51 protein-coding genes (1 of these 51 running past the window's edge) are annotated in these 57671 nt (G+C 58.4%); 30 read left to right on the top strand and 21 right to left on the bottom strand.

The features are described 5' to 3' along the window. The 3 genes from ACUNV4_RS22010 to ACUNV4_RS22000 all read right to left on the bottom strand — a co-directional run. Nucleotides 1-1264: the 5' portion of an ABC transporter permease gene (locus ACUNV4_RS22010; RefSeq protein WP_430880780.1), read on the bottom strand. 425 nt of this gene lie to the left of the window's left edge; only the first 1264 of its 1689 coding nucleotides appear in the window; its start codon is at nucleotides 1262-1264; its stop codon lies off the left edge, out of view. 40 nt (nucleotides 1265-1304) lie between these two features. Continuing rightward, nucleotides 1305-2309 carry an ABC transporter substrate-binding protein gene (locus tag ACUNV4_RS22005; RefSeq protein ID WP_430880779.1) on the bottom strand — a complete coding sequence of 335 codons (1005 nt, stop codon included), beginning with the start codon at nucleotides 2307-2309 and terminating at the stop codon, nucleotides 1305-1307. Between the two features lie 179 nt (nucleotides 2310-2488). Next, nucleotides 2489-2950 (bottom strand): Lrp/AsnC family transcriptional regulator, encoded by a 462-nt coding sequence (locus tag ACUNV4_RS22000; protein ID WP_430880778.1) that lies wholly within the window; start codon nucleotides 2948-2950, stop codon nucleotides 2489-2491. Between the two features lie 184 nt (nucleotides 2951-3134). Here ACUNV4_RS22000 and phhA point away from each other — a divergent pair, with 184 nt between their 5' ends. The 7 genes from phhA (at nucleotide 3135) to ACUNV4_RS21965 (ending at nucleotide 8877) form a co-directional block, all read left to right on the top strand. Then, complete coding sequence (gene phhA / locus ACUNV4_RS21995; protein WP_430880777.1) at nucleotides 3135-3932, top strand: phenylalanine 4-monooxygenase; 798 nt, start codon at nucleotides 3135-3137, stop codon at nucleotides 3930-3932. A gap of 8 nt (nucleotides 3933-3940) precedes the next feature. Beyond that, nucleotides 3941-4282, top strand: coding sequence for a 4a-hydroxytetrahydrobiopterin dehydratase (locus ACUNV4_RS21990; RefSeq protein ID WP_430880776.1), 342 nt, complete (start codon nucleotides 3941-3943; stop codon nucleotides 4280-4282). A 170-nt stretch (nucleotides 4283-4452) separates the two neighbouring features. Then, a complete protein-coding gene (locus tag ACUNV4_RS21985; RefSeq protein WP_430880775.1) occupies nucleotides 4453-5151 on the top strand; it encodes a DUF2270 domain-containing protein in 699 nt (232 codons plus the stop codon). A 156-nt stretch (nucleotides 5152-5307) separates the two neighbouring features. Continuing rightward, entirely contained in the window at nucleotides 5308-5688 is a 381-nt protein-coding gene (locus ACUNV4_RS21980) for a VOC family protein (RefSeq protein ID WP_430880774.1), read from the top strand. Nucleotides 5689-5799: 111 nt separating this feature from the next. Beyond that, on the top strand, nucleotides 5800-6852 hold the full coding sequence (locus ACUNV4_RS21975; protein WP_430880773.1) for an efflux RND transporter periplasmic adaptor subunit: 1053 nt from the start codon (nucleotides 5800-5802) through the stop codon (nucleotides 6850-6852). A gap of 46 nt (nucleotides 6853-6898) precedes the next feature. Then, entirely contained in the window at nucleotides 6899-7642 is a 744-nt protein-coding gene (locus tag ACUNV4_RS21970; RefSeq protein WP_430880772.1) for an ABC transporter ATP-binding protein, read from the top strand. After that, a complete protein-coding gene (locus ACUNV4_RS21965; protein WP_430880771.1) occupies nucleotides 7639-8877 on the top strand; it encodes an ABC transporter permease in 1239 nt (412 codons plus the stop codon). The genes ACUNV4_RS21970 and ACUNV4_RS21965 overlap by 4 nt, the downstream gene beginning before the upstream one ends. 97 nt (nucleotides 8878-8974) lie before the next feature. Here ACUNV4_RS21965 and ACUNV4_RS21960 read toward each other — a convergent pair whose 3' ends face one another. From ACUNV4_RS21960 to ACUNV4_RS21940, 5 genes are all read right to left on the bottom strand, one after another. Next, nucleotides 8975-9754, bottom strand: a complete 780-nt coding sequence (locus ACUNV4_RS21960; protein ID WP_430880770.1) for a carnitinyl-CoA dehydratase — start codon at nucleotides 9752-9754, stop codon at nucleotides 8975-8977. Further along, nucleotides 9755-11797, bottom strand: a complete 2043-nt coding sequence (locus ACUNV4_RS21955; protein ID WP_430880769.1) for an acetate--CoA ligase family protein — start codon at nucleotides 11795-11797, stop codon at nucleotides 9755-9757. It abuts the gene before it with no gap. A gap of 10 nt (nucleotides 11798-11807) precedes the next feature. After that, nucleotides 11808-12968: an acyl-CoA dehydrogenase family protein gene (locus tag ACUNV4_RS21950; RefSeq protein ID WP_430880768.1), complete on the bottom strand. Its 1161-nt coding sequence runs from the start codon at nucleotides 12966-12968 to the stop codon at nucleotides 11808-11810. After that, complete coding sequence (locus ACUNV4_RS21945) at nucleotides 12965-14689, bottom strand: carnitine 3-dehydrogenase (protein ID WP_430880767.1); 1725 nt, start codon at nucleotides 14687-14689, stop codon at nucleotides 12965-12967. The genes ACUNV4_RS21950 and ACUNV4_RS21945 overlap by 4 nt, the downstream gene beginning before the upstream one ends. Before the next feature lie 91 nt (nucleotides 14690-14780). Then, on the bottom strand, nucleotides 14781-15692 hold the full coding sequence (locus ACUNV4_RS21940) for a BKACE family enzyme (RefSeq protein WP_430880766.1): 912 nt from the start codon (nucleotides 15690-15692) through the stop codon (nucleotides 14781-14783). 97 nt (nucleotides 15693-15789) lie between these two features. Here ACUNV4_RS21940 and ACUNV4_RS21935 point away from each other — a divergent pair, with 97 nt between their 5' ends. After that, nucleotides 15790-16761: a GlxA family transcriptional regulator gene (locus ACUNV4_RS21935; protein ID WP_430880765.1), complete on the top strand. Its 972-nt coding sequence runs from the start codon at nucleotides 15790-15792 to the stop codon at nucleotides 16759-16761. On the opposite strand, the gene ACUNV4_RS21930 is transcribed toward ACUNV4_RS21935, so the two are convergent. The 4 genes from ACUNV4_RS21930 to ACUNV4_RS21915 all read right to left on the bottom strand — a co-directional run bounded on the left by ACUNV4_RS21930 (nucleotide 16754) and on the right by ACUNV4_RS21915 (nucleotide 21825). Next, a complete protein-coding gene (locus ACUNV4_RS21930; RefSeq protein ID WP_430880764.1) occupies nucleotides 16754-17590 on the bottom strand; it encodes an oxygenase MpaB family protein in 837 nt (278 codons plus the stop codon). The genes ACUNV4_RS21935 and ACUNV4_RS21930 overlap by 8 nt on opposite strands. A 78-nt stretch (nucleotides 17591-17668) precedes the next feature. After that, the gene (locus tag ACUNV4_RS21925) at nucleotides 17669-19276 is read right to left on the bottom strand and encodes a sulfatase-like hydrolase/transferase (protein WP_430880763.1); all 1608 of its coding nucleotides are present in this window, start codon (nucleotides 19274-19276) and stop codon (nucleotides 17669-17671) included. A gap of 224 nt (nucleotides 19277-19500) precedes the next feature. Next, nucleotides 19501-20745, bottom strand: coding sequence for a YbiU family protein (locus ACUNV4_RS21920; protein WP_430880762.1), 1245 nt, complete (start codon nucleotides 20743-20745; stop codon nucleotides 19501-19503). 12 nt (nucleotides 20746-20757) lie between these two features. Then, on the bottom strand, nucleotides 20758-21825 hold the full coding sequence (locus ACUNV4_RS21915; RefSeq protein WP_430880761.1) for a LacI family transcriptional regulator: 1068 nt from the start codon (nucleotides 21823-21825) through the stop codon (nucleotides 20758-20760). Between the two features lie 129 nt (nucleotides 21826-21954). Between ACUNV4_RS21915 and ACUNV4_RS21910 the strand changes: the two genes are divergently transcribed. The 10 genes from ACUNV4_RS21910 to ACUNV4_RS21865 all read left to right on the top strand — a co-directional run bounded on the left by ACUNV4_RS21910 (nucleotide 21955) and on the right by ACUNV4_RS21865 (nucleotide 35906). Next, on the top strand, nucleotides 21955-23202 hold the full coding sequence (locus ACUNV4_RS21910) for an ABC transporter substrate-binding protein (protein WP_430880760.1): 1248 nt from the start codon (nucleotides 21955-21957) through the stop codon (nucleotides 23200-23202). 158 nt (nucleotides 23203-23360) lie between these two features. Continuing rightward, on the top strand, nucleotides 23361-24236 hold the full coding sequence (locus tag ACUNV4_RS21905) for a carbohydrate ABC transporter permease (protein WP_430880759.1): 876 nt from the start codon (nucleotides 23361-23363) through the stop codon (nucleotides 24234-24236). Next, entirely contained in the window at nucleotides 24233-25141 is a 909-nt protein-coding gene (locus tag ACUNV4_RS21900; protein WP_430880758.1) for a carbohydrate ABC transporter permease, read from the top strand. The genes ACUNV4_RS21905 and ACUNV4_RS21900 overlap by 4 nt, the downstream gene beginning before the upstream one ends. Nucleotides 25142-25164: 23 nt before the next feature. Then, nucleotides 25165-26286 carry an ABC transporter ATP-binding protein gene (locus ACUNV4_RS21895; protein ID WP_430880757.1) on the top strand — a complete coding sequence of 374 codons (1122 nt, stop codon included), beginning with the start codon at nucleotides 25165-25167 and terminating at the stop codon, nucleotides 26284-26286. Nucleotides 26287-26379: 93 nt separating this feature from the next. Beyond that, nucleotides 26380-27441: an oxidoreductase gene (locus tag ACUNV4_RS21890; RefSeq protein ID WP_430880756.1), complete on the top strand. Its 1062-nt coding sequence runs from the start codon at nucleotides 26380-26382 to the stop codon at nucleotides 27439-27441. 145 nt (nucleotides 27442-27586) lie between these two features. After that, nucleotides 27587-28477 (top strand): LysR family transcriptional regulator, encoded by an 891-nt coding sequence (locus ACUNV4_RS21885; RefSeq protein WP_430880755.1) that lies wholly within the window; start codon nucleotides 27587-27589, stop codon nucleotides 28475-28477. A gap of 316 nt (nucleotides 28478-28793) precedes the next feature. Further along, entirely contained in the window at nucleotides 28794-29981 is a 1188-nt protein-coding gene (locus ACUNV4_RS21880; protein WP_430880754.1) for an efflux RND transporter periplasmic adaptor subunit, read from the top strand. Between the two features lie 80 nt (nucleotides 29982-30061). Next, nucleotides 30062-33160, top strand: coding sequence for an efflux RND transporter permease subunit (locus ACUNV4_RS21875; RefSeq protein WP_430880753.1), 3099 nt, complete (start codon nucleotides 30062-30064; stop codon nucleotides 33158-33160). Nucleotides 33161-33245: 85 nt separating this feature from the next. Further along, nucleotides 33246-34601 (top strand): TolC family outer membrane protein, encoded by a 1356-nt coding sequence (locus tag ACUNV4_RS21870; protein WP_430880752.1) that lies wholly within the window; start codon nucleotides 33246-33248, stop codon nucleotides 34599-34601. A 294-nt stretch (nucleotides 34602-34895) separates the two neighbouring features. Then, complete coding sequence (locus ACUNV4_RS21865) at nucleotides 34896-35906, top strand: lipid A deacylase LpxR family protein (RefSeq protein WP_430880751.1); 1011 nt, start codon at nucleotides 34896-34898, stop codon at nucleotides 35904-35906. 49 nt (nucleotides 35907-35955) lie between these two features. Here ACUNV4_RS21865 and ACUNV4_RS21860 read toward each other — a convergent pair whose 3' ends face one another. The 6 genes from ACUNV4_RS21860 to hpaR form a co-directional block, all read right to left on the bottom strand. Next, complete coding sequence (locus ACUNV4_RS21860; protein WP_430880750.1) at nucleotides 35956-36711, bottom strand: M90 family metallopeptidase; 756 nt, start codon at nucleotides 36709-36711, stop codon at nucleotides 35956-35958. Between the two features lie 143 nt (nucleotides 36712-36854). Further along, nucleotides 36855-37424, bottom strand: coding sequence for a trimeric intracellular cation channel family protein (locus tag ACUNV4_RS21855; protein WP_430880749.1), 570 nt, complete (start codon nucleotides 37422-37424; stop codon nucleotides 36855-36857). Between the two features lie 277 nt (nucleotides 37425-37701). Then, entirely contained in the window at nucleotides 37702-40020 is a 2319-nt protein-coding gene (locus ACUNV4_RS21850) for a xanthine dehydrogenase family protein molybdopterin-binding subunit (RefSeq protein WP_430880748.1), read from the bottom strand. Next, entirely contained in the window at nucleotides 40017-40487 is a 471-nt protein-coding gene (locus ACUNV4_RS21845; protein WP_430880747.1) for a (2Fe-2S)-binding protein, read from the bottom strand. The genes ACUNV4_RS21850 and ACUNV4_RS21845 overlap by 4 nt, the downstream gene beginning before the upstream one ends. Nucleotides 40488-40505: 18 nt before the next feature. After that, nucleotides 40506-41792, bottom strand: a complete 1287-nt coding sequence (locus ACUNV4_RS21840; protein WP_430880746.1) for a c-type cytochrome — start codon at nucleotides 41790-41792, stop codon at nucleotides 40506-40508. Nucleotides 41793-42168: 376 nt separating this feature from the next. Next, nucleotides 42169-42627 carry a homoprotocatechuate degradation operon regulator HpaR gene (hpaR, locus tag ACUNV4_RS21835; protein ID WP_430880745.1) on the bottom strand — a complete coding sequence of 153 codons (459 nt, stop codon included), beginning with the start codon at nucleotides 42625-42627 and terminating at the stop codon, nucleotides 42169-42171. 520 nt (nucleotides 42628-43147) lie between these two features. Here hpaR and ACUNV4_RS21830 point away from each other — a divergent pair. Together ACUNV4_RS21830 and ACUNV4_RS21825 are read left to right on the top strand one after the other, a co-directional pair. After that, the gene (locus ACUNV4_RS21830) at nucleotides 43148-44377 is read left to right on the top strand and encodes an aromatic ring-hydroxylating oxygenase subunit alpha (RefSeq protein ID WP_430880744.1); all 1230 of its coding nucleotides are present in this window, start codon (nucleotides 43148-43150) and stop codon (nucleotides 44375-44377) included. Between the two features lie 4 nt (nucleotides 44378-44381). Further along, nucleotides 44382-45458: a 2Fe-2S iron-sulfur cluster-binding protein gene (locus tag ACUNV4_RS21825; RefSeq protein ID WP_430880743.1), complete on the top strand. Its 1077-nt coding sequence runs from the start codon at nucleotides 44382-44384 to the stop codon at nucleotides 45456-45458. Between the two features lie 122 nt (nucleotides 45459-45580). Here ACUNV4_RS21825 and ACUNV4_RS21820 read toward each other — a convergent pair whose 3' ends face one another. Then, nucleotides 45581-46087, bottom strand: coding sequence for a DUF3833 family protein (locus ACUNV4_RS21820; protein ID WP_430880742.1), 507 nt, complete (start codon nucleotides 46085-46087; stop codon nucleotides 45581-45583). Nucleotides 46088-46143: 56 nt separating this feature from the next. Continuing rightward, nucleotides 46144-46653, bottom strand: coding sequence for a chalcone isomerase family protein (locus ACUNV4_RS21815; protein WP_430880741.1), 510 nt, complete (start codon nucleotides 46651-46653; stop codon nucleotides 46144-46146). 251 nt (nucleotides 46654-46904) lie between these two features. On the opposite strand from ACUNV4_RS21815, the gene ACUNV4_RS21810 reads away from it, so the two are divergent. Further along, complete coding sequence (locus ACUNV4_RS21810; RefSeq protein WP_430880740.1) at nucleotides 46905-47531, top strand: hypothetical protein; 627 nt, start codon at nucleotides 46905-46907, stop codon at nucleotides 47529-47531. On the opposite strand, the gene ACUNV4_RS21805 is transcribed toward ACUNV4_RS21810, so the two are convergent. Then, nucleotides 47532-49226 carry an adenylate/guanylate cyclase domain-containing protein gene (locus ACUNV4_RS21805; protein ID WP_430880739.1) on the bottom strand — a complete coding sequence of 565 codons (1695 nt, stop codon included), beginning with the start codon at nucleotides 49224-49226 and terminating at the stop codon, nucleotides 47532-47534. It abuts the gene before it with no gap. A 614-nt stretch (nucleotides 49227-49840) separates the two neighbouring features. Here ACUNV4_RS21805 and ACUNV4_RS21800 point away from each other — a divergent pair. The 9 genes from ACUNV4_RS21800 (at nucleotide 49841) to ACUNV4_RS21760 (ending at nucleotide 57625) form a co-directional block, all read left to right on the top strand. Next, a complete protein-coding gene (locus ACUNV4_RS21800) occupies nucleotides 49841-51217 on the top strand; it encodes a Na(+)-translocating NADH-quinone reductase subunit A (RefSeq protein ID WP_430880738.1) in 1377 nt (458 codons plus the stop codon). 4 nt (nucleotides 51218-51221) lie between these two features. Next, nucleotides 51222-52442 (top strand): NADH:ubiquinone reductase (Na(+)-transporting) subunit B, encoded by a 1221-nt coding sequence (locus tag ACUNV4_RS21795; protein WP_430880737.1) that lies wholly within the window; start codon nucleotides 51222-51224, stop codon nucleotides 52440-52442. Then, complete coding sequence (locus tag ACUNV4_RS21790; protein WP_430880736.1) at nucleotides 52439-53353, top strand: Na(+)-translocating NADH-quinone reductase subunit C; 915 nt, start codon at nucleotides 52439-52441, stop codon at nucleotides 53351-53353. The genes ACUNV4_RS21795 and ACUNV4_RS21790 overlap by 4 nt, the downstream gene beginning before the upstream one ends. A 3-nt stretch (nucleotides 53354-53356) precedes the next feature. After that, nucleotides 53357-54019, top strand: a complete 663-nt coding sequence (locus ACUNV4_RS21785; RefSeq protein WP_430880735.1) for an NADH:ubiquinone reductase (Na(+)-transporting) subunit D — start codon at nucleotides 53357-53359, stop codon at nucleotides 54017-54019. Continuing rightward, entirely contained in the window at nucleotides 54019-54627 is a 609-nt protein-coding gene (gene nqrE, locus ACUNV4_RS21780) for an NADH:ubiquinone reductase (Na(+)-transporting) subunit E (RefSeq protein ID WP_430880734.1), read from the top strand. Before ACUNV4_RS21785 ends, nqrE begins: the two co-directional genes overlap by 1 nt. A gap of 66 nt (nucleotides 54628-54693) precedes the next feature. Then, nucleotides 54694-55917: an NADH:ubiquinone reductase (Na(+)-transporting) subunit F gene (nqrF, locus tag ACUNV4_RS21775; RefSeq protein ID WP_430880733.1), complete on the top strand. Its 1224-nt coding sequence runs from the start codon at nucleotides 54694-54696 to the stop codon at nucleotides 55915-55917. 25 nt (nucleotides 55918-55942) lie between these two features. Next, the gene (locus ACUNV4_RS21770) at nucleotides 55943-57004 is read left to right on the top strand and encodes an FAD:protein FMN transferase (protein WP_430880732.1); all 1062 of its coding nucleotides are present in this window, start codon (nucleotides 55943-55945) and stop codon (nucleotides 57002-57004) included. 28 nt (nucleotides 57005-57032) lie between these two features. Continuing rightward, on the top strand, nucleotides 57033-57230 hold the full coding sequence (gene nqrM / locus ACUNV4_RS21765) for a (Na+)-NQR maturation NqrM (protein WP_430880731.1): 198 nt from the start codon (nucleotides 57033-57035) through the stop codon (nucleotides 57228-57230). Further along, nucleotides 57230-57625 (top strand): CBS domain-containing protein, encoded by a 396-nt coding sequence (locus ACUNV4_RS21760; protein ID WP_430880730.1) that lies wholly within the window; start codon nucleotides 57230-57232, stop codon nucleotides 57623-57625. The genes nqrM and ACUNV4_RS21760 overlap by 1 nt, the downstream gene beginning before the upstream one ends. Nucleotides 57626-57671 lie beyond the last annotated feature (46 nt).

Below are 57671 nucleotides of genomic sequence, written 5' to 3'. Positions count from 1 at the left end.
AAACGTTCAGCAGCGGCAGAGGGCGCAGGAAGGTCAGGATGAAGGCCACTGACATGACGATACCCGGGACGGAATAGGCCAGATCGGCCTGTACCGCGGATGCGGTGGCCACACGCCGTTGCCAGCCTGATGGCCGAGTCAATGTGAAGGCAAGGGGAATGGCGATCAGGGCAATGCACAAGGCAGCAATGGACGCTACCAGTGTGGAATTGGCAAAGGCGCGCAGAGTGACGGCTTGTTCACCGACCACCGCCACGAAGTGTGAAAACGTCAGGGTGTCCAGACTCAGTGCAACTCCGTAGGTGGGTACCAGCGCCGAGCTCAGCAGTGAGAGCAGCGGGAATGCCAGGGTCAGGGCGACAAAGCACCACAGCAGGCATTCGGCCAGCGTGGGCCAGCCCTGATGGCTCGTGTTCAGCTGATCGATGGTCGCGCCAACGCCGGGTACCGTGCGTCTGGCGCGCGCCAGCCACCACCAGGAAACCAGCACCAGCAGGAGTGCCAGCAAGGCAAGGATGGTGGCAATGGCCGCGACTTCATCCAGTACGTCCGGGCCGAAGCTGGCGAGTTTCTGCCAGATCAGCACAGGCAGGGTGGTGTATCTCGCAGGCACCCCGATCAGTGCATTGATTCCGAAATTTCCCAGTGCCGCGATGAAGGACAGTGTGGCCGCACCTATCATGGAGGGGGCCAGCAGTGGCAGCACGATGCGCCGCACCGTCAGAGACCGTGACGCTCCCGATACGCGAGCGGCTTCCAGAAGATCTGCGGGTAGAGAGCGCAAACTGGACTGTACGATGATCACGACCAGCGGGAAGTGCTGCAATGCCAGCAGCGTGATCAACCCGCCAACCGTGTGCACCGGGTTGTGGGAGCCGGCCGCAGGCGCCAGACCAACCCAGGACAGGACGCTGCTGCTGGGTCCCAGTGCCTGAGTCCAGGCAATGGCCGTGACATGCGGCGGTATCATCATGGGGAGCAACAGGAGAAATACCAGCAGGCCTCGCCAGCGCAATGAAGCCAGGCGCAGGGTGAGAGCAATGGCTGTACCAAGCAGCGTTGCCAGAACGGCGGAAATGGCAGCACTGCTCAGTGAATGCCGCAGTGCTCGCAGCACCCTGGTTTCACCCATGGCTGCGATCACCCCATCGACGCCATGGCTCAGCAGCGCCGCCAGAGGCAGGCCGCACAGCAAAGTGAGCGCCAGTGCCAGCAGCAGCGGTGCGAATCGCTCCGCTGAACCGGCTTCAGTAAGTCTGCTCAATCGTCAAACAATTCCGAGAAGTGTTCCCTGGCGAGTCTGCTCAACCGCCAAACAGATCCATGAAGTGTTCCTTGTTGGCCCGATCATCCCTGAGCGCAGCGGCTGGATCAAACGGCATCAGGCTGATGTTGTCGCGTGATGGGAAGCCCTCTGGCACGGCGGTATCCGGGTGTGCCGGCAGGTATCCCATGTCGGAAGCCAGTTGCTGGCCTTCTTCCGAGAGCAGAAATTCCACGAAGGCCCGAGCCGCTTCCGGGTTTCGTGCCGTGCTGAGTATGGCGACCGGTTCGGTTACCGCCGAGACGCCTTCTTCGGGAAAGACAAAGCTCACCGGAGCCCCATCGGCCTGATTGCGGATAGGCAGAAAATCGACCACGAATCCATACAGTTTGTCGCCACCGGCAACCGCCTTGTAGACACCTCCATTGCCACCGTCCGCCAGAGCCTTCTGATCGGCCAGGCCGGCATAGTAGTCCCAACCCAGATCCGGGTTACCGGTCAGGGTGGCCATGTGGATGGTCGCCGCACCGGATGTCAGTGGCGATGGCATGGCGATCTGGCCCTGTGCTTCGGTCTTGAGCAGATCTTTCCAGCTGGTGGGTTTCATGGGGGCGGCATCATTGACGATGATGCCGGTCGTGATGAGTTTGGTGGAGAACCAGTGATCCTGCTCATCCATCAGGGAGGCATCGTAGGCAGATGTATCGAGTTCCGGAAAAGCCATCAGGTGACCGTCGGCTTCCAGTGATTCCATGTTGACGCTGTCGGCGATCAGCAGCACGTCGGGCCGTGGGTCCCCGGCAGCAATTTCCGAGCGCAATTTGGCCATGACCTTCGTTGTTCCGTCACGAAACCATTCAACCTCGACATCGGGATAGCTGGCCGTGAAGGCATCCACGGTTGCCTGAGCATCCGCATTGGGTTGGGATGTGTAGAGGACCAGCTTGCCATTGGGTGCTGCCAGCGCACTGGTTGCAGACAGGGACGTAGCGAGCGCTGTGGCAAGAGATACCGCGGCAAGTGACAGGCGATGGTGACTGGACATGGAGTGGTCTGGTTGCAGGTGGTGAAAATTGACGCTGCATGATCGATGATCAAGGTGACAGGTATGTGTCAGCGTCGGGAAGGCGGTAGACGATAACATTGACAGAACCTTCATGGACGGTGCCGCCTGGTAAAAATGGGCCTGAGCTCGTCCTGAGACATTACCCCGCCAGTGGGTGTTCAGATGACCTCGCTTGGCAAGGCGCCTCGGGATTTGCATTCGCGCAACACGAAATTGCTGCGCGTTTCTCGGACCAGTCCGGTGGCCAGCAGTCGCTTCATCAGAAACCGTTCCAGGCCGGCAGGCGAATGGGCAACCACCTTCAGCATGAAATCATGGTCGCCGGTGATGGAGCAGCATTCGATGATCTGTTCACTGGTCTCGACGATGTGCAGAAAATCGCGCACGCTCTGTTCGCCGTGATCCTTCAGTGCGATATGAATATAGGCCATGGCCTGCAATCCCATGGCACGTGAATCGAGCACTGCCTGGTAGCCCAGGATGACCCCCTGGTCCTGCAGGTGCCTGACTCGACGCCAGCACTGGGTCGACGAGCTGTTCACACGATCGGCAAGATCCTGCATCGATTGCTTGCCGTCCTTCTGCAGCTCGGCCAGGATCGATTTGTCCAGAGTGTCCATTGTCAATCGTTGCCAATTGGTTGAGATGAAGGTCAAACGTACCGCGAATCGAGCACCTTCGGTACGTTTATTTCTCGAATGCCCGATCATTGAAATGAAAGCGACAATATCAGTTGAAAACAGGGTTGGCACGAAATGAGTTTTCATTACTTGGGGACCATACTGTGATGAAGGAGGATTCATCATGAAAAAGACAAGTCAGTACGTTGCCAAGGTTCCCGATGCATCGGGGCATATCGACTATTCACCGGAGGAGAACGCGGTCTGGGCCGACCTGTATGCCGCTCAAGCCAGCCAAGTCAGGCAGTATTGTGCCAATGAATATCTGCAGGGGCTGAGCAAGGTCGGCCTGAGCAAGGACCGTGTGCCTTCCTGTGCCGACGTCAGCGACACCCTTCACGAGTTGACAGGCTGGACCGTCGAACCGGTACCAGCCTTGATCGGCTTTCAGCGTTTCTTCAGCATGCTGGCCAATCGCACCTTTCCCGCGGCATCCTTCATTCGTGATCGAAAAGATTTCGATTACATCGAAGAGCCCGATATCTTCCACGAATTGTTCGGACATACACCCCTTCTGGCCGATCAGCGGTTTGCGGACTTTTCGGAATGCATCGGCAAGGCCGGCATGCGCGCCAGGCCGGAAGATTATGCCTGGCTGATTCGACTCTACTGGTTCACCATCGAATTCGGTCTGACCCGTGAGAGTGGTCAATACAAGGCACTCGGCTCTGGGCTGGCTTCATCGCCGACCGAGCTGGTTTACAGTGTCGAGAGTGGGACACCCGAGCGACGGCCGTTCGACATCATCGATATCCTGCGAACCCCGTATCGCATCGATATTCATCAGCCGATCTATTTCGTGCTGGAGCATGCCGACGAATTGTTTGCCGCAGGCGAACGCGATCTGTTGGCAGATATCCAGACAGCTCGCCAGCTCGGCCTGCACGCACCTGCCTATCCGCCCATTGTAAAATCTGCCTAGAGAATCTCATGTCAAACAAGAAGCTGTCCAATCAACATTGCAAGCCCTGCCATGGTGAGGTGCCTGCACTTTCGGCCAGTCAGATCACCGAGCTGGTCGCTGGTATCGATCCTCAATGGGCAGTCAGCGAGGCTGGTGATGCCCTGGTCCGGCGCTTCATCTTCAAGGGCTTTGCCAAGGCGGCCTATCTGGCCAATCTGTGTGCCTGGCTGGCTGACAAGGAAGGTCATCACCCGGATATCGCTTTCGGTTGGGGCTATTGCGAAGTGACCCTGACAACCCATGATCTGGGCGGTCTGTCGGAGAACGACTTCATCTGGGCTGCTCGTCTGGATGCCTTGCTGGAGTGACCCTCGGATGTGGTAGACGCTCTGTGCTCTCCGTTAGGTGAATAGCCGTTTCTGCGATAGGCTAAGAGGTCTGATCGATACGGGCATCCGGCTGCGAGCCGCTTCAGTTCGAAAGGCAAGAAGTCCGTCGTTGCCCGTTCGGTCCTGTCCACGCAGCGAGAGACTTCGATATGCCAGGAAAAACGACGGAAAAGGCGCCCCTCTCGACGGCGGAAATTGGTGCTCTGGCGCATCTGTATCGAGGTGAGATGTATCGCAGCAAGATCTGGCGTACACGTCTGGACATGACCACCAACTGGGCAGTGGTCACGACCGGCATCGCTCTGTCGGTGACATTCAGCAGTCGCGAGGCATCGCCACTGCCCATTGTTCTCGTGTCCCTGTTGCTTGGAGTTTTCCTGGTCTTCGAGGGGCGTCGGTACCGATTCTTCGATATCTGGCGTACTCGAGTGCGCGTGTTCGAAAATCATTTCTATGGGCCCATCCTGCGGGGCAAGGGGGTCAATACCGACAACGGCTGGAATGAGGTCATGGCTAATGACTATGAAACCCTGCATTTCCATATCAGCTTGCCGGAGGCCATGGGACGCCGTCTGCGGCGCAATTACAGCTGGATCTTCGGAATTCAGGCAATCAGCTATGGTGGCAAGCTTGCAATACACCCGGTGCCTCTGGCGTCGCTGGATGAATTGTGGGTTCGTGCAGCAGTGGGCCCCATCGATGGCCGTCTTGTGCTGCTGGCTGGCGCTGTCTGGTACCTGGCGCTCATTACACTGGCCTTGGCTACCTTGCGAGGACAGAAGGCCGTGGGGCGCGCCCTGGCGCAGGAGCATCGCAATGGCGATCGCATGCGCACGCTGGCCAAGTGACCATGCTGGTCAAGTGACAAGGTGTCTTACCCGTTCCAGCGAGAAGTCCGTCAGCTCTCCTGGAGGTCGGCATCCCGGAAGTGGCTGAGTGCCTGACAGTGCAGAGTCGGAAGCTTTATGATGGGGTGGGTATTCCGACTTTGACGGACAGGCAAGATGCAGATAAAGAAGCTCGACCATGTCAACGTACGTACCGCGCAGCTGGAGCGGATGATTGACTGGTATACGGACGTTCTCGGTATGCGGTCGGGAAAACGACCGGATTTTCCGTTTCCCGGTGCGTGGATGTATGCAGCTGATTCACCGGTGGTACATCTTGTCGGGGTCGATGGAGAAGCGGGTGTCGGTTCGGAAACGACGTTGAAGCTGGAGCATTTCGCGTTTTCGGCCTCGGATGCCGGACGCTTCGAAGCCCATCTGCAGTCCAGGGGCATACGTTATGAACGTGCTGAAGTGCCATCTGCCAATCTTGTTCAGTACAATGTATGGGATCCGGATGGCAATCATGTTCATGTGGATTTCCCGGCCGACGAATGATCCGGCTGCAAGGGGCTTGCGGGGTCGTGCGCAAGCGGCTGCCGCTCGACAGGCCGACCAGCGACTGCGCCTGCCTGATTTCTCTCGAGGTGAGTAATAGTGTGGAAATACATGGCCGGCGGGCTGATCATGCTTGTCGGGTCCGGAGCCTACTGGTGGCAGGCTGGCGAGTCCGTACGCGTGGTGGACACCCTGACGGTGGAACGCGGCCGCATCGACTCGCAATTGCAATTGACCGGCAAGGTGATCAATGACCGTACGGTAACGCTGACCGCATTGCTGGATGGCGAAATCATGGCCATTCGTGCGCGCGAAGGTGACGTTGTCAAGGCTGGCACTGTATTGGCCGAGCTCGATAGCAGGCAGGCTCGCGCGCTGCTGGACAAGGCCAGAGCCGAAGTCGTGCTGCAACAGCAGGCTGTCGATGCTGCCACGCGCAACTTCGAGCGCACCAGTCGCCTGTTCGGTGTTGGTGATGCATCCGAGCAGGCACAGGATGACAGTCTTGACAAGAAACTGGCCGCGGAGGCGTCGCTGCAGGCAGCACAGGCAACACTGACACTCAATCAGTTACGATTTGACAATGCCCTGATCAGATCCCCGTTTGACGGCACGGTGATTCAACAGAGTGCGGAAACCGGGCAATGGCTGGAGGCAGGTCAACCCCTGTTCACCGTGGTGGCAACCGAGGGCATCGTGATCGAGGCACCGGTCAGTGCCAGCGATTGGCCGAAATTGAGTATAGGGCAGTCTGTCGAGTTGTCGCTGGAAGCCAGTGCAGAGGCAAGCTGGCACAGTGAGGTCAGCTGGATTGCACCAACGGTCGTCGAGAACGAGTCGGAGGGGCAGGTTGTGGCGGTGCGTTTTCCCCCCGGTGATGATGCACCGGATCTGTTGCTGGGACAGGAGGTGGACGTGGATCTGTCACTGAAGCATCTGGAAGATGCCCTGGTCGTACCCTTTCAGGTGTTGAGCGAACTGCCATCCGGAGCGTTCACGGCGTTCGTGCTGGAAGAGGGTAAGGCCGCGTTGCGGCATATCGAACCGGGGCTGTCCAACCTGAACGAGGTTGCCGTGGTCAGTGGTCTGGCAGAGGGCGAACAGATCATCATTCCTGATGGCGGGATCATTGAAGATGGGCAGACGGTGAGGTTGGCCCAATGACCACTGCTCGTCGCGAGCATGGCCTGGTCACGGGGCGCAGCGACCGGTGGATATCGTGATCAATCTGTCACGTGTCTGCAAATCATTCAGAACCGGCAATGTCACCGTCGATGTTCTGCACGGTATCGATTTGCAGATAGAAGCCGGTGAGTTCGTTGCCATCATGGGACCATCCGGCTCGGGCAAGAGTACTTTGCTGAATCTGATCGCCTGTCTGGATGTGATCGATGAGGGTGAATATCGATTTTCAGGGCAACTGGTCAGCACGCTGGATAGCGACGGGCTTGCACAACTGAGGCGACAGCGCATCGGATTTGTTTTCCAGAATTTCAACCTGATCCCGCAGTTCAGCGCGTTGCGAAATGTCGAATTACCACTGATCTATGCCGGGGTGAGCCGCAGGGAACGGCGTGACAGGGCGTTGGCCAGGCTGCAGGGCGTCGGTCTGGGTGAACGTGTATCTCACCGGCCGGTGGAGTTATCGGGTGGTCAGCAGCAACGCGTTGCCATTGCGCGAGCTCTGGTCAATCAACCGGATGTGATCATCGCCGATGAGCCGACCGGTAGCCTGGACAGCGAAACGGGGCTGGAGATCATGGATCTGTTCTGCCAGTTGCATGCTCAGGGCAAGACCATTGTCATGGTGACTCATGAGCAGGAGATTGCAGAATATGCAGCTCGCACCATTCGTCTGAAGGACGGACGAATACTGGACGATCGTCAAAGCCGTCGTACGCGAGAGTCTCTGGTCGCGTCTTCCGACAAGCGTGACGGGGAAAACAGATCATGAATCGTTTTCTGGACAGCCTGCGACAGGCCATGGATGCCTTGTTCGATCACAAGCTGCGTACAGCCTTGAGCGTACTGGGCATCACCATCGGCATAGCTGCGGTGATGGCCGTCAGTACCATCAGCAAGGGAGGAAACCATGTCATCTATTCCGAACTGGAGACCTTCGGCCTCAACTCCGTCTGGGTATATCGTGACTGGCACAATGAGAATCATGGTCGCACACAGCGCAGTGGCAGCGGAATCGTTGCGCGGGATTTTCTCAGTCTGCAACCACAGAAGCAGGAGCTGGGCATACGCCACATGACACCCATCGTTTACCCTCCGAATCGCTGGCAGGCCAGTCAGGCTCGACGGAACAGTGATGCGCAGGTGCTGGGTGTCGGCCGTGACTATCCGGCCATCGTCAATGACGAGTTGCTCAGTGGCAGGCTGTTTACAGCACTGGATATCAGGGAACGTCGTCCGGTCGCGCTGTTGGCCCCTACCATCGTGGAACGGGTACTGGACGGCAGCCGGGATGCCGTTGGCCAGAGTGTGCGCATCAATGGGCGCAGGTTTCTCGTCATCGGCGTGCTGGCCACGAAGAGCCGGGATTTTCTGTCCAGCATCGGTTCGGCTGGTGGGCAGAATGCGAACGACCGTGTCATCGTTCCCTATACGACATTGCAGGCCATGACCGGCAGCAAGGATATCGGCACGTTGCAGTTGGAAGTCGAGCGTTTCGATGACGCTGCGGCGGTAGCCGAGCGCGTCAAGCAACGCCTGCTTCAGCGTCATCCGGATGGTTTTCGCTACAGCTCGGAAACCATGGCAAGCTACATCGTTACCACCAACCGGATTCTGGGTGGGGTTGCTGTCATCGGCATTGTCGCTGCCTCCATATCATTGCTGGTGGGCGGCATGGGCATCATGAACATGATGGGTACTTCGGTTCTGGAGCGAACCCGTGAGATCGGTGTCAGGAAAGCCATCGGCGCTACCGAGAGAGATATCCTGTTGCAGTTTCTGCTTGAAGCCGGGTTGATCAGCATCACCGGTGGAGTACTTGGTCTGCTGATCGGCGGTCTGGCCAGTGTCGCTCTGGCGCTGATGACCGGGTTTCCGGTGATGCCATCGCTGGTGAGTATCGTTGGTGCATTGGTGACGTCGATTCTCGTGGGTGTGCTGTCCGGTTATCTGCCGGCTCGCAGGGCGGCCAGGATGAAGCCGGTGCAGGCATTGCAGACCAGCTAGCGCCGCTGCATCTGAAAGATCGGACGGGCTTGTATCCCGTCTGACACATCCGGCTGTACACACGATCAAGGCACGCCTGCCGATCAGGCGTGCATGCTCAACGCCCCTTCCAGACGGGTTCGCGCTTCTCGGCGAAGGCGCGAGCACCTTCCAGCTGGTCTTCCGAAGCATACAGACGGTCGACGGTGGCGAATTGCCGACGGGTGACACGGTTCATGGCGTCCTGGAATTTCATCGATTCGGCTTCGCGAACGATTTCCTTGATGGCAGCCTGCACCAGGGGTGGTCCATTTGCCAGCGTGCGGGCCAGATCCCAGATACAGGGTTGGAGCTCTGCCAGCGTCGTGACCTGACGCAGCAGGCCCCAGCGCAAGGCCTCTTCTGCATCGAACCAGCGTCCGGTCAGCAGCAGGTCCATGGCGACATGGTAGGGAATGCGTTTTGGCAGCTTGATGGAGGCGGCATCGGCGACCGTTCCCGAGCGGATCTCCGGCAGGGCGAAGGTCGCCGTGTCAGCGGCAACGATCAGATCGCAGGACAGGGCCAGCTCCAGCCCACCGCCACAGCAGATACCGTTGACGGCACAGATTACCGGCTTGTTGATGTGCGGCAGTTCCTGCAGCCCCCCGAACCCACCGACCCCGTAGTCACCGTCGACGGCGTCACCGTCTGCGGCGGCCTTGAGGTCCCAGCCCGGACAGAAAAATCGATCACCTTCTGCACGAAGTATGGCCACCCGACAACTGTCGTCATCACGAAAGTCGCGGAAGGTTTCACCCATGATGCGGCTGGTGGCCAGATCGATGGCATTGGCCTTGGGTCGATCGAGCGTGATTTCGAGTATGGCGCCTTCGCGACGCGTACGAATGGGATTCATCTAGATTCTCCTTCGGATAACGGCATCGACCGCGATGGCCCCTCTGGTGCGCAGGATCAGTGGGTTGACTTCGATATCGACCCATTCCGGCTCATTCATGGCAAGTGTCTGCAAGCGCAGCACCGTATCGATCGCGGCATTCACATCGGCGCGGGCTCTGCCTCGATACCCGTCGAGCAGGGGCCACAGGCGCAAGGCCTGCAGGGCCGATGCCACCTCGGTTGCCGTGACCGGTGCGATCAGCGTGACGGTGTCTTCCAGCAGTTCGGCTGCGGTGCCTCCCGATCCCACCGTTACCGTCAGGCCGTACGGTCTCGCCCGACGAAATCCGACAAACAGTTCGGCAACGGCGTCAGTCACCATCTCTTCGAGCAGATAGCCCGTGGCCCCCGGCATCTCCACCTGATCGTCGATGCAAGCCAGCCCGAGGCGGACTGCATCTGCCTCACTCTTGTGCAGGAAACCCAGGCCCTTGAGCACCAGGGGAGCTGACAGGCTCTCAGCCTGTTCCTGCAGCGCGGCGAGGGTCGTGGCAGTGACGAATCGCGGCACGTTCACACCATGAACCTTCAGCAGTGTCTTCGCCTGAGCTTCGTCGAGCAACTGCAACTGCGCCTGCGCCCGCTGATGCTCTCGGTTGCCGGATGCTGTGTCTGCCTGGTGATGAGCTGTCTGACAGGCTATCGGTCGCCAGCCCGTGGAGCCTGCTGGTGTGGACGCAGCAGCTACTGCGCGAATGGCGCACTCGAGACCGAACAGCGGCACCATGCCGCGATCGATCATGGATCTGGCACGCGCTTCGCCAAAGTTCTCAGGCAGAGAAGCCACTGGAAAGGCGGGTATGTCCAGCTGCCTCGATGCAACCTCCATGGCCGTCAGGGCCGGTTCGAAGGACGTCGGATCGCAGCGGTCGGTTCGTGGTATGTCGATGACGAAGAGACCGGCATCGTACTCTGTCAGCATGGCCTGGAAAACACGAGCGCTGGCATCCGCATCTCCCCATAGAAACGTCTGGTAATCCAGCGGATTGGCAATCGTCACCTGCGAGCCGAGTTCGTTCGACAGGTTTTCACACTGCAAGGACGTCGGTGGAGGAAGTTCAAGGACACCGTCCGCCAGATCGGCCAGTAGCGCCGCTTCACCACCAGAGCAGGTCACGGCGCAGAAACGTCGGGCAGAGAGTGGGCCGTGCACATGCAGTATCTTCAGGGTTTCTACCAGCGCATCCAGGGTTGTCACCTCGGCGATACCTGCCTGAGCCAGAAAGGCTCGGGAAGCCACGTTGTCACCGGCCAGTGCGGCGGTATGGGTGGCAGCCGCCGCTGCGCCTGTCTGCGTCCGTCCGCTGCGCAGGGCCACGAGTCCCGTGTTCCTGGCTCGGGCACGCTCGGCAACGGCCGTTAAGGCCACAGGGTCGTCGATTCCTTCGATGTAGAAGCCCAATGCGCTGATGCGAGCATCGTCGAGCAGTTCATCGAGCAGGTCCGCCAGTTTCATCTGTGCCGCATTGCCGAGACAGATGATCATGGCCACTGGCAGCCCGCGAGCCTGCATACTCAGATTGATGGCGACATTGGATGACTGACAGACAATGGCCACGCCTTGATCCAGGCGGTAACCGCCGTGCTGATCGGGCCAGAGCAGGGCACCATCGAGGTAATTGATGAAGCCATAGCAGTTGGGTCCGAGCAGGGCCATGTCACCAGCCGCTGCGAGCAGCTTGTCCTGCAGAGTGAATTCCGCTCGCTCGGACCAGCCGGATGCAAAGCAGACGGCGCCGCCGGCATTCATGTTCGACAGCGCCTGAACGCAGTCGATGGTGGCGTGCCGATTCACGCCGATGAAGGTGGCATCCGGGGATTCGGGTAACTGATCCAACGAGGGCAGGCAGGCAAGTCCTGCAATCTTCTTGCGAGTCGGGTGGATCGGGTATATCGAACCGGTGAAACCGATACCGAGAAGTTGTTCGATCACGTTCTGCGCCCAGTGGCCTCCGAGTACGGCAACCGAGCGTGGACGAAGCAACCGGTTCAGATGAGTCATCAACGGGCTCTCAGGCACCCAGGGGGCGTAGAAGTTCTCGTGAAATGATGTGCCTCTGGATCTCTGAGGTACCATCCCAGATACGTTCCACACGAGCATCGCGCCAGAAGCGCTCGATGGGCAGATCGTCCATCAGACCGGCACCGCCGAAGATCTGCAGCGTCGCATCGGTGACTCGACCCAGCATCTCCGAGGCATACAACTTGGCAGAGGCAATTTCCCGATTGGCAGGCAGGCTCTGATCCAGTCGCCAGGCGGCAGAGAGAGTCAAGCAGTCGGCAGCATCGATCTCGGTGATCATGTCGGCGAGTTGAAATCCGATACCCTGAAAACGTCCGATTGGCTGTCCGAACTGTCGACGTTCCGCAGCATATTCCAGACCCAGGTCGAAGCAGCGGCGGGCTCGACCGACAGCCATGGCCGCCACGGTGATTCGCGTGGCGGATAGCCATTCGTTCATCACGGCAAACCCGCCATCGACATCACCAAGCACCTGTTCCTCAGGCAGTCGGCAATTGTCGAACTCGAGCACAGAGTTGGCATAACCGTGATGGCTGACAGACTGGTATCCATCGCGAATCTCGAATCCCGGCGTACCCCGGTCGACGAGGAATGTGGTGATACGCTTCTTCGGTCCGTGCGGTGTATCATCTTCGCCTGTGGCCACGAAGACGATGACGAAATCAGCGTGTTCGGCACCGGATATGAAATGCTTGCTGCCATTCAGCACCCAGTCTCCGCCCTGGCGATGTGCGCGGCAGCTCATCGAACGAATATCCGATCCGGCGCCAGGTTCGGTCATGGCCAGTGCATCTGACTTTTCACCGCGAACCGCTGGCAGCAGATAGCGCTCGATCTGGGTACCACTGCAGGCCATCAGAATATTCTGCGGGCGTCCGAAAAAATGAGTCAGTGCCATCGAGCCACGGCCCAGTTCACGTTCCACCAGGGCAACATCGACATGAGACAGCCCGGCACCGCCTACAGACTCCGGAAAATTGCAGGCATAAAAGCCCATGTCGAGGGTCTTGTCGCGAATGGCCCTGGCAAGCTCCGGTCTGACGCAGCCGGTCTTCTCGACCTCCGCCTCGAAAGGATAGATCTCCTGCTCCACGAAGCTGCGTACCGTGGAGACGATCATCGCCTGTTCTTCACTCAGACCGAAGTTCATGAAGGCGCTCTCTGGTGAGCCTGGGCAAGAGATGTCAGGCGTTGTTCGATCACTGAATCGGGGTCGCAGGAGCGGCGCGTTTCGAGACTGACATGCAACAGGAACTGTTCGCAGGTGGACAGTGTCTGTCCGTCCGAGACGCGATGCATAGCGTGCTGTAGTTTGAGCTTCCTGCCGCGGGACAGGACAACCCGGGTGTGTACCGCAATCTGCTCGGATGCCCGTGTTTCTTCCAGATAACGAATGTTGTTTTCCACGGTGAACCAGCTCAGGCCACCGGCAACATAGGCAGCATCGCAACCGACCTGCAACAGCACTGCATCGGCGGCATCGGAGAACACCTGTCCATAGCGGCTCTCGTTCATGTGTTGGTTGTAATCGGTCCAGTCCACAGGGATGGAGCGGTGAACGGTGAGCAGGTAGCTGCCGATGTCTTTGTCGCGTTTGTGATCATTGGCCACTGATACGCCCTGTCTGGACGGCGGCGAAGTCGTCAGAGGCGGCAGGCTTGATTCGTGGTTGCTGATCAACACACCTGCTGCAGCTCCCTGACCCTTCAGGGCTCGCAGTATGGCCACCAGATTGTCGTCGCGCAGCTGTTCGAGTTCGCGAATACTGCGTTGACCCGACTGTTCATCGGATTGTGCGGCAATCCTCGCGATGAGATCATCTGACAACTCTGGCACATCGGTCAGCCTGGTCCAGGGCCATTGCAGACAGGGGCCGAACTGCTTGACAAAGTGGGCCATACCGCCTTCACCGCCGGCAATCCGGTAGGTTTCGAACAGGCCCATTTGCGCCCAGCGAAGGCCGAAGCCATAGCGGATCGCATCATCGATCTCTCGGGTACTGGCATATCCGTCGCGTACCAGCCAGAGTGATTCTCGCCAGACCGCTTCCAGCAAGCGATCGGCGATATGCGCATCGTTTTCGCGGCGCAGCGTCAACGGATACATGCCGATGCTCTGCAGTATTGTCGACGCCTTGACATTGCTTGCGCTATCGCCCCCTGCCAATTCGACCAATGGCAGCAGATAAACGGGGTTGAATGGGTGGGCAACCAGAATGCGCTCAGGGTGTGCGGCACCGTCGCCGAGCTCGCTGGGGCGAAAGCCGGAGGTCGAGGAGGCAATCGGCAGATCTGCTGCGCTCACCGCCTCGATGGCGTCCCTTACTGCGTGTTTCAGTTCCAGCCGTTCGGGTACACTCTCCTGCACCCACTGGACGCCGTCCAGGGCGGCTTCCAGAGTTTCGCAGTGGTGTATGTCGGCTTCCTCGGGAAGAACGCGTTCATACAACATTGGCAGGGTACGACGAGCATTGGCCATGACCGCGCTCAACTGTCTTGCCGCATCAGGTGCCGGGTCATACACATTGACCTGCCAGCCGTTCAGCGCGAATCGGGCGGCCCAGCCGCCACCGATGACGCCGCCACCGACAATCGCAACCCGGCGTTTTCCGGGAATGTGTGAATTGTCCGTCGCGAATGCGTTCTGCGTGGATGTTCCCGGTACAGATGTACCTGGTGTGGATGTTCCCGGTGCGAATGTACCTGCTGCGGATGTTCCCGGTGCGGATGTACCTGGTGCGGATGTACCTGGTGTGGATGTACCTGGTGTGGATGTACCCGGTGTGGATGTACCCGGTGTGGATGTTCCCGGTGCGGATGAGCCCGGCGTGAACTTGCGCAGACGGTCTTCCTTTGAGTTGGTCTCGTTCATGCCTGTCGAGCTCGATGCCTTCGATGGTGAATCCCCGGGCAGAGTCTGATGTCCCGGTAGGGTACGACCGCCAGCGACGCGGATTGCATGCTCATAGTGGCGCTCTTTTTGTCAGCTGTAGTTTCTCTCTCACTTCGGCAGGCCCCATGAGGCTGGCGCCCAATCCTTCGATTATCCTGGCTGCACGCTCGACCAGTTGCGCATTGCTTGCCAGCACACCTTTTTCCAGGTAGAGGTTATCCTCGAGTCCGACCCGGACATTCCCCCCGGCGAGTACCGAGCCAGCGACGTACGGCATCTGATCGCGACCAAGGCTGAATGCCGACCAGGTCCAGTCTTGTGGTATCTGGTTGACCATGGCTAGAAAGGTTCCCAGATCGTTGGGCGCGCCCCAGGGGACACCCATGCAGAGTTGCAGTAGTGCGGGAGTCGGCAGACAGCCTTCCCTGGCCAGTTCTCTGGCAAACCACAGATGCCCGCTGTCGAATGCTTCGATTTCGGGCGTGATGCCCAGCTCGATCATTCGCGAGCACATGGCTCTGAGCATGCCTGGCGTATTGGTCATGACATAGTCCGCTTCGGAAAAGTTCATGGTGCCGCAATCCAGTGTGCATATCTCGGGACGACAACTGACCAGATGTTCGACACGTTCGCTGGCTCCTGCCATGTCCGTAGCGGAAGGGTCCAGAGGCAATGGGTTTTCGACCGGGCCGAACACCATGTCACCACCCATGCCGGCGCTCAGATTCAGTACGACGTCGGTATCGGACTCTCTGATGCGCTCGGTTAGCTCACGGTACAAGGCGGGATCTCGCGATGGCGCGCCGGTATCCGGGTCTCTGACGTGACAATGCACCACGGCCGCTCCGGCTTTTGCAGCTTCGATGGCACTCTGTGCTATCTGAGCCGGACTGCGCGGCACATGTGGTGAGCGGTCCTGGGTAGCGCCGGAGCCTGTCACTGCGCAGGTGATGAACACGGAGCGGTTGATCTGCAAGGGCATGCCGATTTCTCTCAGAGGACAAGGACAGATGCTGTACAAACAGTAGCAGACGTCGTAATGTTTCAATTTGCCTTGTCTGCCAAATCCATTGCCGTTCATGCCAAACAAACCGCTGCTGGTGAATGTCCTGTTGTGTGAAGGGTTTTCCAATCTGGTGCTGGCCTGCGCGCTCGAGCCGCTGAGAGTGGTACGCGATCAACGAGACGGCAGCGTCGACTGGTCGGTGCTCACCATCGATGGCCAGTCGGTGCACTCCTCCAGTGGTTTGAATCTGGCTTCCGACGGGGCAATCGATGACGTCCGGAAGTCTGATGTGCTGATCGTCATCAGCGGTTACGGCTATCGTGAGCATGCTTGCACGAGCACGAGCAGACAGATTCGACGACTTGCCCGGGCCAGTGATACGATCATCGGTGTCGATACCGGGGCATGGCTGCTTGCCGCGGCGGGTCTTCTGCAGGGCCGTGAAGCAACGATCCACTGGCAGGTAGAAGCCTCGTTTGCAGATGCCTTTCCATCCGTGCGATCGAGGCCGGAGCGTTTCGTCAGAGACGGCAGGCTATGGACGGGCGGGGGAGCTTCCACGGTACTGGATCTGATGACCGTGCTGATTGAAGAGCGTTTCGGCACGGCCATCGCATTTGATGTCTCCACACTGTTCCTGCACGACAGCGCGAGGCAGTTCCGCGACAGAAGAGGTCCCGGTCATCTCAACAGCCCGGAGACGCCGGAGTTGCACACGGCCATCAACTGCATGGTGGAGAACATCGAAAAACCGGCTTCTCTCGCTCACATCGCCCGGGCGGCCGGTCTGTCCTTGCGCACCATGCACCGCCAGTTCATGACACGCCTGGGCATGCCACCCGGGCGCTACTATCAGTCACTGCGACTGGCGCGGGCCAAGGATCTGGCCGAGACGACCGATCTGTCCATGCAGCAGCTCGCCGTACTGACGGGGTTCTCCATGCCGGCGACCTTGAGCCGGGCGTACAAGGCACACTTCGGCACAACGGTCAGACGTTCCAGATCAGCGCAACAGAGCCGTATGCCTGTGGATTCATCTATCTGAATGTACCCAGATCACTGATCCGGTAACCCGTCGGGTAGGTAGACCTTCGGCGTCTTGTGATCAGTCGTGGCCGTCGGCGCGCAGGGATCAGCCGCAGAATTCGCGCCCGGATACCCAGCCCGGCAAGCACCAGACATTCCACCCAGCGCGGTGCCTGTGCAAATCCCATGGCGGATCGCAGGGGCGGGTCACACAGGGCATGCACGGCAGGGCGGCCCAGGGGCACAAGACAGCGTGGCAGGTACAGCGATAGCAACATGTCCCGCGTCAGGCAGCCTATCTCCGCATTGGATCTGGCGTAGCGAAAACGGGCTGCCTCATGATCCCGATGGAATGCTTCGAATTCCGCAAAACTGTCGGGAATCTCCTTGATGTGCATCCTTGCCGCGAGGGCGCGGTAGTAGTGGACGCAGGCGTCGATTTCGCGAGGTGTCATGGCGCGCTTGCCGAAACGCGCCAGCCAATGCACGGGCTCGACCACGAAGGTTGACAGGACATAGAGCATGTCATCGTTGGCGATGCGATAGCGGCCGTGCATGTCGTTTATCCGCTCGATGGCCGCCTGGCCGCGTTCGCTGCTCTGACCGTTTTCGCTGATCTCGGACAGCAACAACTCCGTGTCATCGTAGCGCTTGCGCGTACGATCGCGAAACTCGCCGGTCGAAGACAGAAGCCCGGAGATCGACGGTACGGCGTAGGTCCGGAAAAGTGCAAATTCCAGCGCCTTTTCGATATCCCACGAAAATTCGCAGGTATGCAGGATGAAACAGATCCGTTCATGATCGACTTGCGGATCCAGCGTTTCGATTTCTCTGGCCCATCGTGACATGCTCAGGATTTCCGCGCTTCGATGTCGACGAATGATGCCTCAAGCCGTCTGCTGCCGCAAGAAACCGGGCTGCTGTCCTCAAGTGGTGGAGTCGGACCCCGTCAGCGGCTGCCAGTGCGAGGGTGTCGCCTCGAAGACCGTGCCCAGCAGACCACGAATGGATTCCATGGGCAGGGCGGTGGCCTGCTCTGCGGGCAGCATGCCGTGACTGAACATGTCGTCGGGGAGTCGTTCGAGCAGCGCTTCGTCCGCAGAGAAAACGTGCATGGGAACGTGTGCGTTGGGTGCCCAGCCGGCAATCACGCTGGCCGGCTGGTGATCGCCCAGCACGATGACCAGCGCATCATCCGCATACCTGGCCAGGTATTCACCCACCAGTTTGAGATTCTGTTCAACCGCGGTCCCGTAGGCCTTGCGTACCGGTTCGGCCCTGGCCCAGCTATGACGCTCACCGTAACGCTGTGTCCCATCGAAGAGGCTGCCATCTTCGATGTCTTCCCATGCCTGATGGCGAGGCAAGGGCCCCCAGGGGGCGTGAGAGTCGAGCAGACCGATGTGTGCCATCAGCGGTGCATCGGCCGTGGCACGCACCTGTCGCTCGAAGGCTGTGAGTGTGTACTGGTCCGGCATGGTCACGAAGCCGAAACCCTCGCCCTGATAATCGAGTGCTGCATGATCGAAGAAGCGATCCACCTGATACCAGGCACCTTCCACCCAGTGTGATTTCACCACGGGTAGTACCACGGAGGTAGTCCATCCCGCCTGCTTGAACAGGCGCGGCAGTGACTTCCGGTCAGAGGAAATCAGTCGGTCGAATCGCGCATGATTTGTCAGGCGCAGGCCGGACGCTACCGTGGAGTGTGCGAGCCAGCTGCGTCCGCCACGTATGGGGGAATCGACCCATGCGCTTCTGACATGCAGGCCGGCACTGACAGTCTCGTTCTGAACAGCTTGCAGTCTGTGTCTGGCCTGCTCCCGGAATTGCGGGTTGTCCACGAACGATCGCCCATACGACTCCACGTAGATAATGATGACATCACGCCCACTCAGTGCCGCGAACGCAGGTTCTCGACCCTCCAGCTCGTCCACCTGCAGAGCCTCGGAGAATCGGGCCTGGTCGCGTACGGCCCATTGGGTGTACTGGATTCGATCGATCAATTCACCCGCCAGCACCCATTGTGTGTCCAGGGAAAGCACATGCCGGCCAGGTCCGCCGGCGGTGGCCATGGCACTGAGCAAGGGAATGCAGCAGAGGAGCAGCCAGCTGCGACGCCATTGTCGATTCAGCTGGTCGAGATAGCCCAGGCCACGATACAACAAGACGGCCAGAGTCAGTAGTATCCCGATGCCCAGGCCTGTCAGGGCAATGGCTTCTGCCTTGCCAATCGTATCCGATGTCAGTGTCCAGCCCTGTTGAATGAGGTGCCATTCAGCCAGCGGGTTGAAGGCACGACCAAAGGCGGCGCGAGAGATCAGATCACCGAGACGAAGCAGCAGGAGACACAGCACGGCACCCGTCACCAGCAGGCGGACCATCGTTGACAGAGTCCTGTTCAGCAGCAACAACAGCAGAACAATGAGTGGTACATCCAGAGGCAGTTCCTGCAACCGTGACAGCGTGAACTGATCCGGGTGTCCTGGTATCAACAGGAGAACCAGCAGCAGGCAGATTGCCAGGGATGACAATATCGCTGCCCGCCGTGGTTTCGTCGTCGGCGAGGCAGTTCTTGTTTTCGGCATGTGCTGGCGTCGGCGAAATGAGGCTGTAGGGAAACGTGATTCAGGGCTCGGACCACAAGCAGCTGAATTAGTTTGATTCGATTTCGCGACGTGCGAGGTTCATTGCCAGTGATGCCGTTCTGTGTGAACGGCATCTCAACTTCTTCTCCGGCTTGCCCGACAGGAACCGCTCAGCTGTCCAGGGCCATCTGACGTCTGCCAAGCTCGGTCAGGTCATCGATGGTTGCACGACCCTTGAAGTCGACTTCATGATCTTCGGCGGCAAAATCCGGTGCGCTGCGTCCACTGAGGAAGCTTGATGATTGGCGCAATGCATAGGCACGGTTCTTGGCACACGCAGGGCTGGCTCCGATGTAAATGACGTTGGCGTAGTCCTTGCCATGATGCTCATTGCCAACGGCGTGCACGACATCGGGATGCCACCAGACAGTATCGCCCGGGCTGACGGTCTGAATGGGTACGATACCCGGCATCAGATCAGGGTGCCAATGTGCATCCACGCCCAGCGCGCGCCCGGGCCTTGCCAGGCACAACTCATCAACAGGCACATCCGACTGCAGTGCACGCAGCAGGAGGTAGGCAATGCCATTGGCTATCGGCAGCAATTCCAGGGTTCCATCCCCCGGGCCTTGCTCGGTCAATGCTGTCCAGCCCTGAAAGGTGCGAAACATCGAACTGACCGCTGGAGACGCATATTCGCGAGTCTGCGTACGGTAGGCTGCACGCCAGGGGTCATAGGCGTCCAGGTCCCCGGCAAAGATGCTGGCGTAGATCTTCTGGAATGCCGGGTCGACCCAGCGTTCATACGAACCGGCATCGATATGAGGTGACAATCCCAGGGTTGTATCACCTGGTGCGCGCCGCCGAGTCCGGTCTGCATAGGCATAATCCAGGTCGGGATCGAACTCCGGCCCGGCCGGTGCGCTGATGTCCCACAATCCATTCAGGAATCGCTTGGTCCGAGCCATCGATTCCGCCTGGCGAGCCATGACTTGAGGGCGGGACCAGTAGACGCCATAGATCTGCGGGCGGGCATCCTTCAGATCGCCGAAGTAATCGTCAAGTCCGGCCTTCTCTCGTGCACGTTCCACGTAGTTGTTGCTGTCGAGGTAATCTCCCAGTTCGCTGTTCCAGTCCTCTGCCTGCTGGCGGGCAAAGACGTTCCTGACAATGACGCAGCCTCGCTGCCGAATGGCAGCGATGTCCTTCCTGCTCACCGTGTTGTCGAGGATGGCGGCATGCGAGATTTCGGGAACGACCGCTGCGGTGCGTGCCTGTGCATCGACGACCTCGTCAACGGCCGCCCGCATCCGGTCTCGTACGCTCAGAAACGCTTTTTCGAGATCGTTGTTGCTGGCCAGTTCCTGCCTGGTTCGGGCGATGAAGGTAGCTGTGTCGGGAATCGTCTTGTTCATGAGCTGATGGCCTCAGTTGGCTGTGTCGCAGTCGGTCGACAGGCGTAGTCGGGGTTCGGGTTGAATGATCGTTCGCAGCTCTTCATCGAGAGTCTGGCCAGACAACAGTTGCAGGAGTGTCTGGCCCAGCCGGCGGCCTGTCATGTCGATATCCTCGAACCAGGAATCGATGGCGGGGAGCATGTGATCAAGGGCTGCCGAGGTCTGCTTGGCGACGACATCGACATCGGTGCCGGGTATCAGGCCCGCATCACGAATCCCAGCCAACGTGGCAATGGAGGCGGTCTCTCCAGCGCAGACGATTCCGTCCGGATGGTTGGCGGATGAAAACAGTGTGCGAATCCATTGTCTGAGCTCGTCAAGCGGTGTTTCCAGATCCGGCGGCCTGTCAGCGACATGGCACTGCAGGGCGTTGCGGATGACGGCACGGCTGAATCCGTTCAGCAGGTGCGTCTGGTAGGTGAGGTTGGCGGGCGCGCCGATGAGCATGAGGTGACGACGCCCTCGATGCAGAAGTCGAGTGGCTGCGAGCTCGGCAAATCGCTCGTTGTCGAAATCGACCGATGCATGCTGTGTTGCCAGTTCGGTACGACCGTGCGTGACGAAAGGAAAATCGTTCTCCAGCAGATAGCGTACTCGCAGATCCTGTGGCGAGGTGCGTGACAGGACGATACCGTCAGCACGCCGATTCTCGACAATCGAACGCACCACGGTCAGTTCATCCTGATGCGGCACATCGGGGGTTGCGGAAAGCTCGTAGCCGTGGTCACGGCAGATCTCGCCCAGACCGGAGATGATGGAAGCGGTATAGCCGGTGATCTCCCGTTGCGGGGCCAGTACCAGACTGAGTGTATGGGTGCGTCCGGTTCGAAGTCCGCGACCTGCGCGGTCGGGTACATAGCCGATGTCATTGGCGACCTGCTGCACACGTTGTCGGGTGGCGAGCGCGATGTCACTGCGGTTGTTCAGGGCGCGGGAAACCGTGGTGACCGCCAGACCGCAGGCCTGGGCGACCGTGCGCAAGGTCGGTCTGTCTCGGCGCTGCTTGTTTCCCGGTGGTGTCGAGGGTGGTGTGTTCACGCTTACATGGTATCTGTAACGTTACAGATGTCAATCGGAATGCGTTGAGATACTTTGACTCCATTGGTTTGTATCGTTACTATTTATGCAGGCAATAATCATTGCCATACCACGAGGAGACAGATCAGCATGAGATTGACGACTATTGCCGCAAGCTTTGCGCTTGCGGCAGGTATGACCAGTGCCGTGTCCAGCGCCGTTGCTGCCGATGTGGAAGTCCTGCACTGGTGGACCTCCGGTGGCGAGGCCGCCGCGCTGGATGTTCTGAAGCAGGATCTCGAATCGCAGGGTGTCGGCTGGAAGGACATGCCTGTGGCCGGTGGTGGCGGTGAGGCCGCAATGACGACTCTGCGTGCCAGGGTGACGGCGGGCAACGCCCCCACGGCGGTGCAGATGCTGGGATTCGATATCACCGATTGGGCCAATGAGGGCGTCCTGGGCAATCTGAATGCCGTGGCGGAAGAGGAAAACTGGGATGCCGTTGTACCCACGGCGCTGCAGGCGTTCTCCCGACACGATGACAACTGGATTGCGGCACCGGTCAATGTGCATTCCACCAATTGGGTCTGGATCAACAAGGCAGCGCTGGACGCAGCCGGTGGCAAGGCGCCCGAGACCTGGGAGGAACTGCTTGCCGTGCTTGATGCCATGCAGGCAAACGGCATTACACCTCTGGCACACGGCGGACAACCCTGGCAGGACGCCACCATTTTCGACGCCGTTGTCCTGTCCATGGGCAATGATTTCTACCAGCAGTCAATGATCGAGCTGGACATGGATGCACTGTCCGGTGAAAAGATGGTTGAGGTGTTCCAGCGTATGGAAACCCTGCGTTCCTATGTCGATGACAATTTTTCCGGTCGTGACTGGAACCTGGCATCCGCCATGGTCATCGAAGGCAAGGCCGGCATGCAGATGATGGGCGACTGGGCCAAGGGGGAATTCCTGAAAGCCGGACAGACACCGGGCGAGGATTTTCTCTGCATTCGTTTTCCCGGTACGCAGGGTGCCGTGACGTTCAACTCCGATCAGTTCGCCATGTTCGGTCAGGAAGGTGACAACGATGCACAACAGAAGATGGCTGCAGCCATCCTCAGTCCGGGTTTTCAGTCCGCGTTCAATGTGGTCAAGGGATCGGTGCCTGCCCGTACCGACGTATCCGATGCCGATTTTGACGATTGCGGCAAGAAGGGCATGAATGACCTGGCTGAAGCCAACGAAGCTGGAAGTCTGTTCGGATCCATGGCTCACGGACATGCCGCACCGGCGGCTGTCAAGAACGCGGTCTATGATGTCGTGACTCAGCACTTCAATGGTGGCTTGAGCAACGAGGAAGCTGCCGAAGAGCTGGCCAATGCGGTTGACGCGGTTCTGTAGGACAGCGTAGCGGTCAGGCCGGCATACAGGCGAGTGGACGAGCCGCATCTCGCCGTACCTGGCTGACAAGCATGAAGGTGGGGCCGGCAGGGCATGTATCTGTCTTGCCGGCGTCGCCTGGTCTGGTTTGCCCATCACTTTCCGAGTCACTGATCGCCATGAAAGAGCGTTTGCAGGCCTGGGTGCCCAAGTTGGTACTCGGCCCGAGTTTTCTGCTGATCCTGTTCTTCGTGTACGGGTTCATCCTGTATACCGGCTACCTGTCGGTCTCCGATTCGCGCATGTTGCCCTCTTACGGGTTCGTCGGGCTGGAGAACTACGAAAAGCTCTGGGGGTTGCGGCACTGGACCGGTTCCTTGAAGAATCTGGCCATCTTCGGCGTTCTGTATATCGTGATCTGCAGTGTGCTGGGACTGATGCTGGCGATTCTGCTGGATCAGAAAATACGCGCCGAAGGGTTTCTGCGGCCCATCTATCTGTATCCCATGGCCTTGTCATTCATCGTGACGGGCACCGCCTGGAAATGGTTTCTCGATCCGGGCATCGGTATCGAGCAGACCATGCATTCCTGGGGCTGGGAGAGCTTCGAGTTCGACTGGATCAAGAGTCGCACTCATGCCATCTATACGGTGGTGATTGCCGCAGTTTGGCAAAGCTCGGGATTTGTCATGGCCATGTTTCTGGCGGGCCTTCGAGGCGTTGATCCGGATATCATTCGCGCTGCGGAAATCGACGGCGCCTCTCGTGCACGCATCTACCGTCGCATCATCATCCCCATGATGCGTCCGGTCTTTCTGTCAGCCTTCGTTGTGCTGGCGCATCTGGCCATCAAATCCTATGACCTGGTCATCGCGCTGACAGGTGGCGGGCCGGGCAAGGCAACCGAGCTGCCTGCCACGTTCATGTATTCCTATACATTCAGCCGCAATCTGATGGGAATCGGTGCGGCCTCGGCCATCATCATGCTGATCATGATCTTCTCCATCATCGTGCCGTATCTGTATTCCGAGCTGCGTGCGGACAGACAATCATGAGTGATCAGTCTACCGGGGCCTTGAACGGCTCGACACCACTGTCTTCACAGGCTCGCCGTCTGTCGCCCACCCGCATCCTTCTATACCTGGTGCTGGTGTTGTTTGCGGTCTATTATCTGTTGCCGCTGTACGTCATGCTGGTCAATTCCTTCAAACCGCTCGAGGAGATCCGTGGTGGTGACATGCTTGCGTTACCACAGGCATGGACCCTGGCCCCCTGGAGCAGTGCCTGGTCCACGGCGCAGATCGGCGTGCAGGCGACCGGACTGAAACCTTACTTCATGAATTCCATCGCCATGGTCATACCAGCGGTGCTCCTGTCTACCATTCTGGGTGCCCTGAATGGTTATGTGCTGACCAAGTGGCGTTTCCGCGGTGACGGGATTGTATTCGGTCTGTTGCTGCTGTCCTGCTTCATCCCGTTCCAGATCGTACTCATCCCGATGGCACGCATGCTGGGCATTCTCGGACTTGCCGGTACAACCTCCGGTCTGGTACTGGTACACCTGGTCTACGGCCTGGGTTTCACGACCTTGTTCTTTCGCAACTATTATGCGGCGTTTCCGACCGAGCTTGTCAGGGCGGCGCAGATCGATGGCGCCGGTTTCTTTCGCATATTCGGGCGTATTCTGTTGCCATCCTCGGGACCGATCATCGTCGTATCGGTTATCTGGCAATTCACCAACATCTGGAACGACTTTCTGTTCGGAGCCAGTTTTGCCGATGTCGACTCGGTACCGATGACCGTGGCACTGAACAATCTGGTCAGTTCCTCCACCGGGGTCAAGGAATACAATGTGCATTTTGCCGGGGCTGTTCTGGCGGCCTTGCCAACGCTGGTGGTGTACGTCGTCTCAGGACGATATTTCGTGCGGGGCCTGATGGCCGGCGCTGTCAAGGGCTGATCGGGACAAGGTAGATCATGACAATGAACAGTACGAGCGAACATTTTCTCGAAATCGATTCGCTGAGCAAACAGTTTGCCGGTGTCGATGCGCTCAGGAATGTCTCCATCGATGTGGAAGAAGGCGGCTTTCTGGTGTTGATCGGACCTTCCGGCTGTGGCAAGTCGACCTTGCTAAACATGCTGGCCGGATTCGAACCGGCAAGCTCAGGAGACATACGCATTGCCGGAAAATCCATTGCCGATCTGCATCCGTCGAAACGTGATATCGCCATGGTGTTTCAGTCCTATGCCCTGTATCCGAACATGACGGTGGCCGGCAACATCGGCTTTGGCATGGAAACCCGTGGGGTACCCAAGGCAGAGCGCCTCAGGAAAATAGACGAAGTCGCGGCCATCCTGCAGATCGAACCGCTGTTGAAACGCAAGCCTGCCCAGCTTTCCGGTGGGCAACGCCAGCGTGTGGCCATGGGGCGTGCCCTGGTGCGTGATCCACGGGCCTTTCTGTTCGATGAACCACTGTCGAATCTGGACGCTCGTTTGCGTGTGGACATGCGTGCCGAGATCAAGAAGCTGCATGCCCGACTGGGTACCACCATTGTCTATGTGACGCATGATCAGATAGAGGCGATGACACTGGCCACGAAAATTGCTGTCCTCAAGCACGGTGAAGTGCAACAGGTGGGTACTCCGGATGACATCTATCATCGGCCTGCCAATACCTTCGTCGCGGACTTCATGGGATCGCCTGCCATGAATCGGGTCACCGGGCATCTGCGGCAATCGGAAAACGGACTGAAGGTGTCTTTCGGCGATTTTTCGCTGAACCTCCATGCACCGAGTACCGCCCTTCAGGATCGCGCGCGCAACCAGCCCATCATCGATTTCGGTATTCGGGCGGAGAATATCAATGACAGTCGCGATGAGGCGATGGCCATGGCCGGGTCCTCGACTCTGCCATTGACCATCGAACTGGTCGAACCAACCGGATCGGATACTTTCATCGGCACGCGTGATGGCGATGTGCATTTCACGGCTCGTGTGGCCAATCATCTGCACCCGCGTGCCGGGGAGAGGATCACGCTGAATTTCGACATGAGCAAGGCTCATTTCTTCGACACGGAGTCCGGTGTCAGGGTGGAGTGAATGCTGTTGGCAACTGGCGCTGGGTGCCGGTTTGCTGATCTGCAGCCGGCCAGTCCTGACTGTTCACACTGACAACCTGATCAGGAAACGTTGATGGATTCTCGCAAATTACGAATCGGACTGGTCGGTTATGGTCTTGCCGGCAAGGTGTTCCACTCACCCTTGTATGCGGCTGCAGGTGTGGAACTGGTTGCCGTTGCTTCCAGTGATGCCGCCAAGGTGCATGTCGACCATCCCGGTGTGCGTGTCCATGCGGATGCCGCCACGCTGCTGGCTGATTCGGACGTGGAACTGGTGGTACTGGCCACGCCCAGCTTCACGCATGCGCCGTTGATGCTCGAGGCACTGGCGGCCGGCAAGCATGTACTCAGTGACAAGCCATTCACCGCGACCGTTGCCGAGGCCGATGCCGTGATTGCAGCGGCTGATTCGGCAGGGCGTGTTGCCAGCTGCTATCAGAATCGTCGTTACGATGCGGACTTTCTGACCTTGAGGAATCTGATCGACTCGGGACGATTGGGGGAGATCGTGCATCATGAGTCGCACTACGATCGATTCAATCCAGCGCCAAGGGATCGCTGGCAGGAACAGGCACGTCCTGGCGTGGGTTTGCACTATGACCTGGGTGCCCATCTGATCGATCAGGCGCTGGTGTTGTTCGGGCTGCCGGACTGGTTGCAGGCCGATGTCCAGAAACAACGCGAAGGCTCGGCAATCATCGACAATTTTCATGTGCGCATGGGCAAGGGGCGGTGCAGGATCGAGCTCAGTGCCGGCATGCTGGTGGCCGACAACAGTCTGCGCTACCGAGTACATGGAACTGCGGCATCCTGGAGCAAACACCATGTCGACCCCCAGGAGGACCAGTTGCGACATCAGGGAATCGGACCTGAGGACGCCTCCTATGGTCGGGAGCCGGAAGCGCACTGGGGCACCCTGACCGAGGCAGGTGCAGGGCAGTCGAAAACCAGCCGTACAGAGGCGCTGCGTGGTGACTGGCCTCGGTTCTATCGTGAGTTGAGCATTGCGATTCGCCAGGGCACGCCGCCACCGGTAACCGCTAGCGAGGCGCGCAATGTCATCGCTGTCATCGAGGCCATGCTGGAGTCGTCTCGAACCGGCAGCAGGGTAAGCGTTGCGGATCGACTGAGCTGACGGCTGCACAATCCGGGTGTCGGTGTGATCGTCCTGTGCAACTGCTGCACGGGCACGTCATGTCGTCGAGGAAATCAGAGCGACAGCGCTGCGCCAAATGCGCGATAATGCGCACCCTGTGCGCGCAATATGATCAAGCATTTCAATGGATAAATGGGCAGAACTACGAACCGCCTATCAGGTTGCGAGACTGGGAACGGTGAGTGCCGCTGCCGAGGCGCTGGGTTTTCATCGAGCGACTGTCAATCGTCATATCGATGTACTCGAACAGGAGATGGGGGATCGCATCTTCATCCGACACTCCAGGGGGTATACCCTGACCGAACTGGGTGAGGATGTGCTGAAGGTGGCCCAGCAGGCAGAGGCACTGATCGACGACCTGGCGGGCAGGGTTCAGGGCCGCAAGGCGCAGGTGGAAGGTGAGGTCAAGCTGGCCATTCTGGTGCCTTTCGCCGGGTTGATCATGCAATCGATTGCCGAGTTCCGTCGGCTTAACCCGCATTGCCGTGTCTGCATCACAGCCACGGAGAATCTGGCCAAGCTGGAATACGGTGAGGCCCATGTCGCCTTGCGTGCAGGGACTCGCCCTGAGCATCCGGATTATGTGGTGCGGGAGTTTCTGCGAGTGACGTTCAATCTGTACGCTCATGACAGCTATGTTCAGCGGTATGGAATACCTGCTGATGTGCATGATCTCGCTGGCCACGCTTTCGTGACACCCGATCTGACAAATTCGCGGGCCCCCTTTTCGAACTGGTTTGATGAGCAGGTGAAGGACGAACAGATAGCCTTTTCGTCCAACAATTTCCAGGTCTGTCATGAGGCAATAGCAGCGGGTCTGGGAATAGGTGTCATGAGCGACATGGAAGCAGAGGGGCGTAAGGACATGCATCGTGTTCTGGCCGATGAGGCTGGCTGGTCGCTGACGATTTGGCAGGTCACTCACGTGGACCTGCATCGCACGGAAAAAGTGCAAGCACTGTTGTCGTGCATCAGGGATCATCTGGACGTCAAAGCGCGGCCCTACACCTTGTAAGCCCTCGAACAGGCATTATATTCCGTCGCCTGCAAGTTCCAGGTTTCAAGGACCTCAAACGATACGTCCTGCAGGTGGTGTATGGCAATTTGCGCAGCATGATACTGAGTCGCGAGGGTTTCCCGCATTGCACTACAGTACGGCTCTTGTCGCAGCAACGCGCACTCTGTGCGCACTTGCTTGGCATACGAAGTTGTCGCATCCTGACATAATCCTGCGATTCGAGGTTCCCGTGCTCGCAGGAATCCCTGGCTTCCGGTAAACCTCACCTTCACTGTTCCTTTTAATACAAGCCCCGAGAAAGTGCCTCTTCGCCATGAAATCCATTGACGTCCCGTTTCCGCGAGCCAGCAAAGTGCTGGCTGGTTCTATCCTCGTTGCTCTGCTGAGCGCCAACCCGGCTGTCGTGCTGGCTCAGAATGCACCACCACCCGCCGCTGTCAGTGTCATGCAGGTAGAGCCGCAATCGGTGCTGCTGACGGCTACTCTGCCAGGACGTGTCGTGGCTGCCGCCGTCGCGGAAGTTCGTCCACAGGTCAACGGAATCATCACCGAGAGAAACTTCACGGAAGGCAGTGCGGTCGAGCAGGGCGATGTCTTGTACAAGATCGACTCTGCCACTTATGAGGCTACCGTGGCGCAGGCAAGAGCGGCAGTGGCTCAGGCGCAGGCCCAGTACAAGGCAACGGAACGTGAGGCCGAGCGGATTCAGGAGTTGAAACAGCGCAATGTGTCTACCCAGCGCGAGCTTGATGAAGCCATCGCTGCGCGTGATGTCTCAGCGGCCGCCATCGCGGTTGCCGAGGCACAGTTGAAATCGGCAGAAATCGAACTCGACCGCACGACCATCGTGGCGCCATTGAGTGGCGAAATCGGTCTGGCAATGACCACTCGCGGTGCTCTGGTGACAGCCGGTCAGGCGTCTCCGCTGGCGACCATTCGCAACATCGATACCGTCTATGTGGACGTGACCGCTTCTGCTTCCCGGGTTCTGGAATTCAGACGGAACAATCTCGATGTGGATTGGCGCAATTCCGAACGCAAGGTCGTGCTGCATCTGGCCGACGGTGAAATCTACCCGGAGCAAGGCTTGCTGACGGCTGCCGAACCGCAAGTCGACATGCAGACCGGTGTCGTTGTCCTGCGCATGGAGTTTCCCAATCCTGACAAGCTGCTGCTGCCCGGAACCTATGTGAAAGTCGATCTGCAGACAGACGAGGTTGATGGCGCATTCGTGATTCCACAGCAGGCGGTCAGCCGGGATCGTCAGGGTAAGCCGACCGCTCTGGTCGTCAATGATGAGGACGTCGTGGAGCTTCGTCAGCTGGATGTGCTGCAAGCCTCGGGCAATGACTGGATCGTACGCGGCGGGCTTGCCGCTGGTGAGCGAATCATCATGGAAGGCAGTCAGAAGGCACCTCCGGGCTCGAAGGTACAGGCCGAGCTTGTGACCGACGGTGCGGCTGATGCTGCATCAGACACCGCTCCGGAAGCTGCCCAATAGGCAAGCGCTCTGGCAGGGCGCGAGCCCTGTGGTGTCACTCCTTCTCCTGAACTCTCATACGATTCCGCCAGAGAACCCTTATGGCTCGTTTTTTCATCAATCGCCCTATTTTTGCCTGGGTGCTTTCCATCCTCCTGATGGGGGTGGGGATCATCTCCATACTCAATCTACCGGTAGCCCAGTACCCGCAGATCGCGCCGCCCACGGTCAGCGTCTCTGCCGCTTATCCGGGTGCGTCCGCTGAAACGGTTGCCAATACCGTTACCCAGGTCATCGAACAACAGATGACGGGGCTGGACGGAATGCGCTATTTTTCCTCCAGCTCGACCTCGGCGGGCACGGCCAATGTCACGCTGACCTTCGAGACCGGAACCGATGCCGATATCGCGCAGGTGCAAGTGCAGAACAAGCTGGCCAAGGCAACGGCCTTGCTGCCCGAGACGGTGCAGCGTCTCGGGCTGACCGTCGAGAAGTCATCCAGCGGCTTTCTGATGGTGGTAGCACTGGTGTCCGAAGACGAGACACTGGGCGCGGCTGATCTGTCCGATTATGTCTCCAGCAATCTGGTGGACGAGATCAGTCGCATAGACGGCGTTGGCAGTGTGCAGCTGTTCGGCTCGCCATACGCCATGCGTATCTGGTTGGACCCGTCACTGCTGGCGGCCTACGAGTTGACGACCAGTGATGTGGTCGCGGCCGTCAGTGCCGAGAACACGCAGATCGCAGCCGGCGCCTTCGGCGCACGACCAGCCGAAGAAGGACAGCAGTTGAATGCAACGGTAACAGCTCAGTCATTGCTGCAGACGCCGGAGGATTTTCGTCAGGTTGTGCTCAAGGCAGAAACCGACGGCGGACTGGTGCTGCTCGAAGATGTGGCTCGGGTGGAAATCGGTTCTGAAGACTATTCCGTCATTCCACGCTACAAGCGACAGCCTGCTGCCGGTTTTGCCGTCAGTCTGGCTACTGGAGCCAATGCCCTGGACACCGCAGTCGCGGTGGAAGAACGCGTTCAGGAGTTGGCGGAATTCTTCCCGGCAGGGGTCAAGGCCGTTGTGCCATACAACACGGCACCGTTCGTCAGGATCTCGATCGAGGAAGTGATCCAGACCCTGCTGGAAGCGATTGTTCTGGTGTTCCTGGTGATGCTGCTGTTTCTGCAGAACTTTCGCGCCACGCTCATTCCGACGCTGGCGATACCGGTGGTTCTACTGGGAACCTTCGGCATTCTGGCGATCGCCGGCTTCTCGATCAACACCCTCACCATGCTGGCCATGGTGCTGGCAATCGGTCTGCTGGTTGATGACGCCATCGTCGTGGTGGAGAACGTCGAGCGCATCATGGAGGAGGAAGGGCTCAACCCGCTGGAGGCTACCCGCAAGTCCATGGATCAGGTATCCAGCTCACTGATCGGTATCGCGGTGGTCATTTCGGCCGTATTCGTACCCATGGCATTCTTCGGCGGGTCCACGGGCGTCATCTACAAGCAGTTTGCCATCACGATCGTATCAGCCATGGTGCTGTCGGTCTTCGTGGCACTGACATTGACGCCAGCCTTGTGCGCCACGATGCTGAAGAAGCCGAGTGAAAATGGCAAGAGCCGTGTCTTCGGCCCCTTCAATCGTGGCTTTGCCGCAGTGCAGAGCCGCTATACCGGTTCCATCGGCTGGATTACACGCCGTCCCATACGCGTCGGGATCATCTACCTGTTGCTGGCAGGTGCAATGGCCGTGTTGTTCCTGCGCACGCCAACGGGCTTTCTGCCGGACGAAGATCAGGGAATACTGTTCACACTGATTCAGACTCCCAGTGGCTCTACGGCGGAGCGCACACTGGAATCGCTGAAGCAGGTGGAAGATTATTACCTGGAGCAGGAAGCGGATTCGGTTGAAGCGGTATTCGGTGTCGTGGGGTTCAGTTTCGCCGGACAGGGACAGAACATGGGGCTGGTATTCGTCAACCTGAAAGACTGGTCAGAACGAACCAGTCCTGCGCAGAATGTGCAGGCCCTTGCCGGCAGGGCATTCGGTGCGCTGTCTCAGGTCAAGGACGCCTTTGTCTTCCCCATCGTTCCGCCGTCGGTCATCGAGCTGGGTAATGTTTCCGGATTCGACATGTACCTGCAGGGACGAGGCGGTCAGACGCATGAGCAACTCCTGAATGCACGTAACCAGTTACTCGGTGCCATGGCACAGAGCCCCTTGATCGCCTCTGCGCGACCCAATGGCCTTGAGGATGCGGCGCAGTTCAACCTGGACCTCGACTGGCGTCGGGCAGGTGCATTGGGTGTGACCGCCAACGATGTCAGTCAGTTGCTGACTACCGCCTGGTCAGGCAGTTATGTCAATGACTTCCTGGATCAGGGGCGCATCAAGAAGGTCTATGTTCAGGGTGAAGCCAACTCGCGCTCCAATCCCACTGACTTCGATCTGTGGCGGGTACGTAATGCGACCGGCGGACTGGTGCCTCTGTCCGAGTTCTCGAAGGGTGACTGGAGTTTCGGGCCACAGGGGGTGTCTCGCTACAACGGTGTGCCAGCCATGCAGATTCAAGGGGCGCCTGCTCCTGGCGTCAGTACCGGTGAGGCTCTGGCAGAAATAGAACGACTGGCAGCAGACCTGCCGGCTGGGTTCAGCGTCGCCTGGACAGGGCTGTCGCTGGAAGAACAGGATTCGGGAAGCCAGGCGCCAATCCTGTTCGCTCTGGCCCTGGCGGTCGTGTTTCTGTCTCTGGCGGCATTGTACGAGAGCTGGAGCATTCCGTTCGCCGTCATGCTGGCCATGCCCATCGGTATTTTCGGTGCTCTGGTTGGTGCCCAGTTGGGAGGCTTCGACAATGGCGTGTTCTTTCAGATCGGTCTGCTGGCCGTCATGGGCCTGACAGGCAAGAACGCCATATTGATTGTCGAATTTGCCAAGGAAAGGCGCGCAGAGGGCATGGAGCTGTATCAGGCAGTCAGTGAAGCGGCACGGCAGCGCTTTCGTCCGATACTGATGACCTCCATTGCCTTTTCACTGGGTGTTCTGCCACTGGTACTCAGTAGCGGTGCCGGCTCCGGCGGTCGTACAGCCATTGGTTCCGGTGTGCTGGGTGGCACGATTTCAGCAACGGTTCTGGGCATTCTGTTCGTGCCACTGTTCTTCGTTATCGTGTCTCGCCTGGCGGGCAAGAGCAAAGACTAGCGCGGCCACCGTTCGAGAGCCTTTCCACACGGGTGGGAAGGTTCTCCATATTCTCGATTCAGACCTATCTGGTATTCGATTTCCAATGACACCACTATCCATTCTTGTAAGACGTTACATGGCCGGTACTTCAGGCAAGGCACTTGTACTGGGGTCGACGCTGCTTGCGGCACCGCTGTTGTGGAGCGGGAATGCATCCGCCGCCGGTCTCAAGGAAGTCTATGAGCTGGCAGTGCAATACGATGCAGAGTATTCGGCCGCAGCCTATGATCTGCAGGCGGCTCGCGAGTCCTTGCCATTGGCACGCTCGACATTCAGACCGCAGGCATCCTTTGTCGGCGAGGCCGGGCTGGGCACTCTGGCCGATGATGGCGAAGGGTCCTACGGCGAGACATCATTGGCTCTGTCGCTGAGCCAGTCACTGTTCAATCGGGCCAACAGCAAGTTGGTGGATCAGGCAGAGATCGGTGTGCTGCAAGCCGAGGCTCAGTATGCGGCCCTGGGCCAGGCACTGATTCTGCGCGTGGCCAACGCCTATTTCGATGTCTTGCGGGCTGAAGCCAATCTCGAATTCAGCCAATCGGAGCTGGAGGCCATCAGACGGCAGCTGGAGCAGGCAGAAGGGCGTTTCGAAGTCGGGCTCGTACCAGTGACGGATGTGCGGGCGGCGCAGGCTCAGCGCGACCTGGCCGTGGCTCAGGAAATCGATGCCCGCAATCAGCTGTCCACGGCCCGGGAAGCCCTGCTGTTGATCAGCGGTGTCAATCCCGGAGAGCTGGCAACCCTGGCTGAAGACCTGCCTCTGCAGTCTCCGGATCCAGCGGAAATCGATAGCTGGGTCGATCTGGCCAGAGATCAGAACCTCGAGCTGGTGATCGCGCGATATGCACAGGACAGCAGTGAGGCACAACTGGCCATTCAACGAGCCGGCCGATATCCGACGCTGGATCTGGTCGGTTCTGCCGCCTCTACCCAGACAGATAATGTCAGCAGTTCCGATGCGGACGTCGCCGAGATCAAGCTGCAATTGAGCGTGCCTCTGCTCACGGGGGGACGCATCAAGGCGCAAGTGGCTCAGGCGCGGGCCGAGTCACTGTCCGCCGGAGAGCAGGTAATGGCTCAGGAACGTGCCACCGTGCAGCAGACCAGAGACGGCTACCGTGGTGTGCAGGCATCGATCAGTCGCGTCAAGGCTCTGCGTCAGGCGCTGGTATCGACCCAGCAGTCGGCCGATGCGACAGAAGCCGGATTCCGTGCAGGTACCCGGACGTCGGTGGAAGTATTGCAGGCACTGCGCGATACCTACAGCGCCCGTTCGGATTACGCCAGCGCACGTTATGACTACATTCTCAATCGGCTCAATCTGCAGGCTGCCGCAGGCACTTTGTCGGAAAGCGATATCACGGCCATCGACCAATACCTGCTGGAAGAGGCCGAATAAGGCCCGGCGAAAATCGAATGACGCCTTCAGGTCGGAGCGGATCTGCAGGCGAAATCGATCACGCCACCTGTGATGCAGCGGCTGTATCGATCGGGACCGGGTGGCGCTCATCCCGCTTGCAGAGCACATGCTGTGTAATACAGGCCGCTACCGGATCGTCGGCCATGGCATCGCGTATCATTTCCGAAAATCCGCAAAGCGGCTTCCTTCCTCTACTTCTCGACTCTTTCAGTGACCACCCGATCCTGCCTGCGAACATTGTCTTCTCCCATCATGTGTTCGAAAGGATGTCTGTTGGCCATACTGCTCGTGTTGTTTCCAGCGGCATTCACTCAGGCTCAGCAGGAGCAGACCGTCGATGGGGTGCCAGGCAATGAAGTACCACGCTATTTCACGTTTACCTTCGAAAACGACCTGTTCGTCGGGGAAGACAACGGGTATACCAATGGCCTGGGCCTGACCTTCGGCAAGGGACCTTTCCGCGAGTTCAACGATACCAATCTGCCTCGCTGGTTACAGCCGCTCATCAGTAACAGCTATCTCAATCGCGGTGAGGGGATGCGTCGCGGGGTGGCACATATGTACGCGCAGCGCATGCAGACGCCTCAGGACATCACCGTGGCCGAGCCGATCGAAGGGGACTTGCCCTATGCCGGCTTGCTGGCATGGCAGGGAACGTTCTATGAATACAACGAGTTTCGCTCGGATCAGGTTTCGCTGTCCCTCGGCATCGTCGGACCGGCATCGCTGGCCGAACAGGGCCAATCCATCATTCATACGATTACCGGCTCGGATCAGCCCGAGGGCTGGAACCTTCAGTTGAAGAATGAGCTGGTTGGCAGAGTCGAGGCCTTGAGGGTGTGGAAGCTGGCTCGATCCACTGCCGGACCCCGTGGCTGGGATGTGCTTGGGTTGGGCGGCGTGGGTCTGGGAACCCTGCAATCAGGCATGGGTGCTGGCATTGCCATGCGCTGGGGGTCGAACCTGGAGTACACGCATTCCACCTTCTCTCTGGAGGCTGACCGACAGGTCAACCCTCTGGCCATCAGGGAATCCAATGGCTTCTATGCCTATGCAGGCGCGAAGGCTGGTGTGGTTTTCAATGATGTACTTGTTCAGGGGAACACCTTCACCGACAGTCACTCGGCCGAACTGGAGCATTGGCAGAACCAGCTATCGGCAGGGCTGGTATGGAGCATGGGTAAGCTGGCTTATGTCTTTCAGCTGTCCACTTTCAGCTCGCATATCGAGTCCACCGACAAGCGTGAAAAATACGGCGCATTGAGTGTGACCTTCCGATACTGAAACGCCATGCGCGGTGGCTGGCGTCAGTGCATCACGTTTGCAGCGCGGCCTATTGACGATGACCAGCGGTATCTTGCAGATAGAACTGCGTCATCAGTGAATACAACTCGGGGTAGGCCGCAATCAGATTGTCAGGTGTTTCGAAAAACACCTCACTGAGCACGGCGAAGAACTCCGCCGGGTCGGTTGCACCGTAGCGATCGAGTCCTTGCTTGGGGTGTAGCTGGAAATCCTCGAAGGCCTCGTTCATCAGTTGCGACCAGTTGCCAGGGCTCATGTCGCGTTGCAAGGGTGGGAATCCGTTTGCAAGGCCATTCATCATGTCCAGCTTGTGCACGAATTCGTGAATGACGACATTGTGACCGTCCACATGACCAGCCTGTTCGGCATCCCTCCAGGACAGGACTACGGGTCCTCGCAGCCAGGCTTCCCCGCTGAGATGTCGGCTGCCCGAGTGCGTCACTCCGAACTCGTCGACAATACTGCTTTCACGGGTAAAGGCGTCGGGGTACACAATGATATCGGACCAGCCGTCGTACCAGTCCAGACCCAGATTGAGAATGGGCAGGCAAGCTTGCAAGGAGATGGACTGGCGCATCGAATCGCTGAGCACAAGACCACCAGCTCCGCTGAATCGCTTGGCATGCAGAAACAGGGTCGCCAGCTCGTACAGGCTCAGTCTCTGCCTGCTGCTCAATCGATCAAGGACTGGCAGACGAGCAGCGGCCTGTTGCCAATCGGATGTGGAAAATGGGCTGTTGGCAAGGATTCGTCCTTTTCGCCACTGCCTGAAGAACTCGAACATGCAAGACTCGAACAATTCACCGATTGCACAGGAAGTGTTGGCGCAAGTCGACTTTACAAGATCCCGGACACAATCAGGAGCCCCTGATGAGCACTGGGGGTGTTGCCCGTGACGTAATGTCGCTCTGTCGCAATCCGCTCAGACTACTGCGCGGGGTAGTCTCGTCCGGCACGTGCCCGGTAGGCTGGTAACGACAAACCCCGTATCAGTCCCAATGCGCGTACGGCAAAGCAGGTCATGACGCCGCAGAACTCCGGCATCAGATAAGGTAACTGTGTGTATGCCGTCAGGCAGGCGTAGACGAGAGCGCCAGTCAGAGCTGCTGTCGCGTAGATCTCGTGACGCAGGATGAGCGGAATCTCGCCGCAGAGAACGTCGCGAATCAGACCGCCGAAAGTGGCAGTGGACAAACCCATGACAATGGCGATGGTCGTGCCGAACCCTGAGCTGATAGCCAGTTTCGCCCCCAGTACGCTGAACAGGCTGAGTCCTATGGCGTCAGCCCACAACAGCACTCGGTAACGGTACTCGACGAAAGGTGCAGTGAAGTACACCAGTATGGATACGATGACACACAGTCCCACGAAGTGAGGCTGGCTGACCCAGAAAACCGGGAGTCCCAGCAGGAGGTCGCGCAGCGTGCCGCCGCCAATACCCGTAACCGTGGCAATGAGTGCGAAACCGACAGGGTCGAGACACTTGCGGGATGCCACCAGCGCGCCACTGATTGCGAAGACAGCAACGCCGGCAAGATCGAGCCAGACCAGTATCTGGTCAACTGTTTGAGCTATGTTGTCGATGGTCTGACATTCTTCCGCAAGTAATGAGACGTCAAGGTCTGCTGTCAGTCAGCGGCGACCCTGCGGCTGCCCATTGGCCACAGGTACAGTTCTGCAAGCTGGCTGGAACACGCCGAGCGGGAGTATACAGGTTCTCGACAACTCATCAAGACAGCTGCTTCAGCCGGTGTGCGGAACCCGGGAACCTGTGTCAGGTTCCCTGGATCGACTGCAATACGGACTCCGGCGTGATGGGCAGATGGCGTATCCGGACACCGACGGCGTTGTAGATGGCATTGGCGATGGCGGGCGCAATGACAGTGGTTCCGGGTTCGCCCAGTCCTACCGGTACTTCCTGGCTGTCGATGAACTCGATTTCCATATCGGGGGTATCGATCATGCGCAGCGGCGTATAGGTGTTGAGGTTGCGCGCCTGTACATTGCCGTTCTCGAATGCAGTGCCCTCGTGCAGGGCCATCGACAGACCCCACAGTGCAGCGCCTTCGCATTGCGCCCGAGCGCCATCCGGGTCAACCACCGTTCCGCAGTCGAAAACCAGCCAGAGTTTCTGCACGTCGATGGTGCCGCTGGTTCGGTCGACGTGCAGTTGCACGGCAGCCGCTGTCCATGTCGGCATGTCCCGCGACTGACCGAAGGTTGTCGCAATGCCGATGGCGGAGTCACTCTCCAGATCGTCGTGTGCCGGGGCGGACAGCTGAGCCAGTCGTTGCAGCACGGCCGCCTGGCGTCCGGCACCACCCACCGAGTTCGGCGACGAACCGGCGTTCATGCCCTCTGCCTTCAGATGCTCCAGTCGAAAGGCCAGGGGGTCCTTGCCCAGCCGGTGTGCGGCTTCATCCATGAAGCTCTCAACGGCAAAGTTGGTCCAGCCCGGGCCGACCGAGCGCAACCAGCCGGGACGAAAGGTCTTGTTGGCCAGGTCATTCGGAATGGCGCGAACGCGATGAGCGCCAAGCGAATACCAATGATCCGCGCCGTCGATGGCGAATGGATCGTAGGCGATACCATTGACGCCCTTGGGCATGAAGGAGGGCACCAGAACACCGGTCGGCCAGCCGGCCGCCGCATGATGTTCCATGGCGGTCACGGCCTGCGCGCTGTCGAATGCCATGCGCAGCCGTTGCACGCTGGGCGAACGTGGGCTGTCGAACTGTGCGTCCTGCTCGCGAAACAGCATCAGTTTCACCGGTTTGCCGCCCAGAGCGCTGGATGCCAGAGCAGCCGGTACTGCATAATCGCCGTTCAAGCGCCGGCCGAAGCCACCTCCCAGCATGTAGGAACGCATGACGATCTTCGACGTGTCTTCGCCGAGCGCCTTGGACAGTGTGGGCAATATCAGTGACTGCCACTGGTTGCCCGTGTGAATTTCCCAGATACCTTCAGCGTTGCGATAGGCCGTTGCGTTGACCGGTTCGAGTTGAAAGTGCAGCACGGTGGATGTCGTGTATTCGGCTTCCAGTGTGTCACTGGCCTTGGCAAATGCGGCACCGGTCTCGGTGTTGCCGGTGTCCAGAATCGCACCGCTACTCTCGTCCTCGATGAGAGCCCGTGAGCGCTCCTGAATGTCGGCTTCTGAAACGTCTGCCGTGTCGCCTGCATTCCAGCTGACCCGGACCTTGTCCGATGCCCACTTGGCGGCCATCAGCGATTTGCCGATGACCACGACCCAGCCGGGTACCGTGTCAGACGGGTCGTCCAGGGTCAGGGTTTGCAGGTATCCCTGGACTGATCTGGCCTCGCTATCGTCCACCGAGGCAACGCTGGATCCCAGCCGTGTCGGCGGGAGCAGGGGGACACCATAGACCATGCCCTCGATACTGGCATCGATACCGTAGATTGCCTTGCCATTGGTCTTGTTGGCGATATCCAGAGCCTTGACGTCCTTGCCGATCAGTTGCATGTCGGCATGCTGCTTCAGCGGCAACTGATCCAGTTCTTCCTCGCTGAAACGGCGAGACAGTCCTGCCTCGACCAGTTCACCGTAACTGATGGTCCGACCTCCGCCCACGACACGACCCCGGCTGGCGGAGCATTGCGACGCCTCTATGCCCCAGCGTTCGGCTGCCGCTGCGATCAGGGCGGTACGACCCGCGGCACCAGCCTTGCGGTATACCGACCAGCTTTGCCAGACCGACCAACTGCCACCGGTGACCATGGTGCCCCATTTCTCGTCGGTATCGACGTGCGTGATATGTACATCTTCCCAGGCCACTTCCAGCTCATCGGCCAGTATCCTGGCAATGGCCGTGCCCACGTGCTGACCCATCTCGGCACGGATGATGTTCACCGTGACCTGTCCATCGGTATCGATGCCGTACCACAGGGTGGGCTCGAATTTTTGCCCTGCAGGCTCGATGGGCGCTCCATCGGCCTCTTCCGGATCCATGGCTGCCTGAGCGGCCACCGGGAAACCGAATGTGGCGCCGCTGACAGCCATGGAGATCAGGAAACCTCGTCGTGCCATGTCAGGCTGGGAAGAGGCCTTCTCGCGTAATCTGTCAATGATCATTCGCTGATCGTCTCCTGGTTGGCGGCAGCGGCCTGGCGAACAGCGTTTCGGATACGAGGGTAGGTCATGCAGCGGCACAGATTGCCCGTCATGACTGCATCGATGTCCTCATCGCTCGGGTCGGGAATGTCCTGCAGCAGTGCGGCTGCCTGCATGATCTGACCCGATTGACAGTAGCCGCACTGGGGAACTCGCAAATCGTTCCAGGCGATCTGCACCGGGTGCTGGTCATCAGCATCCAGACCTTCGATCGTTGTGATGTCTGTTCCTGCGACGGCCGACAGGGGGGTGATGCAGGAACGGGTCGCTCGACCGCCGACATGCACGGTACACGCACCACACAGTCCGATTCCACAACCGAATTTCGTGCCGGTCAGACCGATCTCGTCCCGAATGGCCCAGAGCAGGGGCGTTGCGGGATCGGCGTCGATGCTGACATCGCGCCCGTTCACCTTGAAGTTGATCATCATCTATCCTGTGTTTGCTCAGTGAGCTCTGATGGCGGAGACGGTATCGCCGAGATCCGGCCATGGTGTTCTGTCGGTTCGAGTACGACGCAGATACGCCGCAATGGCGGCGACCTCCTGATCGTCCAGCGCGCTTCGAAAGCCAGGCATGACGATGCCGGGCAAACCCTCTTGATTGCCCACCCCATCCAGTATCACGTGTATCAGATTGTCGGGCTGATCCAGTCGAGTGGCCGAGTTGACGCCCAGATCGGGTCGGCCCAGTTCGATCTGCTCACTGTTGTAATGGCACGATGCGCAGGCTGTCACGTACAGTCGTTCGCCCTGATCCTGGCGATAACTCTTCTTCGGTTGTCCCTTTGCAAGGCTGGCAGCGATGATCTGTGCAGGCTCTTCGCCCGTCCTGATGTCGTCGTTCTGCGCGGCGAGGTAGGTGCCAATGGCCTGCAGATCACTGTCGGGCAGTTCTCGCAAGCCGGCATGCACGACCGGGCCCATGGGGCCGGCGGCAACGCCGTGCGCACGCGTACCACCATGCTTGAGGTATTCGCTGAAATCCCGAGCCGTCCAGCGAATGGCTGCTGCATTGCTGCCATTCAGTGCCGGAGCCGTCCAGCGGTCGATGGTTGCACCATCGAAGTGCTCACTGTCGATTTCTGCACCCAGGGCATTGCGTGGCGTGTGACAAGCGCCGCAATGCGTCACTCCCTCGACCAGGTAAGCGCCACGATTCCACTCATCGGACTGCTGTGGATCCTTCTCGTACCTGCCGCTATCGACGAACAACAGCTTCCAGCCGGCTTGCAGAATGCGTTGATCAAGAGGGAATGGCAGTTCGTTGTCCTTCTGCGTGGATCTTGCCGGTGCCACCTCGCTCATGATGTAGGCATATACATCATCGACATCCTGATCGCTCATCAGTGTGAAATGGTTGTAGGGGAATGCCGGAAACAGGTGGCGGCCCTCGCGATCCACGCCGTCCTGCATGGCTCGTTTGAAGGCCTGTGCCGACCAGGCACCGATGCCGGACTCGGGATCCGGGGTGATGTTGGTGGAGTACACGGTGCCGAAATCGGTCTCCATGGGATAATTGCCCGCCCAGGGCTCTCCACCGACGGCGGTATGACAGCTTGCGCAATACCCGGCAGCGGCGATGACTCGGCCTCTTTCCACGGCGTCATCGTCGAATGCCTGTTGCGTGCCCGTGGCCACCTCTTCCATTGCCGGGTGGTAGGCGTAAACGGCAAATGCGCCCGCAGCCAGCAGTGCCAGTATGGCCGCGCTGACGAGTATGTGTTTGATCATTGAACAAGGGTTTCCCGGCCATGCCGTCAGCGACAGCCGGGATCGCAGTGGAAACCGGGCAGCGCGGAGGGGTGAAATCAATAGCGTCGGCAGGCGACGACATCGTCGGGGGATTATCCGGTTCTGACACCGGTTTGAACGTGGAATGCCAGATCTACACGGTGTGTGTTGTCGAACATCCGGCAAGGAGTGGCGATGGCGGGCGCAGGGTAGCCTTGTCCGTTCACATCATCGGCGCTGAAAGTACACCAAAGCGTGTCTGTGGCACCGCGCCATTGGCTGATGAGATCGGTTTGTCGGCAGTGGCTGGCTTGATGCCCAGCTCTTCTTGGGTCTTGAGGAGGCTAGATGCCCAGCTCTTCATGGGTCTTGGGGGCTAGATGTCCAGCTCTTCGAGTTCAGTCAGCAGGTCCAGCAGAGTTTCGTATTTCTCTTCGCCGAGCGCCTGCTTGAAGGAAGCTGATATCTGTGCTGATCTTTCATGGTTGTCGTGAATCAGCTGTTGGCCTTTGGCCGTGATGGCCAATGTCAGCCGTCGACGATCGCGCGTGTCAGTGGTCCGTGAGATGTACCCTTTCTCCAGCATGGAATGCGATATGCGGGTGAGACTGGGCAAGAGCAGGCAGGTTCGATGTGCAAGTCTGGAGGAATCCTGTGGCCCGAGTTCGGACAGAACGCGCAGGACACGCCATTGTTGTTCGGTGATATCCGTCTTCGACAGCATCTCCCGAAAGGGTGCCATCACCTTCTCGCGTGCTCGTAGCAGCACAATGGGCAGCGACCGGGCTGTAGGCGGTAGTGCAAGAGTGGATGGGTTCGTCTCGTCTCTGTTCATTCCGTTGTTCCAGCTTGTCAGACGTCAGCTTGGTGCAGTATGCTGCGGGGCGGCAGCCAAAGCTCATGGCAAGTCACTATAGCAAGCCTGAAGAAGGCATTGGGCCGCCCGCACTCCCCAGCCTGTTAGCCTCCGATTTCTCGCTTGATCGGCTTTTTACAGAAATTGTCAAAGGTGTCGGGCTCAGGTCTCAACATGTCTCATCTGGAACAATATCGCAGCGATTTCGGATCGTACAATCGGGGCGCCAGGTGAGGGTCGAAACGTCTGGAAGTGTGCAACCGGTTCTGGCTCGGCAACATCGCTACCGGATGCGTTTGCGTAACGGAGGCTGTTGCATCGAAGCGGCTGATTCCGGATCGCATGACGCTTCCAGATCCGACAGCCTTTCTGGCAAGAGACTTCAAACCGCGGATGGTGTGGTGGGCGCCAGCAAGGCCATTGTTTCAGCCAGGCTGCTTCTTGCGTATCCGACTCCTTCCCGCTACATTTTCCCCAGAGTTGCGACAGGAAACAATCAATGATCACATCTCGAGTCAAGGAATTGCTGGCGCAGAGAATTCCCGGGTACGCCTTGTCCCAGCCGTTTTACAATGACCCCGAGATTTTCGATGCCGACATGGACGCCATCTTCTATCGGGAATGGCTGTTCGCGATTGCTGCCTGTGAGCTGGAGAAGACGGGCAGTTACGTGACCCACCAGGTCGGGGCTTACGGCATCATTCTGGTGCGTGGCGCTGATGGTCAGATACGGGCCTTTCACAATACCTGCCGTCATCGCGGTTCCATTCTGTGCAAATCGGAAAAGGGGAATGTACCCAAGCTCGTCTGCCCCTATCACCAGTGGACCTACGAACTGGATGGCAAGCTGATCTGGGCGCGAGACATGGGGGACGACTTCGATGCCTCGGCGTTCGGATTGCGACCGGTACACTGTCGGGAAGTGGCGGGCCTGGTCTACATCTGTCTGGCTCACACAGCGCCGGATTTCGACGACTTCGCAGAGCTTGTTCGACCCTATCTGGAGCCACATGATCTGAACAATGCCAAGGTCGCCGTCGAGAGCAGCATCGTGGAAAAGGGCAACTGGAAACTGGTCTGGGAAAACAACCGCGAGTGCTACCACTGCGGTGGTAATCATCCGGGCCTGTGCCGCTCCTTTCCGGATGATCCGGTCATTGCCGGTGGACCTGATGCCGGAATCCCTGACTATGTGCAACAGCACTACGATCGCATGGCAGCTCTGGATTTGCCATCGCAGTTTCAGATGGGGCCGGATTATCAGTATCGTGTCGCTCGTGTGCCGTTGCTACCGGGAGCCAAGAGTTTCACGATGGATCTGAAGCCGGCGGTCACTCGCCCGCTGGGACATGTCAAGGATGATTCTGCAGGGACTCTGTTGAAATACCACTACCCCAGTACCTGGAATCATTTCCTGCCGGACCATGCCATCGTTTTTCGAGTCACGCCCCTGAGCCCGACCGAAACACAGGTGACCACCAAGTGGCTGGTTCACAAGGATGCAGTAGAAGGCAGGGATTATGATGTTCAGAGATTGTCCGAAGTCTGGAATGCAACCAATGATGAGGATCGGCGAGTGGTCGAGGACAATCAGAAGGGAATCAATTCCCCCGCGTATGAACCCGGACCCTATTCCGCGGTACAGGAGCGGAGTGTCATGGAATTCGTCGACTGGTACATTCAGGCAATGACCCGTCGCTCTCGCGCAGTGATCATGGAAGTTGCCTGAGCCCATGGATGATCTCGTTGCTTCAAACCGTCATGCCGTCTGGACTGACTCGGAAGAGCTTGAGTGCGTATCCGTACTTCCCGAAGTGCCCAATACCGCAAGCTTTACCTTTCGAGCCGTATCGGGTGCCTTGTTCGATTTCCAGCCTGGTCAGTTCATGACGCTGGAGCTGCCGTTGCCCGATGGGGTCATTCATCGGACGTATACGATCTCTTCATCGCCGTCGCGACCTCGCTCCATTTCCATCACGGTCAAGGCGCAGCCGGACAGTATCGGTACGCGCTGGATGCTGGATCACCTGGTGCCGGGAACCCGCATCAGGGCCATGGGACCCGCAGGCCAGTTCACTCTGCTGAACTATCCGGCCGAGAAGTATCTTTTCATCTCGGCGGGCTCCGGTATCACTCCCATGATGTCCATGACGACGTGGATGTTCGATCATGGAACGGAACCTGACATCGTCTTCATCAATTGCGCGCGGCGCCCATCGGAAATCCTGTTTCGCGGTCTGCTTGAGCACATGGCAACACGGTTACCGGGGCTGTACGTCAAGTGGGTGATCGAAGAGCCGGAACGATTCATACCCTGGACCGGTTTTCAGGGACGCTTCAACCAGTTGTTACTGGGCCTTGTGGCACCGGATTATCTTGAGCGAGAGGTCTTCTGCTGCGGTCCGGAACCGTTCATGCACTCGGTGCGGGATGCGCTGAGCGGGCTGGGCTACGACATGGACCACTATCATCAGGAAAGCTTTCAGGCTCCTGTCGCCACCGAAGCCGAGATTCCGGAACTTGATGATGTCACGCCCGATGGCAGTATCGATGCAGAAATCGTTTTCGCACAGTCCCAGCGGACGGAACGCTGTACGCAAAACGACACGGTGCTGGCCGTGACACGTGCCTCGGGACTCAACATTCCCTCGGGTTGTACCTTCGGGGTATGTGGTACCTGCAGAATCAGAAAGCTCGAAGGGGAAGTGCACATGGTGCACAACGGTGGTATTTCCGAGGATGACATAGCCGAAGGTTACATTCTTGCCTGCTGTTCCTACCCGATGGGCAAGGTAACGGTTGACGTATAGAGCCGTATCGACCTGAGCCGGTATTCCGGCAGTTCAATCGCCTTGCCTGGCTGACACAGGGCAGCCAGTGTTTCCGTTTAGCGTCAGCTGGTGGTTCTCTTCGTCATGTGGATTGCCTGTCGTCAATCGGCCGTCGGGTTCTGCTTGTCGAAGGCAATGAGTATTTCGCCAACTCGGACGCCGAATTTTCGCATGACGGCTCGATTGATCAGTACATCATCCTGCAGGTACATCCAGTCGTCGAGTTGGACCGCCAGTGTTCTCTGTTTCCAGGGAATGTTCAGCGTGTATTGCCAATTCAGTGCATTACCCCGGCTGAAGCCGATGGCGACACCTTCCACATCGTCTGCCGTGCCAGTGTACCTGCTTTTTTCCATGCGTTTGATTTCCCATATGCGCTGACTGATTTCGCCGTCGTCGAAGATGAAATCCTCGTTCAGCGTCAACGTTCGAGTCTGCTCGTCCCAGAGGCCCTCGATGTGCACCTTGAAATAGCGAATCGGTGAGCCACCGCGATTCAGAACGATGCCGTGCGCTCGTGTATTGCCAGCGAAATACTCCTCTACCAGGAAGTCCTGACCGTTGATCGGGATGGTGTCAATCTTCATCGTGGAGCAGGCACTTGCCATCAGCGTGATCAGAAGGACGGCGAGCGAGCACGGGCGCATCATGCGGTTGAGTCGCATCATCCATTACCTGCGTGTCCACCGATGAGCTTGTGTCTGATGTCCGGGCGAGAGGTATCAACCGATAGCCAGATGGCCAGAAACGACATCGAGAAATCGGGGTCGTCGACACTGCCTATCGCCTGGCCGTTATGCAGAAAGCGGTTGGCTCCGCTCGCATCGACTTCCAGTCGCAGCGTGTCATGCTTTCTGATATCGGGCCAGAGTTCGGCAAGTGTTGCCAACCAGGGCTGGAACCTGTTTTCGGGTATTCCCAGTTGCTGCCATTGATCCCTGGTTGCGTTGATCAGATCGTGCCGGTCGATGTTGCGGTAGTAGACTATCTCCAGCGCCTGAGGATAGTCGTCGGATGCGTAGGTCCCGTCATCGGTCAGCAATGTCACGTTGTAGAGCTTGAAAAATGCCCAGCGCATGTCGCTGTCGCCCACGGGTACCCAAATCTGTTGCCTGGCAGAAATCGGGGTGGCGATCGTCATAAGCAACAGGGCTGAAAACAGCAGGTTTTTCATGTCGTGAATCCGGATGATGTCTGCATGCCAGTGAGCACTCGACGGGTCTGATGTGCGACCCGGGTGTCCGGCAAGCTGTGTAGTGATCCTTACGGTTGCGGCAAGCGAGCGGATCTGCGCCTTGTTCGCAAAAGGCGTTAGCTCGGTCAGCAGATCTCCGGGGCCGATGTGTTAGTGTTTTCGATCAGGGCTTGCTCAGGCTTTGTGGCAGAGCAGGCATTCTCGACAACAGAACTCAGGGACATGAACGCATGAAGCCAGCATCTCTTTGGATAGTGTCAGTGGCGGCATTGACTCTCGGCGCCTGTGCCACCTCGACGCCCGACGTGTCGGACACCAGCATGAGTTTCTTCATCACCAGTGCCAATCCCGGCAAGGGAGCAGACCTGGGCGGACTTGACGGGGCTGATGCCTATTGCGGCGCTCTGGCCACTGCAGCGGGCGTCACGGGCAAGACATGGAAGGCCTATCTGTCCTCCAGTTCGGAAGATGCTCGCGATCGCATCGGTTCCGGCCCCTGGTACAACGCCAGCGGTGTCATGGTGGCATCCAGTGTCGAAAATCTGTTGGGAGACAGCAACAATCTGACGAAACAGACCTCAGTCAACGAGAATGGAGATATTGTCAATGGCCGTGGTGATGAGCCCAATCGTCATGACATTCTCACCGGCTCGGCGGCCAATGGTCGATCGACTGGCAGTCATTGTGAGGGCTGGACCAGCAGCGGGGAGGGCAGTGCAACCGTCGGGCATCACGACCGCACGGGGGGTGGGGATGATCCGACTTCCTGGAGCTCGGCGCACAATTCACGCGGTTGCAGTATCGAGGCATTGCAGGCAACTGGCGGCGATGGACTCTTCTATTGCTTCGCGCAATAGTCATTGTCCGACGGCTGGTGGGGTCAGGCTGACCTCCTGCAACAGTCTCAGGTCATCGATGATGATGATGTCGAGAGGTTTTCCGCGTCCACGGACATGAACCGTATGTCTGGGCCAGGTAGGATGAAAATGTCCTGCCTGGCGTAGTGCCTGCTCCGAGACGATGAGTCCGCATTCGAATTCCTTGGTCAGGGCTTCCAGTCTGGCGGTGATATTGATGTTGTCGCCAAGAGCGGATACCGTCGGCGCGTCCGGTGGACCCATCGTCCCCACGATGGCATCGCCGCAATGAATACCGATACCGACTCTGAGTGGTTCCTCCAGTTCATCCGCCAGCCATTCACTGAGTTGCACCATTCTGCTCTGAATCTGCACGGCCCCAGCCAGCGCCTTGCGACAACCGTTGGCAAGATCACCATCCAGACCATACAGTGCCATCAGTCCATCGCCGTTGAACGTGGCATAGTGTCCACCCGTGGCACGCAGGGCTTCGTCCAGCTGGATGAAGAACTGGTTGAGTATGAAGACAACGTCATAGGGAAGCTTCTGTTCGGCCAGGCGGGTAGAGCCGCGCAGATCCACGAACATGCAGGCAACCTTCTGTTCATGTCCCATGACACCCACCGAGACGCGGGCGGCAGGTGCCGACACATCTGCCTGTAACAGGGGCGTGATGGTGATGTCCCGCTGTGGTTTCAGCTGGCAGGCCAGCCTGACGTTGGGGGCGGCTCTGACGCGTTGCAGGGCTCGACGTTCCAGTTCCTCGGGTTCCGGAAGACTCTGGTCGACATCGATGATGCGAACTCGACAGGTGGTGCAGCGGCCCCGTCCTCCGCAGATGGCGGTATGGGGAATGCCCGCCTCGCGCAGCGTTTCCAGAACCGTCTGTCCCTGTCGTGCGGGCAACTGCCTGCTGCTGGGTGTATGAGTGACGAAGAAGCCGCCGCGTTTTCTGTCCCTGTGGTTGCGCAGAGCCCGCATGAGCAGCACCGCGATGAGCAGCACGGCAAACAACCAGAGGAGTCCTTTCTCGGTCTGCATCAGCAGCTGGATCCGGTCCGGGTCGGCGCTGCTGATGGCCTGTCGAAACTCGATTATCGCAGGTGTGTCGGCAGGCAACTGCCGGCTTTCAACCCCGGCTCGCAGAAAGCCGAGAGCCGCCAACAGAGGAATGACGAGGCACAAGGGGTAGAGGATCGATTTCCAGCGTGAATAATCCGGCTTGTGCCGGAGCCAGAAGTGGATGCCGATGCACATGTGCGTCCACGCCAGGGTGAGCAGCAGGTATTGGCGAACGACTCCCGACGGATTGTTCCAGAGTCCTGATACCACGACCGTATAGTTTCTGTAGATATCGAGAAATTCGTAGGTTCCGCGGGTGCCGGCAACGTGTGCGAACAACAGGATCGGCAATGCCAGTGCCATACCGATCTGCGTCAGGTTCCAGCCAGGCAGGCGCAGACTGCGTCGGCGGTACAAGGCAACGAACATCAGTCCGATGTGCACGATGAATGCGGTGTACAGCAGCAACTGCATCACGGGTATCGACCAGAACGCTGCCAGCGCGTTGCCCATGACATTCATGGCTGACAGGGAGATGATGCCGAGTCCGGCGTTGAGCAGGTGCAGGACGAGAAAGAAGGCGATGACCAGTCCGCTGGAGATTCGAAGGCGGTGTTCCTGTTTCGAGTTCACTGTTTCTCCGGCATGGCAAGGATCAATCGCGCAGGACTACAGGCGGGAACACCACGGCATGATGCCAGATTGTTCAAGGCTGCGGGTGAGGCCTTTGTCAGTGTGACACCGCCAGTGGTGCCGGTCTTGGCTGTCGGGTTCTGCCTGAGCTGTTCTGACCTATCTGTAGAGCAGCGATCGTCGGCAGTGCTGCAACGGGCTGACTCTTGCGAAGGTGTATTGCAATCTGCAGCGTGCTGGTCGGCGCAATGATCCCGACGATGGCCATCCGTTTTCGCGCAGGCGGAAGAAGGGGCTGAGCAAGATGTCGTAAGTCGGAGCCTTGTGTTGTCGCGTTGAGACTGTCATGAATGCTGGTCACGTCAGCTCAGGTTACAAGCGGGGTTTGCACGGTTTAGCAAGTGGAGTAGGCTGCCGTTATATGGAACTGATTACTTGCGCCAAGTACCATTTTCGAAGCAAGGCAGGTTAAGATACACGCTGTCCCATCCAAGCGCAGCTCGATTCCGCCGCGGGTCGTGCAGCATCAACACACCACGATTTACCATGAGGAGCATCTCTTTGCCAATCTGGGGTCTAGTGCTGCGTTGCTCTACCTACCGAGGCGAGCAACCATGAGTTCGATAACCATCGACAAGGGTCTTGATCTGCCTCTCGACGGCAAGCCCGAACAAACAATCCACGACGCAAGGCCGGTGACGGCAGTGGCCCTGACGGGTCGTGACTACCTGGGTCTGCGTCCGACAATGGCAGTGGCAGAAGGTGACCATGTCACGCTTGGTCAGCCACTGTTTTCCGCCAAGCACGACGCAGCTGTCAAATTCACGGCACCCGGCTCGGGTGTGGTCGAATCCATCCATCGAGGAGCTCGTCGTGTCCTGCAATCGGTCGTCATCAGGTTGGACGCCGATGAAGAAATACCGACGCTGACCGATCCCGTGTCGCCTGACGAACTGTTCAGGCTCGAACCGCAAGTGGTTCGCGAGACACTGTGTCGTACCGGTCTCTGGACGGCATTCCGCACTCGACCCTACAGCAAGATACCGCACTCCGACTCTGCAGCAGATGCGATCTTCGTGACGGCCATGGATACCAATCCCCTGGCGGCCGATCCTCAGGTTGTCATCGCCGAGCAGGCTGACGCCTTCGGTCATGGTCTGCAGGTGCTGACCAAGCTGACCGACGGCAAGGTGCATGTCTGCAAGGCCGTCGGTGCCAATGTACCTGTTCCGGAAAACCAGCCATCGACACACGGTGGTGGAATTCACAGCAGTGAATTTGCCGGTCCACATCCGGCCGGTCTGCCGGGTACACACATACATCACCTGCATCCGGTCAACGAATCCCGCACGGTCTGGCACCTGGGTTATCAGGATGTCATTGCCATTGGCAAGTTGTTCACCACTGGCAAGCTCTGGACAGAGCGTGTCATTGCGCTGGCCGGCCCGGTAGTCACGAAGCCGCGGCTGCTGCGGACACGCCTGGGTGCCAGTACGGAAGAACTGGTCGCTGATTCACTCGAAAAAACCGAATGCCGGATCATTACCGGTTCTGTTCTCTCCGGTCGTCGCGCTGCCAATCAGACGGCCTATCTGGGTCGTTATCACACGCAGTTGTCGGTGCTGGCCGAAGGCCGCAAGCGCGAGTTGCTGGGATGGATCAACCCGAAAAGCAACAAGTTCTCCATCACCAATGTGCTGTTCTCCAGCTTCAATCGAGAACGAGCCGACTTCGAGTTTCACACGTCCACCAACGGCAGTCCGCGGGCCATGGTACCCACCGGCAATTTCGAACGCGTCATGCCGCTGGATATCCTGCCGACACAGCTGCTGCGTGCGCTGCTGGTGAGTGACACGGACATGGCGCAGAAGCTGGGCTGTATGGAGCTGGACGAAGAAGACCTCGCATTATGTGCCTTCGTGTGTTCCGGAAAATACGACTACGGGCCGGTACTGCGCAGTAACCTCGAACAGATCGAGAAGGAAGGCTGATACTATGTCATCGATGCGACGCTGGCTGGACCGCGTACACCCGCTCTTTGCAAAGGGTGGTCAGTACGAGAAGTACTATGCCTTGTACGAGATGGTGGATACATTTCTGTATACCCCATCCGATGTAACCCGAACCTCACCTCATGTGCGCGATGCGATCGACCTCAAACGGGTCATGAGCTATGTCGTGCTTGCCACCTTGCCGTGCATCTTTGCCGGCTTGTGGAACGTCGGCTATCAGGCCAACCTGGCCATGGCAGACATGGGTGTTGCCAACGCCGAAGGCTGGCGAGGGGCCGTGCTTGGTTTGCTGGGTGTCGACTACGACCCCTCGAGCCTCTATGACAGCTTTCTCCACGGTCTGATGTATTTTCTGCCGATCTACATCGTCACGCTGGCGGCGGGTGGATTCTGGGAAGTCACCTTTGCTGCCGTGCGCAATCACGAAGTCAACGAAGGCTTTCTCGTGACATCCATGCTGTACGCCCTGATACTGCCCCCGACCGTGCCGTTGTGGCAGGCGGCTCTGGGTATCTCCTTCGGCGTCGTGATCGGCAAGGAAGTCTTTGGCGGTACCGGCAAGAACTTCCTGAATCCGGCATTGACCGGACGTGCTTTCCTGTTCTTTGCCTATCCGGCGCAGATGTCCGGAGACGCGGTCTGGACTGCAGTCGACGGCTTCAGTGGTGCCACTGCCCTGAGCCTCGGCGCGCAGGGTGGTATGGAGGCAATCCGTGCCGGTGGCATCGAATGGATGGATGCCTTCTTCGGTTCCATTCAGGGTTCCATCGGTGCAACATCCACACTGGCCTGTCTGCTGGGCGCCGCGTTCCTGATCTATACCCGCATTGCATCGTGGCGCATCATTCTGGGTGTCTTTCTCGGCATGGTGGGCACCAGTGTCCTGCTGAACCTGATTGGCAGTGATACCAACCCGATGTTCGGCATGCCCTGGTACTGGCACCTGGTGGTGGGTGGTTTTGCGTTCGGCATGGTCTTCATGGCAACGGATCCAGTCAGCGCATCAATGACCAATACCGGGCGCTGGATATTCGGTGCACTGATCGGTTTCATGACCGTGATCATACGGGTGGTCAACCCGGCGTATCCGGAGGGCATCATGCTGGCGATCCTGTTCGCCAACCTGGTCGCTCCGCTGATAGATTACGGTGTCATTCAGGCCAATATCCGTCGTCGAATGAGACGCACAGGAGCGGCAAGTTGAACAGTCCAATCGATAAAACGCCAGAGGAAAAACAGGACGGTCCCGATCCGCAACAGGTGGTGCGACGCGATGATCTGGCGACGGGCAAGCAGCCTCCTGCAGACAATGGTCTCAAGGGGCGGTTCATGTCGGTCATGGCCTTGCCCAATGACAGCACCAAGAAGACGCTGGCCGTTGCTCTGGTCATGTGCCTGGCCTGTTCCATTCTCGTGGCCGGTGCGGCTGTTCTGCTGCGACCGCTGCAATCGGCGAACGCTGCACTGGATCGCAAGCGCAACATTCTTGCGGTAGCCGGATTGTTGCAGTCGGGCGAGGATGTCGAAGCGGCATTCGCCAATGTGCAACGACGCATGGTGGATCTGGAAACAGGTGAATTCACGGACAAGTTCATGGACGTGGAGTACGACCAGTACGTGGCCGCGCGTGATCCGGAACTCAGTGTCTCGATTCCAGACGATGAGGACATTGCGGGCATCGGTCGCAAGGCTCGCTATTCCGAGGTCTATCTGGTCGGCGAGGGCGATGATTTCACGCAGATCATTCTGCCGGTCAACGGCCTCGGGCTGTGGTCCACGCTGTATGGCTTCGTATCGCTGGACAGCGATCTCAGGACCATTCAGGGCCTGAAATTCTACGATCATGCCGAGACTCCCGGTCTGGGAGGAGAAGTCGATAACCTGGAATGGCAGGCTCAGTGGAAGGGCAAGCTGGCCTATGACGACTCCGGAGACGTGCGGATTCAGGTGATCAAGGGCGTTGTCGACGAGAATTCTGCCGATGCTGCCTTCAGTGTCGATGGCCTGGCGGGTGCGTCACTGACCAGTCATGGGGTGACGCAGCTGCTGCGGTTCTGGCTTGATGAACAGGGCTTTGGAACCTTCCTTGAAAACCTCAGACAGCAAGGGGCATAGATGATGGACGCGGATACCAGGAAAGTCGTCTTCGACCCATTGGTCGATAACAATCCGATCACGCTGCAGATACTGGGTATCTGTTCGGCACTGGCTGTTACCACTACTCTGGCAGCATCCCTGCTGATGGCAGTGGCCCTGACCACGGTGGTGGCCTGCTCGAATGCATCGATTTCACTGATACGAAATCACGTGCCCTCGAGCATACGCATCATCGTCCAGATGACCATCATCGCCTCGCTGGTCATTGTGGTGGATCAACTGCTCAAGGCCTTTGCCTATGATGTGGCCAAATCGTTGTCCGTATTCGTTGGCCTGATCATCACCAACTGCATCGTACTGGGTCGTGCTGAAGCCTTTGCAATGAAGAACCCGCCCATGATCAGCATGCTCGATGGTCTGGGTAACGGCCTGGGGTACAGTCTGGTGCTGATCCTTGTCGGAACCGTCCGCGAACTGTTCGGCTCGGGTACCTTGCTGGGTTACACGATTCTGCCTTCCATCAATGACGGGGGTTGGTACTACACCAACGGCATGATGCTGCTTCCACCCAGTGCCTTCTTCATCATCGGGCTGATGATCTGGGGCATCCGTAGCTGGAAGACGGCGCAGGTCGAGAAGGCGGACTTCCGTATCAGCGATGCTCACAGCTCGGAGGTTCTCTGATGGAGGCGCTGCTAAGCCTTTTCGTCAAGTCGATATTCATCGAAAACCTGGCGTTGTCGTTCTTTCTGGGGATGTGTACATTCCTGGCTGTTTCCAAGAACATCGGCACAGCCATGGGGCTGGGTACTGCGGTCATCTTCGTACAGGCCATCACCGTACCGGCCAACAACCTGCTGTACCAGTACCTGTTGAACGATGGCGCGCTGGCCTGGATGGGCTTGCCGGATGTCGATCTGAGCTTCCTGGGTCTGATCTGTTATATCGGCGTCATTGCGGCGCTGGTGCAGATTCTGGAGATGCTGCTCGACAAGTACTTCCCGGCTCTCTACAACGCACTCGGTGTGTTCCTGCCGTTGATCACGGTCAACTGCGCCATTCTGGGTGGCTCTCTGTTCATGGTCGAGCGCGACTACGGGTTCAGCGAAAGTGTGGTTTACGGGGTCGGCAGTGGTGCCGGCTGGGCGTTGGCCATCACGGCGTTGGCGGGAATTCGTGAAAAGCTCAAATACAGCGATGTCCCTGCCGGTCTGCAAGGTCTGGGCATCACCTTTATCACCGCTGGCCTGATGTCTCTGGGTTTCATGGCATTTTCGGGTATTCAGCTATGAAGCCCTCGCGATTGCACAAGAAAAACATGAATGTGACTGAATTCGGACACACGGGAGCGTGCTGTCATGGTTGAGATAATTCTGGGAGTTGTCCTTTTCACCGTCATCCTGCTGGTGCTGGTCGCCATCATCCTCGGCGCCAAATCGAAGCTGGTTGCCAGTGGCAATGTGGACGTACTGATCAACGGTGAAAAGACCATCCACACGCCCGTTGGCTCGAAGTTGCTGGGTGCATTGGCTGACGCTGAACTGTACGTGGCTTCAGCCTGTGGCGGTGGTGGTACCTGTGGCCAGTGCAAGGTTCGGGTGCTCGAGGGGGGCGGTTCGATCCTGCCGACCGAGACCGGTCATATCAACAAGCGCGAAGCGGCGGAGGGCGGTCGCTTGTCCTGCCAGCTCACGGTCAAGCAGAACATGCGTATCGAAGTGCCGGAAGAGGTCTTCGGTGTACGCAAATGGGATTGCACCGTGCGTTCCAATGACAACGTGGCGACCTTCATCAAGGAGCTGGTGCTGGAATTGCCCGCTGGCGAGACGGTGCCGTTTCGTGCCGGAGGCTACATACAGATCGAGTGCCCGCCCCACCATGTGAAGTACAGTGAGTTCGACGTGGAAGAGAAATTCCGTGAAGACTGGGATCGATTCAATCTCTGGAAAATCGAATCGAAGGTATCCGAGCCGGTGATGCGTGCCTATTCCATGGCGAACTATCCGGAAGAGGAAGGCATCATCATGCTCAATGTGCGAATCGCTTCTCCGCCACCCAGTCGTATCGACGACGTGCCGGCGGGTGAGATGTCATCCTGGATATTCAACCTGAAGCCGGGCGACAAGGCGACCATTTCCGGTCCTTACGGCGAGTTCTTTGCAAAGGACACCAAGAACGAAATGGTGTTCATCGGTGGTGGTGCCGGCATGGCGCCGATGCGTTCGCATATCTTCGATCAGCTGATGCGCATCCACTCCGATCGCAAGATCAGTTTCTGGTATGGAGCACGAAGCCTGCGCGAGACATTCTATGTCGATCATTTCGACAGACTGGCAGCGGAGAACGAGAATTTCGAATGGCATCTGGCACTTTCCGATCCCTTGCCGGAAGACGAATGGACGGGTTATACCGGCTTCATTCATAATGTATTGCTCGAGAATTATCTTGCAAATCACCCCACGCCGGAAGACTGTGAGTACTACATGTGCGGGCCCCCGATGATGAATGCGGCGGTCATAGACATGCTCCACGAACTCGGTGTGGAAGACGAACACATCATGCTTGACGACTTCGGCGGCTGAGTCGATTACGAGGCAAATGAGAAATATGAACAGACGCAGCTTTTTGAAGTCATCCATGCTGATCGGTGGCGGTATCCTGCTTCCCGCAGGTGTCATGTCACTGGTTGGACGCAGTGGCACCGCAAGCACACCGGATCTGGCCGGTTTCGACGGACTGGTCATGGGCACGGGTTACAGTGTGCGACTTGGCGGTAGCGTCAAGGACGGTCTGGAGCAACAGGTACTCTCGGTGCTTCGCGATGTCGATACCCACATGTCCACCTGGAAGTCCGATTCGGAACTGTCACGACTGAACCGAAGCACAGACGGTGACTGGCAGGTCATGACACCGGCGACCACACAGGTGATTGCTCATGCCATGTCTACCAGCGAGATGTCCAACGGGGCCTTCGATGCGACCGTCGGTCCACTGGTCGACCTGTGGGGATTCGGAGCGGGTAGTGTGTCAACAGGTGATGCGGTTGCTCGCGGTCAGCGACCGGGAACGCAATCCATCAGTCAGACAATGGCTCGCATCGGTCATGAGCACATCGAGGTCGATCTGCAAGCCAATGCGGTTCGCAAGCGCAAATCCGATATCGCGCTGGACCTTTCCGGTATCGCCAAGGGACACGCGGTCGATCGAGTCGCTCAGGTTCTCGATGCCAACGGTGTCGACAGCTATCTGGTCGAGGTAGGTGGTGAGCTGGCAGCCAAGGGACGCAAACCTGATGGCAGCGCCTGGAGAGTCGCCATCGAGAAGCCGGAAGCAGGACGTCGTGATGTCTTTCGTGTCATCGATCTGGAAGACCGGGCCATAGCCACCTCTGGCGACTATCGCAATTTCTTTGATGATGGTGGTCAGCGCTATTCTCACGCCATCGATCCGCGCACGGGACAACCGGTGCATAACGGACTGGCTTCTGTCAGCGTCGTTGCCGATTCCACCATGGCGGCTGATGCCCTGTCGACATCGTTGATGATCATGGGTGCCGACGAGGCCATGGCCTTTGCAGAGCGACATGATGTCGCCGCCCAGCTGATACTGAAGTCCGGTTCTTCTCTGGCAGAGCGCCACAGTTCAGCATTCTCGGCGTTGTACGGTTAACGATCACGATCGACTGGAGAGACTTATGATGTCACTGTTCCTTGTCACGTTCGGCATTATGGCTCTGGCAATTGCCGGTATGGCCATCGGTGTCATCTTTGGTCGAACTCCCATTGCCGGTAGCTGCGGTGGACTGAATGCCGTCAATGGCTCCGGCGCCTGTCAGAGCTGTTCACGACCCTGCAGCAGCAAACGTGCTGCTGCGATGGCCAAGGGAGGATTCTGATGCTCAAGTCCATCAAGGTCAGCGACTACATGGCTGCCAGTCTGGTCACATTCAATCCGGAAACGGAAATGCGCCTGGCCATCAGCCAATTGGTCGAGAAGCGCATCTCCGGTGCTCCCGTCGTTGATGACCACGGAAACCTGGTCGGCGTCCTGTCCGAGCAGGATTGCATGAAGGTGGCTCTGAGTGCCGGCTATCATGACGATTACGCCGGTCAGGTAAAGGATTACATGAGCAAGAAGGTGACAACCATCGATGCGGATACCAGTATCCTGACTCTGGCGCAGATGTTCATCGATTCACCGTTTCGTCGATATCCCGTCATACAGAACAATCGGTTGGTCGGCCAGGTCAGTCGACGGGATGTACTGCGAGCTCTGGAAGCGATTTCCTGAGCTTCAGGGTAATGGCGGTAGCTTCCAGCATCGATAGACTGCCTTG

Source organism: Granulosicoccus sp. 3-233, from assembly GCF_052681095.1.
Note: the sequence above shows the minus strand (reverse complement) of the source record. Positions and strands in the feature narration are given on the sequence as shown.

Excerpts from the sequence above, each read along its gene's own strand:
- ACUNV4_RS22005 (WP_430880779.1), bottom strand. The coding sequence starts at position 2,309 with ATGTCCAGTCACCATCGCCTGTCACTTGCCGCGGTATCTCTTGCCACA.
- ACUNV4_RS22000 (WP_430880778.1), bottom strand. The coding sequence starts at position 2,950 with ATGGACACTCTGGACAAATCGATCCTGGCCGAGCTGCAGAAGGACGGC.
- phhA (WP_430880777.1), top strand. The coding sequence starts at position 3,135 with ATGAAAAAGACAAGTCAGTACGTTGCCAAGGTTCCCGATGCATCGGGG.
- ACUNV4_RS21990 (WP_430880776.1), top strand. The coding sequence starts at position 3,941 with ATGTCAAACAAGAAGCTGTCCAATCAACATTGCAAGCCCTGCCATGGT.
- ACUNV4_RS21985 (WP_430880775.1), top strand. The coding sequence starts at position 4,453 with ATGCCAGGAAAAACGACGGAAAAGGCGCCCCTCTCGACGGCGGAAATT.
- ACUNV4_RS21980 (WP_430880774.1), top strand. The coding sequence starts at position 5,308 with ATGCAGATAAAGAAGCTCGACCATGTCAACGTACGTACCGCGCAGCTG.
- ACUNV4_RS21975 (WP_430880773.1), top strand. The coding sequence starts at position 5,800 with ATGGCCGGCGGGCTGATCATGCTTGTCGGGTCCGGAGCCTACTGGTGG.
- ACUNV4_RS21965 (WP_430880771.1), top strand. The coding sequence starts at position 7,639 with ATGAATCGTTTTCTGGACAGCCTGCGACAGGCCATGGATGCCTTGTTC.
- ACUNV4_RS21960 (WP_430880770.1), bottom strand. The coding sequence starts at position 9,754 with ATGAATCCCATTCGTACGCGTCGCGAAGGCGCCATACTCGAAATCACG.
- ACUNV4_RS21955 (WP_430880769.1), bottom strand. The coding sequence starts at position 11,797 with ATGACTCATCTGAACCGGTTGCTTCGTCCACGCTCGGTTGCCGTACTC.
- ACUNV4_RS21950 (WP_430880768.1), bottom strand. The coding sequence starts at position 12,968 with ATGAACTTCGGTCTGAGTGAAGAACAGGCGATGATCGTCTCCACGGTA.
- ACUNV4_RS21945 (WP_430880767.1), bottom strand. The coding sequence starts at position 14,689 with ATGAACGAGACCAACTCAAAGGAAGACCGTCTGCGCAAGTTCACGCCG.
- ACUNV4_RS21940 (WP_430880766.1), bottom strand. The coding sequence starts at position 15,692 with ATGCCCTTGCAGATCAACCGCTCCGTGTTCATCACCTGCGCAGTGACA.
- ACUNV4_RS21935 (WP_430880765.1), top strand. The coding sequence starts at position 15,790 with ATGCCAAACAAACCGCTGCTGGTGAATGTCCTGTTGTGTGAAGGGTTT.
- ACUNV4_RS21930 (WP_430880764.1), bottom strand. The coding sequence starts at position 17,590 with ATGTCACGATGGGCCAGAGAAATCGAAACGCTGGATCCGCAAGTCGAT.
- ACUNV4_RS21920 (WP_430880762.1), bottom strand. The coding sequence starts at position 20,745 with ATGAACAAGACGATTCCCGACACAGCTACCTTCATCGCCCGAACCAGG.
- ACUNV4_RS21910 (WP_430880760.1), top strand. The coding sequence starts at position 21,955 with ATGAGATTGACGACTATTGCCGCAAGCTTTGCGCTTGCGGCAGGTATG.
- ACUNV4_RS21905 (WP_430880759.1), top strand. The coding sequence starts at position 23,361 with ATGAAAGAGCGTTTGCAGGCCTGGGTGCCCAAGTTGGTACTCGGCCCG.
- ACUNV4_RS21900 (WP_430880758.1), top strand. The coding sequence starts at position 24,233 with ATGAGTGATCAGTCTACCGGGGCCTTGAACGGCTCGACACCACTGTCT.
- ACUNV4_RS21895 (WP_430880757.1), top strand. The coding sequence starts at position 25,165 with ATGAACAGTACGAGCGAACATTTTCTCGAAATCGATTCGCTGAGCAAA.
- ACUNV4_RS21890 (WP_430880756.1), top strand. The coding sequence starts at position 26,380 with ATGGATTCTCGCAAATTACGAATCGGACTGGTCGGTTATGGTCTTGCC.
- ACUNV4_RS21885 (WP_430880755.1), top strand. The coding sequence starts at position 27,587 with ATGGATAAATGGGCAGAACTACGAACCGCCTATCAGGTTGCGAGACTG.
- ACUNV4_RS21880 (WP_430880754.1), top strand. The coding sequence starts at position 28,794 with ATGAAATCCATTGACGTCCCGTTTCCGCGAGCCAGCAAAGTGCTGGCT.
- ACUNV4_RS21875 (WP_430880753.1), top strand. The coding sequence starts at position 30,062 with ATGGCTCGTTTTTTCATCAATCGCCCTATTTTTGCCTGGGTGCTTTCC.
- ACUNV4_RS21870 (WP_430880752.1), top strand. The coding sequence starts at position 33,246 with ATGACACCACTATCCATTCTTGTAAGACGTTACATGGCCGGTACTTCA.
- ACUNV4_RS21860 (WP_430880750.1), bottom strand. The coding sequence starts at position 36,711 with ATGTTCGAGTTCTTCAGGCAGTGGCGAAAAGGACGAATCCTTGCCAAC.
- ACUNV4_RS21850 (WP_430880748.1), bottom strand. The coding sequence starts at position 40,020 with ATGATCATTGACAGATTACGCGAGAAGGCCTCTTCCCAGCCTGACATG.
- ACUNV4_RS21845 (WP_430880747.1), bottom strand. The coding sequence starts at position 40,487 with ATGATCAACTTCAAGGTGAACGGGCGCGATGTCAGCATCGACGCCGAT.
- ACUNV4_RS21840 (WP_430880746.1), bottom strand. The coding sequence starts at position 41,792 with ATGATCAAACACATACTCGTCAGCGCGGCCATACTGGCACTGCTGGCT.
- hpaR (WP_430880745.1), bottom strand. The coding sequence starts at position 42,627 with ATGAACAGAGACGAGACGAACCCATCCACTCTTGCACTACCGCCTACA.
- ACUNV4_RS21830 (WP_430880744.1), top strand. The coding sequence starts at position 43,148 with ATGATCACATCTCGAGTCAAGGAATTGCTGGCGCAGAGAATTCCCGGG.
- ACUNV4_RS21825 (WP_430880743.1), top strand. The coding sequence starts at position 44,382 with ATGGATGATCTCGTTGCTTCAAACCGTCATGCCGTCTGGACTGACTCG.
- ACUNV4_RS21820 (WP_430880742.1), bottom strand. The coding sequence starts at position 46,087 with ATGGCAAGTGCCTGCTCCACGATGAAGATTGACACCATCCCGATCAAC.
- ACUNV4_RS21815 (WP_430880741.1), bottom strand. The coding sequence starts at position 46,653 with ATGAAAAACCTGCTGTTTTCAGCCCTGTTGCTTATGACGATCGCCACC.
- ACUNV4_RS21810 (WP_430880740.1), top strand. The coding sequence starts at position 46,905 with ATGAAGCCAGCATCTCTTTGGATAGTGTCAGTGGCGGCATTGACTCTC.
- ACUNV4_RS21800 (WP_430880738.1), top strand. The coding sequence starts at position 49,841 with ATGAGTTCGATAACCATCGACAAGGGTCTTGATCTGCCTCTCGACGGC.
- ACUNV4_RS21795 (WP_430880737.1), top strand. The coding sequence starts at position 51,222 with ATGTCATCGATGCGACGCTGGCTGGACCGCGTACACCCGCTCTTTGCA.
- ACUNV4_RS21785 (WP_430880735.1), top strand. The coding sequence starts at position 53,357 with ATGGACGCGGATACCAGGAAAGTCGTCTTCGACCCATTGGTCGATAAC.
- nqrE (WP_430880734.1), top strand. The coding sequence starts at position 54,019 with ATGGAGGCGCTGCTAAGCCTTTTCGTCAAGTCGATATTCATCGAAAAC.
- nqrF (WP_430880733.1), top strand. The coding sequence starts at position 54,694 with ATGGTTGAGATAATTCTGGGAGTTGTCCTTTTCACCGTCATCCTGCTG.
- ACUNV4_RS21770 (WP_430880732.1), top strand. The coding sequence starts at position 55,943 with ATGAACAGACGCAGCTTTTTGAAGTCATCCATGCTGATCGGTGGCGGT.
- nqrM (WP_430880731.1), top strand. The coding sequence starts at position 57,033 with ATGTCACTGTTCCTTGTCACGTTCGGCATTATGGCTCTGGCAATTGCC.
- ACUNV4_RS21760 (WP_430880730.1), top strand. The coding sequence starts at position 57,230 with ATGCTCAAGTCCATCAAGGTCAGCGACTACATGGCTGCCAGTCTGGTC.